Source organism: Leisingera sp. ANG-M1 (genome assembly GCF_000813745.1).
Classification (GTDB): Bacteria; Pseudomonadota; Alphaproteobacteria; order Rhodobacterales; family Rhodobacteraceae; genus Leisingera.
In genome coordinates, this window is the sequence record NZ_JWLC01000019.1 from 115043 (window position 1) to 170429 (window position 55387).

Sequence of the window (55387 nt, forward strand, 5' to 3'; positions counted from 1 at the left end):
CGCAATGCTGCATGCGGCGGCCTGCAGCAGCAATTGCAGGATCTCCGAGCACTTTCCGCATTTTGATGCCGCAACGGATGGGTTGATTGATACCGGGATCATGATTGTGGAGAGTGCCGCGCAGCTGCCGGCCCGCCCCGGCCTGGGTGTAAATGTCAATCTGACCGCACTGGAACAGCGGGCCTTGACTGCGGTGCAATGGATCGAACGGCAATTGGGCGGGGCAAGCTGATGGCGGCGGGACTGGCCGGCAGCAGCGAGATGTTCGGCTTCCTGCTGTGCCCGGGCCATCCAATGCTGTCGGTCTCGGCGGCGATCGACGTGCTGGCATTGGCGAATTACGTCGGCGGCCGGCAACTGTACTCTTGGTGCACCATCAGCCAGCAGGATGGCATGGTGCAATCAATGAACGGGCTGAACGTGCAGGCGGACTACAGTCTCAAGGACGCGCCCTATCTCTCTACCGCCATTGTCTGCTGCGGCATCGACGGCCACCAGCAGGCCACGTCCGAGGTGCTGGCCTGGCTGCGACGGGTCAAGGCCGGGGGCACCAGTGTCGGGGCGGTCTCCACCGGCAGCTGGGTGCTGGCGCGGGCGGGGCTCTTGGAGGGGCGCCGCTGCACTATCCACTGGGAGGACCGGGCGCCGTTCCGGGAGACCTTCCCGGACCTGAATGTGACCGAGGCGATTTTTGAAACCGACGGGCCGGTGTTCACCTGCTCCGGCGGTACCGCGGTGGTGGATCTGACGCTGACCTTTGTGGCGGCCGCACATGGCATCGACCTCGCCAACAAGGTGGCCGAGCAGCTGCTGCATGACGCCATCCGCTCCCCCGCGGCAGCTGCCGCACTGAATCAGCGGCGCAGGCTGGGCATCACCAACCCGCATGTACGCAAAGCGGTGCAGATCATGGAACGCAACCTGGAAGACCCGATTCCGCTGCCGGAAATCGCCGTCGCCACCGGCCTGTCGCAGCGGCATTTGGACCGGCTGTTCCACGCCCACTTGGGGCGCAGCCCGAAACGCTATTATCTGGAATGCCGCTTGCGCCTGGCGCGGTCGCTGATCCGGCAGACCGATCTGCCGGTATTTGAAACCGCGCTGGCCTGCGGGTTTTCCTCCTCATCTTATCTCGCCAAATGGTACGTGCAGCAGTTTGGCTCCACCCCGCTGGAAGAGCGCCGGGCCTTTGCTGCGGCGGCTGCCAGTCATGACAAGGACCTTTGATCATGCCGATCTCCGTGAAAATCACGCCTGGAGCCCCCGCAGGTGCCGGGCCCTATTCCCAAGCCGTTCGGGCAGGGGACTTCCTGTTTCTGTCGGGTATTGGCTCGCTGAATGTGGAGACGCATGAAATCCAAGGAACGACCGCGGCTGAGCAGCTGCGGATTACCATGGAGCACATCCAGGCGATCCTGGCCGCCCACGGCGCCTCGCTGAAGGATGTGGTGAAGATGGGGCTCTATCTGCAGGACCCTGAGGACTACGAAGAAGCCAATGCCGCCTATGCGGAATTCTTCGAGGAACCCTATCCCGCTCGGCTGAGCGTTGGCGCCGGGCAGGTCTGGGAGATGAAGGTGAAGCTGGACTGCGTGGCGTACCTGGGTGATTAGCCGGTTGCCGGATTGGTGCCGGCCTCCCGGCTGGCCGCCAGCCGGGTCAGCCAGTCTGGATCCATTTCCGGAACCGAGGTCAGCAGCAGGCGGGTATATTCGGGATGCGGCGGCGACAAGATTTCCTCCTTGGGGCCTTGCTCTACCACCTTGCCCTTGTGCATCACCACAATCTCATCCGAGATCGCCTGCACCGTGGCGATGTCATGAGTGATGAACAGGTAGGAGATGCCGCACTCCTTTTGCAGCCGCATCAGCAGTCTCAAGATGCCCTCCTGCACGATCTGGTCCAGGGCCGAGGTAACCTCGTCGCAGATGATCACATCCGGCTCCGCCGCCAGCGCCCGGGCAATGCAGACCCGCTGCTTCTGGCCGCCGGAGAGCTCTGAGGGCAGGCGGTCGTAGAAATCCGCCCCCAGTTCGATCTGCTCCAGCAGTTCCAGCACCCGCGCCTCGGCGGCGGCGCCCGTCAGGCCGTGGTAGAACTCCAGTGGCCGCCTGATGATCTCTCCCACGGTGTGGCGCGGGTTCATGGCGGTGTCAGCCATCTGGTAGATCATCTGGATGCGGCGCAGCTGCTGTTTGCTGCGTCCCTTCAGGCCTGGCGGCAGGGCGGAGCCCTCAAACACCACCTGCCCGCGCCGCGGCGGCAGCAGTCCCATGATGACACGGGCAGTTGTGGACTTGCCGGAGCCAGACTCGCCGACGATTGAGACGGTGCGGCCGCGGGGCAGGCGGATGGTGACATCGTCCAGCACCTTGACCGTGCCATAGGCAGCATCGACGCTGTCGACTGCCAGTACGGTTTCGCTGGCGGGTTTGGTCACCTTCTCCAGCTTGCGCACCGACCAGAGCGAGCGGGTATAGGCTTCCTTCGGGGCGGAGAGCATGTTGCGTGCTGGGGCTTCCTCGACCTCTTGGCCATGGCGCAGCACCTTGATGGTGTCGGCCATCTGCGCCACCACGGCAAGGTCATGCGTGATATAGATCGCAGCGGTGTTGTGCTGTTCGACAATGCGGCGCATGGCCAGCAGAACCTCGGCCTGAGTAGTCACATCCAGGGCGGTGGTGGGTTCGTCAAAGACAATCAGGTCCGGCTGCGGCAGCATCGCCATGGCGGTCATCACCCGCTGCAGCTGGCCGCCGGAGACCTGATGCGGGTACCGCAGGCCGATCTGGTCTGGCTCAGGAAGCGACATTGCCTGGTAAAGACCGCGCGCGGCGCCCCTGGCCTCGGAAGCACTGAAAAGCCCCTCGCGGATGGCGGCATTGGCAGTTTGCGTAATCAGCCGGTGCGCCGGGTTGAAAGAGGCCGCGGCCGATTGCGCCACATAGGTCAGCCGGGTGCCCCAGAGCCTGCGTTTTTCCGCCTCGGAGGCGGTGCGCAGATCCGTGTCGCCAAACCGGATGGAGCCGCCGCTGATCCGGCAGCCCGCGCGCACAAAACCCATAGCCGCCAGCCCCAGCGTCGACTTGCCGGCCCCGGATTCTCCGATCAGCCCCAGCACCTCGCCCCGGTGCAGGGTCAGGTCCACGCCCTTGACAATCGGGTTCCAATGCTCGTCCGAAAACCCCTCGATGCGGACATCACGCATCTCCAGAAGTACATCCTGTGTCTTACTGCTCATCGCGCAACCCGCTGGATTTGTGGAGGAACCAGTCGGCAGTGAAGTTCACGCCAACAGTGATCATGGCAATTGCCCCGGCCGGGATCAGCGGGGTGATGGCGGCGCTGAGGTCATATTTTGCAAATTGGATCAGCTGCGCCGTCTCCCGCACCATCGAGCCCCAGTCCGCGGTGGGCGGCTGGATGCCGACACCCAGGAACGACAGCGAGGCGATAGTCAGGAACACAAAGCAGAAGCGCAGACCGAATTCCGCCACCAGCGGCGGCAGGATATTCGGCAGGATCTCGCGCCGCATGATCCAGCCCAGCCCCTCGCCGCGCACTCTTGCGGCTTCGATGTAATCCATCACCACCACGTTGACGCTGACGGCGCGGGTCAGCCGGAAGACGCGGGTGGAGTCCAGAAGCGCAATGATCAGGATCAGGCTGGCGGCGGAAGAGCCGAACACCGACAGCAGCATCAGCGCAAAGATAAGGCTGGGGATTGCCATCACCACGTCCACCCCGCGGCTGAGGATCTGATCCAGCCAGCCTCGGCTGATTGCTGCCATCAGCCCCAGCCCGCCGCCGATGGCAAAGGCCAGCAGGGTGGTCAGCAGTGCGATGCCGATGGTATTGCGGGCGCCGTAGATCAGCCGCGAGAGGATGTCGCGTCCGATCTGATCAGTGCCCAGCCAATGTTCAGCGCTCCAGGGCGCGTAAGGCTGCGGCAGGATCTCAGCTTCGCCGTAAGGCGCGATCAGCGGTGCAAACAGTGCCATGGCGGCATAGAACAGGATGATTGAAAGGCCAATCTTTGCAGAGGCTGGCGCTTTCATAAGCTCCAGCTGCAGACGTTGCCAGCGGGTGCGGCGGATACGCAGGCGGCCTGCCTCAGCCGCTGCAGAGTAGGTGTGTGACGTGTCAGTCATTTCGGATGCAGCAGCCTTGGGTTGGTGATGATGCCGATGACATCGGCTAGGAGATTCAACAGGATATAGGCGGCAGCAAAGATCAGCGCGCAGGCCTGCACCACCGGGATATCGCGGGAGCTCACCGCATCTACCATCAGCTGGCCGACACCGGGGTAGACAAACACCACTTCGACCACGACCACGCCGACCACCAGATAGGCGAGGTTGAAGGCGATCACCGTGGCAATCGGCGCCCAGGCGTTGGGCAGCGCGTGGCGCAGGATTACCCGCCTCGGGCTTTCGCCTGCCAGGCGCGCCATCTCGATATGGGGGCTGGCCAGCAGGCTGATGATCGCGGCCCGCGTCATCCGCATCATATGGGCGACAATCACCAGAGTCAGGGTCAGCGCCGGCAGCACGGATTTATATAGCCGCTCCCCCAGCGCCATTTCCGGCTCTACCGCTGCCAGCGACGGGAACAGCGCCCAGAGCGTGCCCAGGAACAGGATCAGGATGTAGGCGACAAAGAATTCGGGGAAAGAAATTGTGACCAGCGTGCCGGCGCTGGCCAGCCGGTCATAAAGCGAGTTGCGCCACAGCGCAGAGGTGATGCCCAAAAACAGCGCCAGCGGAACCGCGATGGCGGCGGTGACCGAGGCCAGGAACAGTGTGTTGGCCAGCCTTGGCGCTACCAGCTCTGCTACCGGCCGCGAGCGGTCGATGCCGGAACTGGAGCGCCCGGAAAACGAGGTCCCGAGATCCCCGGTGGCCAGTGCGCCAATCCAGTCGAGATAGCGCAGCGCCGCCGGCCGGTCCAAACCCAGCTCTTGCCGGAACGCCTCCACGGCGTCTTCGGTGGCGGACTGACCCAGCACCGCCTGGCCGAAGTCGCCCGGCAGCATGCTGACAGCGCAGAAGATGACAACCGAGACCATGAACAAGGTCAGTACGCCAAGCATCAAGCGCTTGAGGACAGTGGATAATACTGGGTGCAAGCCCGGCCCTCCCTGTGGTGTTGCATGACCGCTTGAATAGGCAAGCGTGGGTGCTGCGATACGCTCCAGCTTATGAAACCGTAACGCCGGGCAAGTGAGGAATCGGACATTCCCTGGTCCAAAAACTCGCGTTTCTGCCGGAATGCCGCTTCTAGGCTGCCTTCCCATGACGGGCACAGATCCAGGGAGGAAAGACGGATGGCGGACAACAAACAGCAGTTTATTTCAGCAAAAAGGGTGCAGCTGGCGGCAGGCGGCATTTCCCGCCGCACCTTCATGACGTCGATGGTTGCGGCCGGGGTTTCTGTGCCGCTGGCACTCAGCTGGGCGGAACAGGTGCGGGCGGCAACGCCGCAGAGGGGCGGGCTGTTCCGGGCAGGCTTGGGCAGCGGCTCCACCACTGACAGTCTGGATCCGGCGACCTATGAAGGCACGATCAACGCCTCGCTGGCCTTCATGTATGCCAATAACCTGGTCGAAGTGGACCACACCGGCGGCCTGGTGCCGGAATTGGCGGAAAGTTTCGAGTCCAAAGATGCTAAAACCTGGGTGTTCAACCTGCGCCAAGGTGTGGAGTTCCACAACGGCAAGACACTGGCACCCGAAGACGTCATCGCCTCAATCAACCATCACCGCGGCGAGGGATCGAAATCCGCCGTTGGCGGGCTGGTGAAACAGATCAAGCAGATGCGCGCCGATGGCAATGCAGTGGTTTTCGAACTGGAAACCGGCAACGCCGATTTCCCCTATGTTCTCAGCGATTACCACCTGATCATCCTGCCTGCGCAGGACGGTGTGATCGATCCGGTGTCGGGCATCGGCACCGGCGGCTACAGGATCGGAAAATTCGAACCGGGGGTTCGCACCGAGGCCAGCCGCAACCCCAACTACTGGAAAGAAGGCGCGGCTCACTTCGAAGAAGTGGAGCTGTTATCGATTATCGACACCACGGCGCGCCAGAATGCGGTGATCAATGGCGAAGTCGACGCCATCGATCGGGTCGACCCGAAAACCGTAGCCTTGCTGTCGCGGGTGCCTACACTGAACGTGGTCGAAAAAACCAGCACCCTTCACTATACCTTCCCGATGCGGGCGGATGCGGCGCCGTTTGACAATTACGATCTGCGCATGGCGGTCAAATGGGCGGTGAACCGGCAGGAACTGGTCGACAAGATCTTGCTTGGTCATGGGTCGGTTGGCAACGACCACCCGATTTCCACCGCCAACCGCTATCACGCTTCGGACTTGCCCCAGCGCGAGTTCGACCCGGACAAAGCGGCGCATCATTTCAAAAAGTCTGGCCACAGCGGCCCGCTGCAACTGTCGGCAGCGGAAACCGCCTTTGCCGGCGCGGTGGATGCGGCCCAGCTGATTGCTGCCTCGGCCGCGCAGGCCGGTATCGAAGTCCAGGTGGTGCGCGAACCCAATGACGGCTATTGGTCGAACGTGTGGAACCGCAAACCCTGGACCGCCAGCTTCTGGAGCGGCCGCCCGACCGAGGACTGGATGTTTGCCTCCGGCTATGTGGCGGAAACCGAATGGAACGAAACTGCTTGGCGCGGCAGCGCGGCCGCCAAACGCTTCAATGCGGTGGTCACCGAAGCGCGAACCGAACTAGACAGCAGCAAACGCCGAACGCTCTATGCCGAGGCTCAGACGCTGGTGCATGATGATGGCGGCGCCCTGGTGCCGATGTTTGCCAATCACATCATGGGCGTGTCCAAGACTGTCGGCCACGGTCCGGACATTGCCGCGAACTGGGAGCTGGATGGCGCCAAGGCGGCCGAGCGCTGGTGGAAGGTGTAAAGCAGCAGGGTAAAAGGAACGGGGCTGCAAGGTCCCTAAACCGCAGCTTCTTTCTGGTCGAAAATACTCCGGGGAGCGCGAGGGGCAGGTCCCTCGCCTTTGCCGCTGACGCAAAGAGCCCGGCTTCAGCGTTCCATTTTCTGTTCCGCAAAGGCGCGGGCGGCGGCAACAGCCTCGGGGTCCGGTTCTGCACCGGTAAAGCCCAGCAGGTAGCCCTCCAGCCGTGCGGTGCGGGCTTTCATTGGCTCGCGGACCTCCAATGCGTGGTAGCCGCATTGCATGAAATAGAGGATCCGCGCCCGCGCGTCGGCGTCATAAGCAGTATATCCATGGCGCTGAAACATGGCTGTGACGGCCTCCAGCCGCTGTGCGTCTGCGGCATCTATCCGGTTGCGGACTTTGCCGTCCCGCCGCGACCACTCCCGCACCGCGAAGTCAAGGTTGGCGTCGAACAGCCCCGGGTCGACAAAGCAGCGGAAAAAGTTGCAGACCGCCCAGGAAATGTTGTCAGCCGGCAATTCGCAATGGGTGAGGATTGGCTCGGTATTGCGGGCCTCCCAGTCGTCCAGGAGCGCTTCCAGAAGGTGTTTGCGGCTTTTGAAGTACCAGTAGAAGCTCGAGCGTGAGACGCCGAGGCGCTCGCCGATGGCGAGCACCTTGACCCCAGCCACACCGTCACTGATCAACAGGTCGCGGGCGACATTCAGCCAGTCTTCAGGCGTGACCTTCACATGGCCGGTGAGCGGCTCCTTGTCCGGGTTGTCCCGGTGCAGAACAGAGCCTGCGTGTTTGGCCATTTCAGCTCTCCGGTGGGGCGCCGCCTTCCGCGGTGCGCTTGGCGATGAAGCTCTTCAGGGCATCAACGCGGGTGTCGTCTGTCTGGGGCCGGTTATCATAAGAGAGGATTTCCTTCCAGACCTGGGTGGCGCGCTGGTTGGCGTCAAGGCTGCCGCGTTCCGTCCAGGTGCCGAAATTGGCATAGTCATGCACCACAGGCTCGTAGAACTCGGTATTGTAGCGCGCCATGGTTTGCTGGGTGGCAAAGAAGTGGCCGCTGGGCTCCACTTCCTTCAGTGCGGTTTCATAGCCGATTTCATCCGTGCCTGCCTGGGCGCCTGCGCAAAGTTCGGCAATCATATTCAGCACTTCGGCATCGGTGATCAGCTTTTCATAGGACACCGAGAGTCCGCCTTCCAGCCAGCCGGCTGAATGGATCACCACGGTGGCCCCGGCCATCAGGCAGCCCCACAGGCCCATTTGGTTTTCATTGGCGGCCTGCACGTCGTTGGTATTGGAGGCGGAGCCGGCCGCCGAGCGCCAGGGCAGGCCGAGGAAGCGTGCCAGCTGGCCTGCGGCCAGCGAGGCTTGGAAATGCGGCGGTGTGCCAAAGGCAGGCGCGCCAGACTTCATATCGACGTTCGAGGTGAAGGTGCCGTAGCAGACCGGCGCGCCGGGGTTTGTCAGCTGGGTCAGGGTGATGGCCGCCAGCACCTCGGCATGGCTGAGGGTGATGGAACCCGCGACCGTGATCGGTGCCATTGCACCCATCAGTGTGAAAGGCGTGACGATGGACAATTGCCTGTGGCGGGCAAAGTCAATCAGGCCTTGCGCCATCGGAATGTCCAGCGTGCGCGGGCTGTTGGTGTTGATAATTGTGTAGCAGTGCGGCGCGGCCTGGAACTCCGCGTCCGAGACGCCGCGGAAATCGCGGATCATCTCGAAACAGTCCATCACCTGCGGTGTGCCGCGGGAATAGATGAATGGGAACTTGTCCGTTTGGGTCATCTGCGCCTCGGTGGTGAAGTAGTGGCGCAGATGGGTGGGGACGTCCTGCGGCTCCACCTGGGGCGAGATCATGTGGAAGACGTCGAAGTGATGGGTGAGCTTCAGGTACTCCAGATAGTCCTGGGCCGAGCCCGGACGCCGCCCGCGCTCCAAGTCAGTGGCATTGGGCGCGCCGGCGCCGGCCTGGAACACAAGGCTGCCCAGTTCCAGGGTGATGTCGCGGTCGCGGCTGCCCGCCCGGCAGTTGATCGAGCGGGGTGCCGTGGCCAGCGCCGCCTCGATAATGTCGCGGCCGATATAGACCATCTCAGTGTCTTCATCGACGCGGGCGCCGCCCTTGGCATAGATCTTGCGGGCTTCAGGCAGCAGCACTTTCATGCCCAGTTCTTCGAGCATCTTGAGCGCGGTTTCATGCATGTCTGCAATCTGATGCGCCGGGAAGACTTCCATCAGCGGGAAGGGGTTCTTCAACTGGCGGTAATTCACATAACGCTGAGGGGCAGGGGCGGCCTCCGCACCCCGTCCTCTGCGGCGGCGTCCGCGGGCGGCGCTGTCGTTTTCGATACTCATGGCGTTAACCTCTCATCGCTGTGCCGGAGGGATCATAGGGGGAGGCGGCAATGACGCGCGCAGGGCGCTCCTGCCCAACGATGTGCACTGCCAGTTCTGTGCCTTCTGCTGCGGCCTCACGGTCGACCATCGCCATGGCGAGCGATTTGCCCGTGGTGTGGCCAAAGCCGCCGGAGGTGACAAAGCCCACGCGCTTGCCGTTCTGCCAGACTGGTTCATAGCCGCTTGCGTCGGCGTCTGTTGCGTTGACCTCGATTGGTACAACGATTTGCGCCGGGCCGCCTTCCTCGCGTTCTTTCAACGCGGCTTCGCGGCCGATGAAGTCTTTCTCCCAATTGATCCAGCGGTCCATGCCGGTTTGTGCAGCAGTGTAGCCCTGGGTGAATTCAGCACTCCAGATGCCGAAGCTCTTTTCCAGCCGCAGGCTGAGGAGCGCGTTGAAACCGTATTCGCGGATGCCAAGGTCCGCGCCAGCCTCCAGCAGGGTTTCGCGCAGGGTGATGTGCTCGGCAGCGGAGCTGTGGAGTTCATAACCTAGCTCTCCGGCAACCGAGAGCCGGCCCACTTTGACCCGCAGCATGCCGATGTCCAGCGTGGTGCAGCCCATGAAAGACAGCTCGGCAATCGGACCATCTGTCAGATTCTCCAAGACTTTACGGCTGTTGGGGCCGGAGAGACTGAAGCCGGTGATGGCATCGGTCACGTCGCGTACCTTGACGCCGTCGCCCATATGATCCTGGAACCAGCGCATGTGCCATTCGCGCAGGTAGTAGCTGCCCATGATCCACCAGCTGCCGTCACCCCAATTGAACACGGTGAGGTCGCCTTTGAGACGCCCTTCCGGCGATAGCATCGGCGCCAGTTTGGCGCGGCCGGGTTTAGGCAATTTCGAGGCCATGATCCGGTCGAGCCAGACCTCGGCGCCGAGGCCGGAGACTTCGAACCGGGAAAAGGCGGAGATGTCCAAGAGGCCGACATTCTCACGCACGGCCTTGCATTCCTCTGCGACGATTTCAAAGGCGTTGGAACGTTTCAGTGTTGGAGTTTCGGTGAAATCACCCGAGGGGGCAAAATAGAGCGGGATTTCCAGCCCGTAGCTTGCGCCCCAGCGGCAGCCAGCGGCACTCATGCCGTCATAGGCGGGAGCCTTTTTCAGCGGGCGGCCTGCGGGCAGCTGCTCGTTCGGGTAGGTCATCACAAAGCGGCGGGTGTAGAACTGGCCGGTGGTTTCTTTGATGAAGCGTTTGTTCTGGGCGTAGTCGCCAAAGCGCGCCACATCCATGCCAAAGACATCCGCCTCCGGCTCGCCGTGGATCATCCATTCGGCCAGCGACTTGCCGACACCGCCGCCCTGCAGGAACCCCGCCATCACACCGCAGGCACACCAGTAGCCGGGCTTGCCGCGCACCGGGCCGACCAGCGGGTTGCCGTCAGGCGCAAAGGTGAAGGCGCCGTTGACCCATGTTTTTACGCCGGTGGTTTGCAGGGCGGGGTAGCGTTCGAAGCCCAGCGTCAGTTCGCGCTCGATCCGGTCGGGGTCCTCCTGCTGCAGCTCAAACCCGTACTCCCACGGTGCGCCGTCCATCATCCAGTGCTCGTGGTCGATCTCGTAGATGCCCAGCAGGATGCCCTTCTGGTCCTGGCGCATATAGGTGAATCCTTCGAGGTCGACCGTCATCGGCACTTCGAAATCGAGCTGCTCCAGCTCGGGGATGGTGTCGGAAATCAGGTAGTGGTGGTTGAGCGGTGAGACCGGCAGTTCCACGCCTGCCATGCGGCCCACTTGCTTGGCCCAGAGGCCCGCGGCATTGACTACATGCTCGGCGTGGATGGTGCCCTTTTCGGTGACGATCTGCCAGCCATCGACGACTTGGTGCAGCTCCAGCACCCGGTTGTTTTCAATCACCTCCGCCCCACGTTTCTTGGCGGCACCAGCATAGGCATGCACAGTGCCGGTAGTGTCGACATAGCCCTCGCGGTCGGCCCACATGCCGCCGATGATGCCCTCGGTGGACATGATCGGGCACAGCTCGCCGGCCTCCTGTGGGGTGATCAGGCGGCAATCGTCGATGCCGATTGACTGGAAGGTTCGGTAGGCCGACTGCAGCCACTCCCAGCGGTCCGGGGTGCCCGCCAGCGTCATGCCGCCGGTCATATGCATGCCGACGGATTGTCCGGATTCCTGCTCAATCTCGGACAGGAGGTCGATGGTATAGGCCTGCAGCGAGGCGATATTCGGGTCGGCGTTCAGCGCGTGGAAACCGCCCGCGGCGTGCCAGCTGGAGCCAGCCGTCAGCACCGAGCGCTCGATCAGGCAGACGTCGGTCCAGCCGAACTTCGCCAGGTGATAGAGAACCGAGGTGCCGACAACGCCGCCCCCGATAACGACGGCACGATAGTGCGACTTCATGGATTTGCTCCCTGTCTGAGGCCGCCGGGCGGGACGGGACGTGCCCCGAATCCACCCTTTGGACAATGTTGTCCAATACATCGGCGATCCTGGACAGTTTTGTCCAGAGAAATTTTCCAGAGAGCAGCTTGACGGGCACTTAGCCCGGCGAGGAGGCCTACGCCTGGGCCTCCTGCCAGATGCCGGTCTGCAGGGTTTGCGGGGCAAATCCGCCGGGTCCGGCACGCCAGGGCAGGGCACGTTCCAGCCACAGGCCATTGCGGAGGGTGAACCGCCAGCCGCGCAGTGCACCTTGGAAACCGCGCACGTCAGGGTGGGTTTCGTCCAGCACCTCGGCTGTGCCGGTCATCAACAGCAAGCTGCCGGTTGCAAAGTCCGGGAAAGCCAGGCCCGCGCGCGGGTTCAGCAGGAAATTCCCTAACGTGTTGAAGTGGTTGTTGCCGCGGAAGTCCGGTATGGTCAGGGTATTGCCGTCAACGCGGACAAAGCCGGGCCGCCCGCCACGGTGTGAGACGTCTACACCTTCCCGTTCCGGATGACCGGCGGCGGGCACATGGCTGGCGACAAAGAACATGTTTGCTTGTTCGATCAGGGCCGCGTGACCCGTACCGAGGTCCGTGAAAGGCTGCGGTTCTGCCGGGGGCGCGGTATCAACCGGCTCCAGTTCGCGGAGTTGGATGTATTGCGGACAATTGCCGAAGGATTGATCCACTTTCAGGGTAAATCCGTCCGGCCCGGCTGTGGCCACCCGCCCATTCAGCCGGTTGCGGCGGCGGCTGTGCAGCTCGATCCCCAAGAGCCCCAGTGCTGCGCCTTCGCGGATGGCCGCGTGAACGGGATCCTTTGTCTCCTTGTTCAAAGAAATGTGCAAATGCTCTGGGTCCGGTGAAGTGGCAAAGCCGGGCGGTCCGCACAGAAGGCTCGCCCAGGGCCAGCCGTCGCGATCCGCTGCTCCCGCTGCCAGAAACGGCAGCTGGGCAAAGAATTCCCTGTGCTGATCCGGCATGAAAGGGCGGATCATGCGGCGGCCTACGGTCTCAGCCATCTCGCGCTTACCTGCGCGGCGCTGCATTTCCTGTTCGCCTTCGTGAAAGGGGGAGGGCTGATCTGCGTCAGTGGGGGCCATGGAAACCTCCTGTTTTCGTAGGGAATTGCGGCGGACCTGACCGGCCCGCCGCCAGGGTATCAGGCTGCCAGGCCGGCTTTGGTGGCAGGCATCGGCTTGAACCCTTGCAGGTTTTCGATATTGGCAAGAAGCGCGCGGACGTTCGGATAAGGGTCCAGCGAGATGCCGCCCTCCGGTGCGTGCGCAACGTAAGAGTAGACAGCCACGTCGGCGATAGTGGGCGCATCGCCGACCAGGAATCGGCGGCCCTCCATATGAGCGTCGATCTTGCCGAGAACCCGGCCCGCGACCGTTGCGCAGAATTCGGCGTCCAAAGGCGCGTTGAACACGTTGATCAGCCGCGCTGCGGCCGGGCCAAAGGCAATCTCGCCTGCCGCCAGAGTCAGGAACTTCTGCACCTCCGCTTCCAGAACCGGATCGGCGGGCAGCCAGGAAGGCGCGTACTTGCGGGCCAGGTAAACCAGGATTGCGTTGGAGTCGCTGATGACGGTGCTGCCGTCTTCGATCACCGGTACCTGGCCTGCAGGGTTCAGTGCCAGGAAGGCGGCCTGTTTGTGCTCGCCGCCGGCAAGATCGACATTGATCACCTCATGGGCAATGCCGGTGAGGCTGGCAAACAGTTCCACCCGGTGAGCGTGGCCGGAGAGTGGGAAGCTGTGGATGCGAATGGTCTGGGTCATAACTAGGATCCTTTTGCTCGGCATATGCCGCATTTGTTGAAGACACCCGGAAGTTACGGCATCTGCCATCCGGCGATAATATTTCAATCTGGCGAATTATTATGTACGTTGAGTTCATAAACTTCAGCCAGGAGGCGCGAGCATGGACAAGCTGGACTGTATGCGTGCCTTTGCCGCCGTGGCGGCGCAAAGCTCCTTTACCGGCGGCGCCCGGCAGCTGGGGATCAGCACCAAGCTGGCCAGCAAATATGTAGCCCGGCTGGAGGAACGGCTGGGGGCGCAGCTGTTGAACCGCACCACCCGCAAGGTGACGCTGACCGACACCGGCCGGGCCTATCTGGAGCGCTGCCTGCCGCTGCTGGATCAGTTCGACGAATTGGAGGATGTGGTGCAATTGCGCCAGAAAGAGCTGGCTGGCCCCGTCCGCGTCACGGCGCCGACCGGCTTTGGCAGCCGTGAACTGGTCGAGGCGCTGCAGCCGTTCCAGCAGGCGCATCCGAAAGTGGCCGTCGAGCTGGTGCTTTCCGACCGTCACTTGCCGATTCTCGAGGAAGGGGTGGATCTGGCTGTGCGTTTTGGGGCTCTCAAAGAGTCGACGCTGGTGGCGCGGAAGCTCTGTGATATGCGGCTGGTCGTGGTTGCGGCGCCCGGCTACCTTGCGGCGCATGGCGCGCCCTCCGAACCCGAGGCCCTGGCCACGCACAATTGCCTGCTGCAAATGACCTCGCCGCAGCCGGACATCTGGACGTTCGGGGATGGTGGGCAAAAGACGGTCAATGTCGGGGGCAGTTTCCGGGCCAATTCGCCGCGCGCTGTAGCGCATATGGCGGCTCACGGGCTGGGCATCGCCCGCTGCCCGCATTACACCGCGCGCCCGTTTCTGGCAGATGGACGGCTGCAAGTGCTGTTTGAGGAGCAGGAAACCGGACCGATCACCCTTTATGCGGTCTACCCGCCCAGCCGCCATCTGACAGCCCGGATCCGGGCTTTGATTGACCATTTGGCAAGCTATTTCAGCTCAAGTTAACAAGGCGGGCTGCGGCGACTGCCGACACCAAAAGCACCATAATTACAGAGGGATGAACTCCGCTTTGCTTCTTTCTGGGTAAAAAAACTCTGGGGAGTGCGAGGGGCCGGCCCTTCGCTCGCTCCGCTGCCGCAGGCGCCGGTCTGCAGTGATGAAGCGGTCAAAGGACAGCAGTTCTGCCCTATATATTTTAATCTTGAAATATCTTGCCAAGCCTGCGTAGGCTCTACTCAGGGCCGGCGCAAGACCGGCCGGGGAGATGCGGGCTGCCGACGGGCTTGGCTTCTGCTGCCGCCGCGGTATTGTCGCAAGCATTTGATCAAGACTCCCGGCTGCGAGCCGGGGCGCATACTGGGAGGAAATACGTTATGAAAACCATTCGGATGCTCGCCATGGCGGCCGCGATTCCGGTGCTGGCGGCTGCGGCGCAGGCTGAAACCAAAATCGGCATGATCACCACCCTGTCCGGCGGCGGCGCAGGCCTGGGTGTCGATGTGCGCGACGGTTTCATGCTGGCGATCGAACAGGACGGCCGCGACGGCGTCGAAGTGGTGATCGAGGACGATCAGCGCAAACCAGACGCCGCAGTGCAGATCGCCGACCGGATGATCCAGTCCGAGAAGGTCGACATCCTAACAGGCATCATCTGGTCGAACCTGGCGATGGCTGTGGTGCCGGCTGCCACTGCCCAAGGCGTGTTCTACCTGTCGCCCAATGCAGGCCCCTCGGCCCTGGCGGGCAAGCGCTGCCATCCGAACTATTTCAACGTCGCCTGGCAGAACGACAACCTGCACGAGGCCGCAGGCGCCTATGCTAATGAGGCGGGGCTGAAGAACAGCTTTATCCTGGCGCCGAATTATCCGGCGGGCAAGGACGCGCTGACCGGCTACAAGCGGATGTATGGCGGTGAGCTGGCCGGTGAGATCTACACTAAGCTCGGCCAGACCGACTATGCTGCTGAAATCGCCCAGATCCGGGCGTCTGGCGCCGACTCGGTCTATTTCTTCCTGCCCGGTGGCATGGGGATTTCCTTCCTCAAGCAATATGCGGGCAGCGGTGTGGACCTGCCGGTCGTCGGCCCGGCGTTCTCCTTTGACCAGGGCATTCTGCAAGCCGTGGGCGAGGCCGCATTGGGCGTGAAAAACACCTCTCAGTGGAACAAGGATATCGACAACCCGGCCAATACTGCATTTGTTGCGGCCTTCCAGGAGAAATACGGCCGGCTGCCCTCGCTTTACGCCAGCCAGGGCTACGACACCGCGAACCTGATCCTGAGCGCGCTGAACAAGGCCGAAGCCTCTGACCAGGATGCCTTCCGCGCGGCGCTGCAGGCGGCGGAGTTCGACTCGGTCCGCGGCGATTTCAAGTTCGGCCCCAACCACCATCCGGTGCAGGATATCTATGTGCGGGAAGTGATCAAGGAAGGCGATGTCTTCACCAACAAGATTATCGCCACCGGCCTGAGCGACCACGCTGACGCTTATGCCGGCGAGTGCAAGATGTAAGCTTAGCTTTGGACGGAGGCGCTGCTGCGCCTCCGTCGAGGCAAGACGTCTCCTTCGGAAAATCAAATGACTTATATTCTAGTTCTGGAGCAGATCCTGAACGGGCTCCAGCTTGGCGTGATGCTGTTCCTGATGGCGGCTGGGCTGACGCTGGTGTTCGGGGTGATGGGTCTGATCAACCTGGCCCATGGCTCGCTCTACATGGTCGGCGCCTTTGCCGCCGCGGCGGTGGCGGGCTGGACCGGTTCCTTTCTGCTGGCGCTGATCGCAAGCCTGGCTGCCGCGGCCACCGCAGGTGCGCTGGTGGAGCTGGTGGTGATCCGGCGCTTGTATCAGCGCGACCATCTGGATCAGGTTCTTGCGACATTTGCCCTGATCCTGATATTTTCCGAAGGGACCCGCTGGCTGTTCGGCTCCTTCCCGCTGTTCCTGGACGTGCCGTCGTACCTGTCGGGGCCGGTCAGCCTGCCGGGCGGCATTGAATACCCGCTTTACCGGCTGACGATCATCCTGATTGGTTTGGCGATTGCCGCCGGGCTGTTCCTGCTGATCGCCCGCACCCGCATCGGCATTCAGATCCGGGCAGGGGAGGCGGACCGCGAGATGATCGCTGCGCTCGGCGTCGATATCTCCAAGCTTTACACGCTGGTCTTTGCCCTTGGCGCAGCTCTGGCCGGGCTGGCCGGTGCACTGGTTGGTGCGATCCAGTCGGTGCAAGTCGGTATGGGCGAGCCGGTGTTGATCCTTGCCTTTGTGGTGATCGTCATCGGCGGCATCGGTTCGATCAAAGGCGCTTTGGCCGGAGCGCTGCTGGTCGGAATGACCGACACTCTGGGCGGTGTGTTCCTGCCGCAGCTGTTTGCCGTCTTCATGGATCCGGCAAGTGCGGCCTCGGCCGGCGCCTCGCTGGCGTCGATGCTGATCTATATCCTGATGGCGGCGATCCTGCTGGTGCGCCCCTCGGGGCTTTATGGAGGGAGCGCCTGATGCTGACCCGCGAAAGCCTTCTCAATTGGGCGATGATTACGGCCCTTTTGATCGTGCCGCTGGCCGCTTGGAGCCTGGACGAACCGTTCATCATAACGCTCGCCACCAAGGCTGCGATCCTGGCGCTGGCCGGTGTCGGCTTGAACATAGCGCTTGGCCTGGGCGGGATGATCAGCCTCGGCCATGCGGCATTCTTTGGGATTGGCGGCTATGCGATGGGCATCCTTGCCGCCCATGCCCAAAATTATGAACCGCTGTTCGAATGGCCGTTCTTGTTCGAAGGCAGTAACCAGATGCCGCTGATCTGGCTGGTGGCCGTAGTGTTCAGCGCCTTGGCCGCGCTGGTGATCGGGGTACTGTCCTTGCGCACCTCAGGTGTCTATTTCATCATGATCACCTTGGCCTTCGGCCAGATGCTCTATTACTTCGCCATCAGCTGGAGCGCTTATGGCGGCGAGGACGGGCTGTCGATCTGGGTGCGGAACGAGTTTCCGGGCCTCAACACCCTGGATCCGATCCAGTTCTTTGCCATCGCCTATGTGATCCTGTGCCTGGCGCTGGTGTTTGCAGCCCGGCTGGCGCGCTCACCCTTTGGCCTGGCACTGGCCGCCGCGCGCCAGAACGAGGACCGGGTCGAGGCGGTGGGCCTCACTCCCTTTACCCTACGGCTAACCGCCTTTGTGATTTCCGGCGCCATCACCGGATTGGCGGGGGCGCTGTTTGCTGACCTCAACCGCTTTGTCAGCCCTACCATGCTCAGCTGGCATACTAGCGGCGAGATCATGATCTTTGTGATCCTTGGCGGAGTGGGGCGGCTTTATGGACCAGTGGCGGGTGCGGCGCTGTATATCATGCTGGAGCACCTCCTGGGCGGAGTCAGCGACTACTGGCAGATCTTCCTCGGGCTGCTGCTGCTGCTGATCGTTCTGTTTGCCCGCGGCGGGCTGATCGGAGCCCTGGTAGGGCGGGAGAAGGCGCATGGCTGACCTTGTTTTGAGAACGGACAAGCTGAACAAGAGCTTCGGTGCCCTGAAAGCCAGCAGCGACGTTACGCTGGATCTGCGCCACGGGGAAATCCATGCGCTGATCGGTCCCAATGGCGCTGGTAAATCCACTCTGATCAAGCAGATTGCCGGGAACATCCGGCCCGACAGCGGCCAGGTGGAACTGCTGGGCCGTGACGTGACCGGTCAGGACACCGTGGCCCGCGCGAGGATGGGGCTGGGGCGGACCTTTCAGATTTCTGCGCTGGCGATGGAATACACTGTCTTGCAGAACGCGGTTCTGGGCGCGCTTGGCGGGCGCGGCGGGCCGTTCCGGTTTTTTCGCAATGTGATGAAGGACCCTGGCTTGCTGGAACCGGCTCGTGACGCGCTGGAGCGGGTGGGTCTGGCGGATGACGCAAACCGCCGCACCGCTGACCTGTCCCATGGCCAGCGCCGCCAACTGGAAGTGGCCGTGGCGCTGACGCTGCAGCCCAGGCTGTTCCTGATGGATGAGCCTATGGCGGGCCTCGGCGCCGCCGGTTCGAAAGAGCTGACCGGCTTCCTTGACGGTTTGAGGCAGCAGGCGCCGATCCTTCTGGTGGAGCACGACATGGATGCAGTCTTTGCCCTGGCCGACCGGATCAGCGTGCTGGTCTACGGTCAGATCATTGCCACCGGCACGGCGGATGAGATCCGCGCAAATGCCGAGGTGCGCCGGGCCTATCTGGGAGAGGAGGAGGCTGCATGAGCTTGCTGAGTTTGCAGGGCGTCGAAGCCTCTTACGGGCCCGCGCAAGCCTTGTTCGGCGTTGATCTGGAGATCGATGAGGGCCAGGTCGTGGCGCTGATGGGGCGCAATGGCATGGGCAAATCGACGACCATCAAGACCGTCTGCGGAATGCTTGCGGCCTCCGCAGGCCGCTTGCAATTCGATGGCCACGACCTGCGCCGGCTCCCGTCTCACAAGATTGCGCGGCTGGGTATCGGCTTGGTCCCCGAAGGCCGCCGCTGTTTTGCGCCGCTGACTGTTGAGGAGAACCTTATCGCGCCCGCCCGCCCGGGCCCCTGGGATTTCAAACGGGTGGCAGAACTGTTCCCGCGCCTGCAGGAACGGCGGGCGCAGAAGGCTGGTTCTCTTTCCGGCGGTGAGCAGCAGATGCTGACTATAGGCCGCGCCTTGATGACAAACCCGAGGCTCCTGATCCTGGATGAAGCAACCGAGGGGCTTGCGCCGGTCGTGCGGCAGGAAATCTGGTCCGCGGTGGCGCATCTCAAAGCCAATGCAGGGCTGGCCATCCTTGTGGTCGACAAGTCGCTGAAGGAGCTTTCGGCCATTGCAGACCGCGCCGTGATCCTTAGCAAGGGCAGCAACGCCTGGAGCGGGGGCTTGGAAGCGCTGCCCGCAGAGACGGCCGATCGGTTTCTCGGGGTGTAGTAAAGAAGATGGCATGCAGCAGTGCCGCTGGTTGTATCAATCGGAATCGCTGCCAAGTTTTGCTTTCGGAACGGGGCCTGGCAGCCTAAGGCTCCGGCGGGCTGATCAGCCTGGCGGGGCAGCGAACTCCGGCCGTATGCACTGAGCCATAGTCCGCCGTTTCAGCTAACGGGTTTTCTCAGACAGAACACCTTCGATGAAACGTGCCTTCGCAGCGGTGTACCTTGCCCGATTATCAGAAAACTTGGCGGCAAGGCGGGACTTAAGGCGTGAGTATTCCTGGCGGAGGTCTGTGTTCGACCTCAAAACATCCCTGAACTTCAGATAGTTGGCCCATTGCGGGTCGGTTTCAAAGATTACGTGAAGGTGAACTGTCCGAACTTCGGGGGATGCCTCCAGCAAAAACAAGTGCCCCCCGTGCTCAGCATGATTTCCACTGTGGATGTAACCAATTGAGTGCAAGCAATTTTTAAAGCGACGTGAAATCCTGGGATGCCGGAGGGGCAATGCAATGTCTAGAATTGGCTTTGCAGGCAAACCGGGGACCGCCGTGCTGCCAATATGCTCAGCAAGATACCCGCTGGGCCCAAGAGCCTCAGCCAGGCGTTCGCGTTCTGCACGGAAAGCCAAGGCCCATTCATCATGGTGCGCTCTCAATTCGACGCCGCCTTTCTGAAGACCTAGGACCCCGGATTTGGCTAATTGCGGCATGGTCAAAAAATCCTTAGAAATATGCTCTTGTTAGTGCTGCAAAACCTACAAATCCGTCAATCATTGTCAGCCGCAGCCCTCATGCTACCCGACGAACAGGACCGGTAGCGTGCCTCTAGTGTTTACTTCGTAGGCGGTTGGCGATGCTCAGTTGCGTGCAAGTGGCGCCCACGCGGGACACCGATTAGAAAATACGTTGTTTCGAATTGCGGTCGCACTTCAGGGCAGCGTGCTCCCTCGCCGCACGCTAACTGTATGTAATGAGACTTATGTTAAATGTGATGCCTTTCTCGCTACCTAAAGAAACAGTGCTGGGACGTTTCCTTGCTGGGAACACAAAGCAGGCTGGCCCAGCTATACATGCAACTTGATGCCGGAAAGTTGCGGCCTCAAGGGGCGATGCATTGCAATTGGCGAGACACTTTGGACTTTCAGTGGTCAGGCAGCCTGTCTCAGGAATACCGGCGCGGCGGAGGTGAGGGCGCCAGGATATCCTTGCGGCATCGTGCCCGGCTCTTTGCTGCCATGCACCAAGCAGGCGTGGTGGAGGCGCTGAACCAATGGCCCTGACATTCGACCGGTTTGCAACTGGGCCGACCTATGAAGATCTGCCGGAGCAAGCGCTGTGGACCTTCAGGCGTTCCTTCCTGGGTGCCATGGGCGTTACTGCTATCGGTGCCACCACCGAGTTGTCGAAGACCGTCCGCCGGGTTGCTCCACTGCTATCGGCGCCAGCTGCGTAGGTGCTGTCAAGCTGCTGATGGACGGGTGCACTGCCAGCCCTGCCGGCACGGCGATAGCGGGGCGTTCACCATCGACTCGATTGATGCCCATGACGACCCGACACCATGCAAGGGCCATGCGGGTTCTGCCATGCTGCTGGACGGTGCCGGCTGGGGTGTCCCTTCAGGAGCCACCGCTGCTTCCTTGCAACAGACGGCTTTACCGGCGCGCCTGCCCTGACCTGAGAAGGAGACGACGGGGCAGAGTTCTGGGCCGACCTAGGTGCTGACAGTTCCGGTGCTGGGCCGGGACCGGGCAGAGCAGTTGCCGGGCTGGCGGTGCAATTCGACAGCCTCGATGCAACGAAGTTCCGGCGCTTCTGGACTTATGCTGCGAGCCCGTTTGATCCCACCGCAGGCTGAGCCGCTGATGCGGCCGGCCCGTCCAGATCAAAGCGGCCGACAATACCGGAGAGGCTGTGCGCTTCATTCTGCAGCAGCTGGCTGGCGGCGGCTGCCTGCTCGGCCATTGCCGCGTTTTGCTGCGTCATCCGGTCCAGCTGATGCATGGCTTCCTCGATTTTCTCGAGCCCGCTTGATTGCGTGCGAACGCCGCCGGCGATGTCGCTCACCAGCCCGGACACGTCCGAAACCTGTGCAATGATGCTCGACAAGGCGTCTCCCGCCCGTCCGACCATTGAAACGCCGTTGGCCACATGCTCTTCGCTGGCGCTGGTCAGTTCCTTGATCTGCCCGGCCGCGCTGGAGGCGCGCTGCGCCAAGGCCCTGACTTCCGAGGCAACAACGGCAAACCCCGCGCCGGCCGGGCCGGCACGGGCGGCCTCAACCCCGGCATTCAGGGCCAGCAGGTTGGTTTGAAAAGCGATATCGTCGATCAGGCTGATGATCTTGGAAATCTCAGCCGCAGCCTCCTGGATCTGATCCATCGCTTCCACCGCTGAAGCCACCACGCCGGTGCTCTGTTCTGCCTCGCGGCGGGCGCCATGCATGGTCTCGTCCATCCGGCCGGCTCGCTCGGCGGTGGAACGGATACCTGCCGTAAGTTCGCGCAGCGCTCCGGCAGTTCCTTCCAGGGTCGCGGCCTGGGTTTCGGTCCGCCGGGCCATGTCGGTGGCCGCACCGCCCTGCTCTTCTGAAAAACGGCCGACGTTGCTGGCGGTGCCGACAACCTCGCCCATCGAGGTGCGCAACTTGTCCAGGCTGTGGTTGAAGTTCTTGCGGAGCGCTTCGTACTGGCCGTCAAATGGAATCCGGATGTCACATGTCAGATTGCCCCGCTGCAGCTCCGCCAAGGCAGCACTCATGCTGTCCACAACTACGGTTGTGTGGCGGGCGGCTTCTGCTTCCCGGGCTGCGGCAGCGTCGGCGTCTTTCAGCTTGCCGCGGAAGCTGTCGAGGCTGCGGGCGAGGTCTCCCAGTTCGTCGCCGCGGCTGCGGCCCTGGATTTCGGTATCGTATTGGCTTTCGGCCAGCGCATTAGTGGCCTGGCGCAGCGCATGGATCGGGCGGGTGACGCTGCGTGCCGCGGCCCAGGACACTGCAATGGCTAGCAGCAGCGCCACGCCGATCAGCGCGGCGGCGGCGAGCCGGATCCGGTCAGCCACTGCAAAGGCAGTATGTTCATCCGTTTCCAGGACCAGGGACCATTCGAAGCCAGGCAGGTCCAGGGGCATCACCAAGGCAATCGCCTGTGCGCCCAGAGAAGACGCCACCGATGCAAACTGCCCACCCTCGCGGTTCTTTGCGGCCTCGATCTGCGGCGTTTGCGGCATTTGGTGCAGGACCGGGAACAGCCCTTCAACCGAAGACGGGCTGCGGGCCAGGCCGTCGCGGCTGACGGCAAAGATGTTCTGATGGTTGCCCTCTGACAAATTGCTGGTCAATGCGCTGACGATGCCTTTACTGCCCAGCTGCACTGCAATGACCCCAACGGCTTCCTTGCGTTTGGAAAAGACCGGAGCGGCCAGAAAGGCGGCGGCGTCCGTACTGTGGCTGTAGGCTGCAAAATCGGCTGTCGCCACAGTGCCGGCTTCGGCTTGCATGGCTGTCTGAAAGACCTGCGCCAGGCCGCTGCTGCCATCTGATTGAAGGTTGGTCAGAAAATCCCCGTGCTTCTTGACTGAATAGACAATTTGCCCGGAAGCGCTGATCAGATACAGGTCCTGATAGCCATTGAGGCGCAGGCTTTGCAGAAAGGTCGGGTGATAGGTGACATGCGACTGGTTGTAGTAAGATCCGTCGCCTGCATCGGTGAGCTCGTCCCGCTGGTCTTTGGGATGGGGGTTTGCCGTAGCATAGGTTCGCTTCAGGTAAGCGATAGGATCGTCTTCTTCGACCATGCCGATCACCCGTTCGAAATTGCCGAGTGCCCTGAACACAGCGGGCTGCCCGGCCAGGCTGGATACATCCGACCGCGCAGCTTTGATCAGGAACTCCAGCGCCTGGGCCCCGGATTTGGCTTCGATTTCCTGGATCGCAAAGGCATTTTCCCGGATGCTGCGCTCGGCCATTGAATAGACCAGCAGCGACACAGTGACGAGAAACGCGCCTGTGAGCGCCACCATGATCAGCGGCAGTTTCAGTTTAAGCGGCAGTTTCCTGATCCGGGGCATGGGCGAAAGTCTCCTGCAATCGACGGGGGCGGCGCAGAGCCGGGGCATACAGGAGTGTTAATCAGGAAAGTCCTGAAAAAGTGTGTACCGCAATGGTTCCGTAAATGAAGAATTCTGGAAAAGCTGCCTGCCAGATGCCGCATTTACGCAAATCTGCCCAATTCCGGAAGATCTGCTGCGTCAGCCCCTTCTATTAAAGAGCCATGGATGCAATTTTTCTGTTCCTGATCAGAAATTTTGGCGCAAACCGTCAGGTGCAAGAGCGCCCTGATTTGAATTTTCCGCATGACGGCATAGGATCCGGCGCCCCGCTTTGCGCTGCGGTTCCAGTCTTACGGGTAACTAAACTCACACGCAATTTACCTGGAGCCGCAGCGGAATGGTTTTTGCTCTATGCCTTTGCCCTAACCTCCTCCGGCTGCGCTGCTGAGGCGATGAAACGCACGATATGCTCGGCAACCCGGCCGCCGGCTTCCAGCAAGAGCGAATGCTTCAAATCGGGCAGAATGACGAGTTCGGATTCTGGCAGCGCCTGATCGATCTGCCGATTCAGCCGCGGATTGCAGCCGCCGTCGAACTCTCCGGTCAGAACAAGCGATGGCGCCGCAACCTGATGCAGCCATGGCGCCATTTCAGTATCGGCATAGATCCGGAAGACGTTCAGGAACACCTCTGGATCGGTCCCCACAACCTGTTTCAACCGGTTTTCCACGACTTCCGGATGGTCTTCGATAAACCCGTCAGTGAACCAACGCGCGGTCAGTGTCTCCAGCACCTGAGGGATGCCCTTCTGCTCCATCGCCTTCACGACGGCCCAGACTTTGGCCTTGTCGTCCTCGGTGCGGAAAGCAGCAGTGGACAGCAGCCCCAGCGTGCGGACCCGCTCCGGATACTTCAACGCATAGGCCGGGCCGATCATACCGCCAAGAGAGTGGCCGGCGAAATGCGCGCTTTCGAACCCGGTCCGCTGGCGGAGCCGTTCCAGATCGGCCACCAGCTCATCCAGGCCGAACTCCCCATGCGGCATAGGTGAGGCGCCATGCCCGCGCAGGTCATAAGTGACAACTGTAAAGTGCTGTGTCAAAACCGGCAGGGCTTTAGCCCAGGTATTTCGCGCGGCCCCAATCCCGTGGATCAGGAACAGCGGCGGCCCTTCGCCTTGGATCGTGTATTCGCAATCTATGGCTTCTGCCATGGCGGCCTCCCTCACTCCGGATATTTGTCAGAGCACAGCTGCCCGCCGGCTCCCCAATTGCCCTTGTCGACATCAGTGATCACCACATGAACGCTGTCCGGGCTGCCGCCTGCTGCCTGCACAAAGGCATCGGTCAGATCGCGGACGATGGCGCGTTTCTGGTCCTCGCTGCGGCCAGTAAACATTTCGACTCGGATTATCGGCATTGCTGTTCTCCTGTTGCAGGTAACTGAGGCCGGACAGCATGAAAGGCGCCGTCCAGATATGTCAGCGGGCGCAGGCCCGCGTTGTGAATTTCAAAAGTATTGCCAATGATTATCGTGTGGGTTCCATGCGCCAGCGATGTCACCTTCTGGCAGGCAAAGGCCGTCGCGCCATTCAGCACTGCCCCCCAAGGCGTTTCGGTCAGCGCGACCCCGTGGAAGCGGTCGCCGCAAACTTTGCCTGTGCGGCCGGCAAAACACTCAGCGGTTTCGCGCGCATCTTCGGGCAGAACGTTGACGCAGAACACTTTGTTTGCTGCCACTGCCGCGGCAATACGGCTGTCGCTGCGCAGACAGACAAGCACAGACGGTGGATCCGCGGACAGCGAGGCAAAGGCGCTGACGGTCGCGCCTGCCGCCCCGGCGGGCCCGTTGGTCGTCACCACGGTGACGGAACTCGCAACCTGCCGCATTGCAGTGATAAAGGCGCTGCGGTCTGCTGCTGTCATTCTGCCGCCTCTGTTGCCGGACGGGACGTGAAATGGGGCATGACCTCCTCGGCGAAGCATTGGATCGCATCCAAGGTTTCCTGCGCATCGCAGCCGAAATTGGGGTTCAGGATCACCCGGTCGATGCCCAGCTCTGCATAGGGCGCCAGCTTGTCGGTGATTTCCTGAGGGGAGCCGATCAGCAGGCTTTCGGCCAGCTCCTCCGCTGATTGCTGCCTGGGCAGTTCGCGGACCATGCCGTTGTCAACGAGGCCGGGGCCGGTGAAAACATTGTCGAACCGGCTGTAGTAGCGGTGCGCTGCCTCGGCTTTCTTTTGCCGGTCGGCTTGGTCCCGCGTTACAAACCCGACCCGGGAAAGCGACAAGGTCAGCTCACGCCCAGCTTCGTCCATTTCTGCTTTGGCGCGGTTGAAGGCGTCAACCTGGTCCAGCAGCAGCTGGTGGTTTCCCGACAGGGGGGTGGTCTGGATGTGAAAGCCGCGCTTGGTGCAATGATAGATGCCTTCGGGGTTCAAGACGGCCATCATCATCTGCGGCCCGCCTGCGCGCACTGGCCGCGGCATGATGGTGATCGGGTCGAATTTGTAAAATTCTCCGCCCCAGCTCACTTCTTCTTCGGACAACAGCGCCTGCAGCACGGCCAGCGATTCATTGAACCGGGCCTGGGTTTCCTCCATTGGAACGCCAAGCCGTTCCATTTCGTACCTGAAGGCGCCGCGGCCCACACCCAGCATCAGCCGTCCATCGGTGAAAATGTCGGTTGCGACCACTTCACCGGCATAGGTGCGCATGTCGTGCAGCGGCAGCACCACAATCGAGGTCATGATTTTGATCCGGGTGGTCATGGCGGCAATCTTGACCGCAAACTGCAACGGAGCCGGCATCATCAGGCAGTTGATCAAGTGGTGCTCTGTTACCGAAACTGCGTCGAAGCCCAGCCGGTCGGCCAGAACAGCCTGCGCCAGCATGTCCGCATAGACGCGGTCTCCGCCATAGGATTTGTCCGGATAGTCCGCGGACAGCTGAATAGAAAATTCCATGTGTCGCCTCCCTGTCTTGCAGGAAGCAGGTTGGCAGAAGTACTTAAAACAATAAAACGAATTTAATCTATCAATAGATGCAGGAAATTTGCATTATGCTGAGATGAACATTGCCGCTATCCAAACCTTTCTTTGTGTTGTCCGGACCCGGAATCTTAACCGCGCGGCAGAGGAGATGTATGTTACGCAATCTGCCGTGACTGCCCGGCTGGATGCCTTAGAGCAGGCATTGGGTGCCAAGCTGCTGGTCCGCTCCCGCAAAGGCGCAACTCTGACCAAGGAGGGATTTGCCTTTTTAGAGCAGGCAGAGGTGATCACCCGCAGCTGGGATAATGCCCGTACCCGGATCAGCTTGCCGAGCGGGGTTACCCGGCTGTTCAGTTTTGTTTGCGATCCTGGCCTATGGAGCGGGTTGGGCGAGAAATGGATAGGGCAAATCCGCAACGGCCACCCGGAGACCGCATTCGAAATCTGGTCTGGAAGCGTGGCTGATGCGCAATCCTGGCTGCAAAGCGGAATGAGCGATGCAGCTATGCTGACGGAACCGCTGACCCGGACCGGATTTGAGAGCCACGAACTGGCGGCGGATGAACTGATCCAGGTCGCCACTGAGCCGCGGCAGGCTGTGCAATGGGATCCCGGATACATCTATGTCGATTACGGCCCTGCAATCCGTGCCCAGCACGCCGAGACCTGGCCAAGTGTCGAGATGGCTTCGATTGCCTTCAGCAGCCCGGACTGGGCCCTGCCCCACCTTCTGACCCATGGCGGCTCTGCCTATCTGCCCCGGCGAATGTCAGCTGCTTTGATCCAGGACGGAAAACTGTTCGAAGTTGAGGGATCCGCCGTCTTCACCCGGCGGGTCTTCCTGTCCTGGAGCAAGGGCCGCACAGATCTTTTCCCCTGGCTGGCGTCAACTGGACCGGAGATTTGACGGCGTTTGCATGGCGGGGACCGTCTTAAGGCGCCGCCGCAAACATGTACCAGCCGGATCCAATCAGAATTTCAAGAATATTCGAGTAAAGGAAAACGCAACCGGATTGGCCGCCCAGGCAGGGCTATCGCCACGCTCTTTTGACGAAATGCATTGTCAAACCAGCGGGAACGGACGAAAAAATACCTATGGATGACAAAGACTACGAAATTCTCCGGCTGATCCAATCCAATGCGCAGCTCACCGCCGAAGCAATCAGCCATGAGATCGGACTGTCGGCGCCCGCGGTTCAGAAACGGCTGAAGAAGCTGCGGGATACCGGCGTGATCGAAAAGGAAATCGCGCTCCTATCGCCCTCGAAACTTGGCCGCGAGATGACGGTGATCGTGCAGGTGGTGCTGGAACGCGAAAGCCGAATGCATTTGGATGCCTTCAAGCGCAAGATGCGTCAGGCGCGGGAGGTGCAGCAGTGCTACTATACCACCGGCGAGGCGGATTTTATCCTGGTGGTGATCGTCAAGGACATCAAGGAGTATGAGGCGTTCACGCAGGAGTATTTCTTTGATGAATCCAATGTGAGCCGCTTCACGTCATCAGTTGTGATGGACCGGGTGAAAGTGTCGCTGGATATTTTCTGAGGGCTAAGCCCCAGGCAAGCATGCGCAGAGTCTTTCAACGGCTGCTGGGATATCGTCTTCGTGGGTGCAGCCGTAGCCCAGAAGCAGCCCGTTCAGGTCTTGCCGCTGCATGCAGTAATAGGACAGTGCATAAGCTGACAGCCCATGGGTATCCAAGGTGTCCAGAACATCAACGTCGCGGATGCCCGGCGGCAAATCGGCAATGACCCGAAGCCCGCTGGTTGTCTGGCGAAGTTCCACCAGCGGGCTGGAAAGGCGTCCGAAACTGCTGAGCATTGCCTTGCGCCGGCGGGTGTAGGCGCTGTGCATGCGGCGGATGTGAGTGCTGAGATGGCCCTGCTCGATGAACTCGGCCAGCACCGCCTGCAGCCAGGTGTTGGGGCCGCGGTCGGTGATCGCGCTGAGCGCCATCAGCGGTTTAACCAGCGACGGCGGCGCAATGATGAAACCCAGCCGCAGCGAGGGGAACAGGGCGTTGTTGAAGCTGGACACATAGATAGTGCGCTCTTGGCGGTCGTCGCAATAGATCGCCGGATCCGGCCGGCCGCCGAACACGAACTCGTTGTCCAGGTCGTCCTCGATCAGCCAGGCATCGGTGCGGGCTGCCCAGTCCATCCATTCCAGCCGCTGTGCGATCGGCATCACCGCGCTCAGCGGGTATTGGCAGGACGGGGTCAGATAAGCGAGCCTTGCGCCGGCGGTGTCCGGCCCGTGCGGCGGCACCGCTGCGCCGGTCTCCTTGACATGAACCGGCACCACCGTGCCGCCCTGGGCCTGAAAGCTGAGCCGGACCACCGGGCTGGAAGGATCCTCCATCAGCACTTTGTCTCCGGGGTCCAGCAGCAGCGCCGCGATCAGGTTGAGCGACTGCTGGCTGCCATTAGTGACGATCACCTGGTCCTGGATGCATTTCAGTCCGCGCCGGTTCAGCACGTAATCAGCGATCGCCGCCCGCAACGGGGGATAGCCGCCGGGCTGTCCGTAGGCCATCATTGCACTGTCCAGCCGGTTGCGGATGCGGTTCTCAATCCGGCCCCAGATCTTGTGAGGGAACAGGTCGATGGCCGGGATATTGGCAATGAAGGGGCGCACCCGCAGCGGGTCGAAATAGGAAGGGTCCAGCCCTTCCGCCGCTGCCTTGCCGCGCCGTGACAGTTTCGGAGGGCTGGCGGGTTCTGCCGCCTGGCCACTGCTAGGGTGCAGCCCTTGAAACTCCGGATTTACAAAGGTTCCCGCCCCGGTCCGGCTATGCAGATATCCTTCGCTGGTCAGCTGTTCGAACGCAGCGACCAAAGTGCTGCGGGCAATACCGTGGTGCTCTTTCATCCAGCGGGTTGATGGCAGCTTTTGCCCTGGTTTGATTGCGCCGGTCTGGATCATCCGGCGCAGCTGCTGGATCAGCTGCAGGTACAGTGGTGTTCCGCCTTCGCGGTCCAGCTGCAGAAACGGCAGCGGTGCGGTATGCTTGGTTTGCTCCGGCACGGCTCGGCTCCAAAATGGTTTGCAACATTTAACCGAATTGGCCGTTGTGAGCAAAACCATTTTCTGTCAACACATCCCCGTCAGCCCGAGCATGGGCACATGAACAGCAAAGAAGGCTGCCCTTTGCCTGCCAGACGGGCCTTGTGCAGCCGGCAGGGGAAGAACATGTCTGACATCATCAACCATTATGTCCAACAGGCGGCCAAAGGTTTCATGAACCGCCGCGAATTCATAGGCCGCCTTGGCGCGCTGGGGGTTGCCGCAGCTTCTGCCAACAGTCTGCTGGCCTCGGCCGCGTGCGCCGAAGGCCCTAAGAAGGGCGGCCTGCTCCGCGCCGGCCTGCAAGGCGGCGCCAGCACCGACAGCCTGGACCCGGCGCTGGCGGCCAGCTCGGTCCCCAACAACGTGCTGACCGCCTATGGCGACCTGCTGGTCGAAGTCGACACCCACGGGCAAATCGTGCCGCGTCTGGCAGAGTCGGTTGAAGCCAGCGCCGACGCCAAGACCTGGACCTTCAAGATCCGCAAAGGCGTGGAGTTCCACAACGGCAAGACCATGACGCCGGAGGACGTGCTGAAAACCATGCAGCGCCACTCCAACGAGGACAGCCAGTCCGGCGCACTTGGCATTATGCGCGGCATCGAGTCGATGAAAGTGGACGGCGATTACTTCAGCGTCACCCTGGACACGCCGAACGCCGACCTGCCCTACCTGATGGCCGACTACCACCTGGTGGTGCAGCCCGATGGCGGTATGGACGCCCCGGCGTCCGGCATCGGCTGCGGCCCCTACACGCTTGAAGTCAACGAGCCCGGCGCCCGCCACGCCTTTAAGAAATTCGCCAACTACTGGGACGAGGGCCGCGGCCATGCGGACGAGATCGAAATCCTGGTGCTGAACGACGACACCGCCCGCACCGCTGCGCTGCAAAGCGGCCAGGTGCATTTCATCAACCGGGTGGCGCCGAAGATCGCCAAGCTGCTGGGCCGCGCACCGGGCCTGCGGATCGAGAGCATTGCCGGCCGCGGCCATTATTGCTTCCTGATGCATTGCGACACCGCACCCTTTGCGAGCAATGATCTGCGGATGGCGCTGAAACTGGCGATCGACCGGCAGGAAATGGTCGACAAGGTGTTGCGCGGCTTTGGCAGCGTTGGCAACGACTCCCCGATCAACGCCGCCTATCCGCTGTTCTCGGATGACATCGAACAGCGCGCCTACGACCCGGATCAAGCCCGCCATTACTATCAGAAGTCAGGCCACGACGGCCCGGTTGTGATGAAAGTCTCCGACACGGCCTTCCCGGGCGCGGTGGATGCAGCCCAGTTGTTCCAGCAAAGCGCCTCCACGGCGGGCATTCCGCTGCAGATCGAGCGGGTCCCCAGCGACGGCTACTGGTCCGAGGTCTGGAACAAAGAACCCTTCTGCGCTTCCTATTGGGGCGGCCGTCCGGTGCAGGACCAGATGTTCTCGACCGCCTATAAATCGGATGCTGACTGGAACGACACCCGGTTTAAGCGCGATGACTTCGATACGCTGCTGCTGCAGGCCAAGGGCGAACTGGATACCGTCAAGCGCACCGCGCTGTACCGCGAAATGAGCGTTATGGTCGGCAACGAAGGCGGCGCGATCATTCCGATGTTCAACGACTTCATCGATGCGGTCAGCGAACAGGTCGGAGGCTGGGAGAATGATTCCGGCGGCGGCATGATGTACGACGGTGCGCTGGTGAAAACCTGGCTGCTGTAACCTGATATCCCGAAGACTGCGGCGGGCGGCCCTGGCTGTCCGCCGTTTTTTATGAGGGCGCGCCCATGAAGCTGGTCACTTACAACATCCGTTACGCTCTTGGACCGGACGGGGTCTATGACTATGGCCCGATTGCAGACGCAGTGCGCGGTGCCGATGTCATTGCGCTGCAGGAGGTGGAGCGCAATTGGCGCCGCAGCGGCATGGCCGATCAGCCTGCGCTGCTGGCAGAGCTGCTGCCGGATTATCACTGGGCCTTTTTCCCGGCTTTCGATATGGATGCCAGCAGCATGGGCGCCGATGGCCGGGTGTTGAACCGCCGCCGCCAGTTCGGCCCGATGCTGCTGTCAAAGCACCGGATCCTCGAAGTACGCCGCCACCCGCTGCCCAAGATCGCCACCGCGCGGAGTTTCGGCATGGAAACCGGCGCGCTGGAATGTGTTCTGGATGCGCCAGAGGGTCCTTTGCGGGTTTATTCCCTGCATTTGACCTCGGCCTCCCGGCGGGAGAAGCTGCTGCAAGTCCAGCATCTGATTGCTTTGCATCAAAACGCTCATGCCCGCGGTGGCTCCTGGACAGGCAAGGCGCCCGAACATGATCCGGGCGAGCTCGCCAATTTCCACGCGATGGATTGGGCGCAAGGCGAAGAACAGCCCGCCCTGCCCCGCCACACAATCCTGATGGGCGATTTCAACATGGTCCCCGGCAGCCCGGAATACATTGCACTGACTGGCGAGCCTGACCTGGCTACCGGTCACAACCTTCATTGGGACAGCTTTGCCGACAGTTGGACACATGCAAGGGACAGTGCCGGCGATGAAGGCCACACTTGGCTGCCCGACCCGCCGGATCGCGCCCCTGCCGAGCCTTTGCGGCTGGACTACTGCCTCCTCAGCCCGGGGCTGGCGGATTGCGTTGCGCGCGCCTGGGTGGACCGGCAGGCCGACGGCTCCGACCACTTGCCCTATTGGGTCGAGCTCAGCGGCGCATAGGCGGCTCAGGCGGGAAATTCTGCCAGCTCTGCCAAGGCTTTGACCTCCTCAAGACTCAATTGAACCCCATTTGCCTCGGCCTGCCGCCTTTGCTGATGCCGCCGTTCGCCTGGTACCCGCACACCCTCGCCCCGGGTCATTGCAGCCAGCATCTCCTCCAGCGCCGCCGGGAAGTTTCTCCGCCCCAGCCCGTCCGGCCGAATTGCAATGATGGTCTGCCCCAGCCGCGGCGGCCCGCCTCGGTCATCACCCAGCGAGGACGCCTGAAACGACCACTGCGCACCGCTGAGGCCGGCTGCCAGTACCTCTACCATCAGCGCCAGTGCGGCCCCTTTATGGCCGCCTGCAGGGGCAATCGAGCCTTCCATTGCGGCCTGCGGATCGGATGTTGACCTGCCCTCGGCATCCAGTGCCCAATGCGGAGGGATGTTTTCACCTGCGGCGGCAGCATTGGCCAGATTGACAAAGGCCGTGGCGGAGGAAGAACTGTCGATCACCAGAGGATCCCCGTGGCGGGGCGCGCCAAAAGCCCAGGGGTTGGTGCCAAAGAAAGGCGTCTTGCCGCCCCAGGGTGCCATGGTCGCAGAGGCATTGGCCGTCATCAGGCTGATCAGCCCGCGCCGCGCCAAGCGGTCGGTGAAATACCCCAGCACCCCGCAAGCATAAGCGTTGCTGATCCCAAGCACCGCAATGCCCTGTGTCTGCGCAGCCGCGACCAGCTGATCTGCAGCAGCCTCAAAGGCTGGGTGGGCAAACCCGTCGGCTGCATTCACGGCAATGGTGCCTGGCAGCGGCCGGCGCACAGAAGGTTCTGCATCGCCGCGGATCTTCCCCACTCGCAGGTGGTTGCAGTAATAGGGCAAATACCCAAGCCCAATTCCGCGGGTGCCTTCGGCCTCGGCTGCGCGAATTGACTTGGCGACCGGCGCGGCCTGCCAGTTGCTGGCTCCGGCGCTGCGCAGCGCGGCCAGGGAAAAGTCCTCAACCTGTTCAAGAGAAATCGTTTTTGTCATCCGTGTTCCTTGCAGGGTCACCGTCAAACCAGCGGCATCCGCCGCATGACGCCGGGGGCGTTGGGGTCGTGGTACTTGTTCGGAAGGCCCCGCTCGCGCAGCAGATTGGCGCAATAGGCCAGCCGCTCCCGGTCCAAGGTAACACCCAGCCCGGGGCCTTCGGGCAGCGGCAGGTGGTTGTTGCGGGGACTGAACGGGCCTTCGGTGATCACGTCATGCGGCTGCTGGCGCAGCAGCGACTGGTTCGGCTCGCGGATATGCGGATGCGCGGCGCAGGCGTGCAGATAGGCGGCAGTGCCAAGCCCGCTGTCGCCGGAATAGCACCAGAAATCGATCCCCGCGCCCTCGCAGGTGGATACGAAGCGCATCATCGCCGAAAACCCGCCCAGCCCGGCCACATCCGAGACCAGCGCATCCGGCACGCCATAAGCCACCGCCTTGCCGATATCGAGGTTGTGACCGGAAAACGGGATGGAGGTATGCGCGCGCAGCTTGCGCATCTGCCGCCACTCCGGCGTTGGGTCCTCCCAGTTGCGCAGGCCGATCTCCTGGAAGGCCGGTGCCAGATAAAGCGCCGAGGACAGGCTGAAGGCCTGGTTGCTGTCGGCCCTCAGCATCGCGTCCGGCCCCAGCGTATCGCGCAGCGCTTGCAGCAGTTTGATATTCTGCGGCAAATCCGCGTCTGAAACCTTGCCCTCAAACCATGTGGTGCCAAACCGCTCTCGCAGGTCCAGGCAATAATCTACGACTTCGGCGATGCTGGCTTCACCTTGCACGTCCCCTTGCGGCAGCCGGTAGGAGAAGTAATCGGTGAACGGGATCTGCCGCCGCTGAATGCCTCCCAGCAGATTGGCCACCGGCTGACCCCACAGCTTGCCGCGCAGGTCCCAAAGCGCAATTTCCACCCCGCCCCAAGCGCCGCGGGTGACGGTGTCGGTCACCGAATGGCAGAACGGCTGCGAAGGCAGCACCATCCGCTCCAGTGCCACAATGTCGAGCGGGTCGCGGCCTTCGAAATGCTCTGCCCAGGTCTGGATGAAGGGCGCTGCCGCATGCGAGGGCGCCTCGCCGATGCCCACCACCCCGTCGGTGGTCTCAACTTCCACCACACATTTGGTGAACGCATCCAGCACACCATAGGACCAGACATAGGGCGCCTCCAGCGGCACCAGGATCGGCGTCGCTTTGAGTGATTTGATTTTCATGTGTGTTTCCTTGCCACCCGAAGGCCGCCGCCCCGGTTACAGGGCGGCGGCTGTATTCAGCCGTCCAGCCAGACGCGTTCCAGATGCATTTCCCGCAGCGGGTGGCGCTTGTAGCCCCTCACCCTTGCAGTGTGATGCATCGCCAGATCGCGCCAGTAGGCCTGCACGATCACGCCGCTGTCCTGTAGCATCTTCTCCAGCTCAGCCATCAATGGGCGGCGCTTCTCCGGGTCGAAGATCCCCAGGGCCTGGGTCAGCTTGGCATCGAACTCCGGGTTGGAGTGGCCGCTCTCGTTCCAGGCTTCGCCGGACTTATAGGCCAGTGCATAGACTTGCACCCCCAGGGGGCGCCCGCCCCAGGACGTGGTCGAGAACGGGTACTTTGTCCAATCGTTCCAGAACGTGGCCCCCGGCAGCGTTTTGCGCGCCACATCAAAGCCCGCATCCCTAAGCTGTGCCGCGACGCTGTCGGCAAAATCCTTCAATTCGCCCTCATCGGTCGAGATCAGCTCAATCTCCCCGCTTTCGCCGGAGGCCTCCAGCAGCGCCTTCGCCTTGGCCGGATCAGTGGCCGGGCGCGGCACCTCGGCGTATTCTGGATGCACCGGTGCCACATGGTGATTGTCCGCCTCGCTGCCCAGGCCGGAGATCGCAAGCTCGACGCAGAGCGCATTGTCCACCGCCAGCTGAACCGCATTGCGCAGCTGCTGATTGGTGAAGGGTGGCGCATTCACATTCATCCGTGCCACGGCGGTGGTCGCTGTCAAAGCCGCCGCCCGTTCCAAGCCCATAGCATTGAACAATTCTTCCGAGTTGCTGGAGGTCTCGTCGTTCATGTCAATGTCGCCGGCGTCGAAAGAGGCAGCAAAGGTGGCGTCATTGTTACCGAGGTCCAGGAATTCGATCCCGTCGAGGTAAACTTCGCCGCCCCACCATTTTCCGTCCTCGCGCCGCTTCAGCACTGCCTTGCCGCCGACCTCGAAGGAGACCAGTTCAAAGCCGCCGGTGCCAATTGGCGCATCCTGCAGCTGGCCGGTGAAAGACGGGTGGACACAGAGCGCAGGGTAATCGCCAAAGGACGGGATCAGCGAAATGTCGGGCGTGAACAGATTCAGGCGGACGGTGTAGTCGTCGAGCTTCTCCACCGCGCCTTCCGCGGCCTGATCTTCGCCCTCGGCCCGCAATGCTGCTAGCCGTGCTGCCATAGAATTACCCTCGGCAGTGCTGTCGGCCATGCGGCGGATGTTGAAGACCACGTCATCTGCGGTGAACGGTTCGCCGTTACTCCAGACCGCGTTGCGGCGGACTTTCAGTGTGTAGGTTTTGGCGTCGCTGCTCACTTCCCAAGCCTCCAGCAGCGATGGAGAGAAGCTGCCGTCAGGCTCCCACCGTACCAGTGGCTCGCAGAACTGGCGGGCAACATTGGCCTTCTGGGGCCAGTCATAGGTGCGCGGGTCATTGATATCCAGCACCTGCTGGCCAACACGCAGCACCCCGCCGTGCTTGGGTTCTTCCGCGGCGGCAACCGTGGGCACCGCCAGTCCAAGCATTCCCGAGGCTGCTGCGGAAGTGATGCCAAAAATGCTCGCCAGGGCCATGAACTCACGCCGGTCCAGCCGCCCGGCCTTGGCTTCGTCAGCCCAATGGCTGATTCTCGTCTCTGTTTGCCTATCCATCTTTCCCTCCCTGTTTTGACTTTGCTGTCAGATCATCCGCCCGCCCAGCCGGTGATCGAAGTGATAGTTCGACATCCGCTCCACCCCGTCCTCAAGGATCAGGAACTGGTCCTCCAGCTTCACTCCTTCGTTGGAGCGGTCCCAGCCGATGTAGCTTTCCAAGCAAATGATCATGCCCGGCTCCAGCACGCCTTGCAGCGGATAGGCGGCGCCGGTGCCGTCCATATGCGGGATGTTGGGGAACTCGCCTGCCATCCCCAGCCCATGGCCGATGCAGTAATAGCGGCTGGCCTGATGCTCGGGCGGCACCTGCCAGGCCTTCTCGGCCAACTCGCGGTATTCGGTGCCCGGTTTCAGCAAGTCCGCATTCCACTCCAGCTGCTCACGCGCACGGGCGTATAGCAGCTGCTGGTCCGGCGTCGCCTTCTGGTCGCCGCACAGGAATGTGCGGGAGAAATCGACCGCATAATTCTCAAACGCCAGCGCGTCAGTGTCGAGGCACAACAGGTCCCCCTTCTGCAGCAATCGGCTGCCGGCCTCCTGGAAGTATGGAAAGGTGTTGGGCCCGCTTTGAAACAGCCGTGTCGAGACATACTGGCCATGCTTGGCCATCAGTGCGTAATGGAATTCGGCCCATGTTTCGGTCTCTGTCTTTCCGGGTTCAGCCCGGGTTTCCAGCCGTTCGACGCCGATTTCCACCCGCCGCATCGCCTCGCGGATATAGGGCAGCTCAACCGGCAGCTTGATCATCCGGGTCAGAGCGAGTGCCTCGCCTGCATCACTCACCTGCAGCCCTTGCGCTTGCAGCGCGTCCACGGCCTGAAACGGGAAACGGTCGACGGCGATGCGGTCAATGGCCGGATCATGGTCCCGCACGGTTCGGGCGATCTCCGCCGCAAACCGGGCGCAAGCCCCCTGCATGTCGCCGCCGGAGCTCACAAAATCCAACCCCTCCGCCATGCGGATTTCACTGATTGTCGGCAAGTCCTCGGCCAGATGCTGGGAGCCTGCGAAATCGTAAAGGATTACCGGCCCTTCCAAAAACACCAGCAGATAACGGGCCGGGGTGCGCGACGACCACAGCTGCATGTTCATCGCACCGGTGGAGTAAAAGATCTGGTTCGGATCAATGATGGCCATCACCGGAATGTCATGACGGCGCATACCCGCGCGGGTGTGTTCCAGCCGTGCCTGATAGAGCGCATATCTGTTTTCCGTCAGTTCAGCTGCTGTGGAGGGATCCGTTTCGGTCATGCCAGCAATCCAAGATAATACCTGATGCTGAGCTTGCCCGCTTTGCTCTGCTTTACAAAATGACGTTTCCGGCGCAGTTTTTTTACAAAAAGTAAAAGGGATGTCTCATGCTCAACGCTCCTTCCCTGACCGGGCTGCGCGCCTTTGAAGCGGTGGTCCGGCACGGTTCTCTAACCGGGGCCGCACAGGAACTCTGTGTGACGCCGGCCGCTATCAGCCATCGTTTGAAGGATCTTGAAACCCGGGCCGGAGAAAAACTCTGCTACCGCGAGGGCGGGCAGTTTCACCCAACGGTCCTGGGGCGGGCGGTGCTGGATCAGCTGGGCGATGCATTCGGGCGGATCCTCAATGCGAGCCAGCTGATTGAAGACAATGCTGCCTCGCCCGCGCTTGAGATTGTCGCCTCCTATTCTTTTGCGGTCTCCTGGCTGATCCCGCATCTGCCGGAGTTTCAGGCAGAACACCCGGAACTCAAAATCACGATTGAACCCAGCCACACCCCGGTGCGGCAGGCGCGCGCCAGCACCGGGTTTGTTATCGTTCATGCTGGTAACCAGCCGGAGGGACCGGGCTGGGAGCCATTGTTTGAAGACATCTGCGCGATTGTCTGCGCATCCCGGCACCCGCTTCTGAGCCAAAGCCCGGAGCAGCTGCCCGAAGCCTTGCAAGCTTTCCCGCTGGTCCATATCAGCCACGAGCAGGGCAGCCGCCGCGGCGAGTTCTCATGGCAGGCCTGGGGCCGAAACCTGTTTCAGACTGAATTACGGTTTCCTTCGGGGCTGCAGGTGACGGCTGAGCATGCCGCCATTGATGCGGTTCGCACGAGCGAGAGCCTGGCCCTGACCAGCCTGGTCAATGCGGACAGCGCGCTGCGCGCTGGATCATTGGGTTTTGTGGCGGGGACAGCCTGTCCTTCAGGGCAGAGTTACTGGATGCGCTCAGCTGACGGGCTGGGGGCGGCCGCCGCCGCCGCATCGTCATTCAAGGCGTGGCTGCAAGCCAGAACCGCAGAAACATTGCAGGCGTACCGGCCAGGCAGCTGAACTGGTGAAGGATACCATCAATCCCCGGCGTCTGGCCCCGAGTGCGAGGCAACCAATGTGTCGAGAAACAGCTTAGTGATCCGGTTCACCGCCGGGCGTTTGCGGGTAACGGCGGCGAACTGGCTGCGATAGAAAATTTCTTCCGGCAGCACTTTCTTCATCAGCCCGTGGCCAACAAAAAGGTCGCCCAAGTGGTCCGGCAAGAACCCTAAATAGCTGCCGGACATGATCAGGATGGCCAGTGCCTGTTCGTTTTGCACCTTGGCGGCCCGGCGGAACCCAAGTTTCTGGCCCACATGCAGGTTGGGCGAGTTCACCCGGATTCCGGCGTAGTTCACGGACTGCACGTCCGGCAGCCCGAGACTGGCCTGGTCGCTGTCAAAAAACGGATGCCCCTTTCCGCAGTAAAGGAACATGTTCTCACCGTAGAGCGGCATGTAGTCGAGGCTTGGTGACGGCCGGTGCAGGGCCAGGATTCCGATATCCAGCTCGCCGCCGATTACCTTGGTTTCAATCACGTTGGGCGGCTCCAGCGACAGCTCGATTTCCACGGCTGGGGCCGCCTTGTTGAATTCGCGGATGGTGCCGGGAACAAAGGCCTCGGGGTTGGAGGCGCATTGGTCGAACAAGGCGATACGGATGGTGCCGGCCAGCTGCTGCTTGATCTCATTCACCTGGGCGCGGAAGTCGGTCACCGATGCCAGCAAGCCGTCGGCGGAACGCAGCACCTTTTCGCCGTCATCTGTCAGGGAAAACCCGGCCGGGCCGCGGTTGCACAGCTTCAGATCCAGCCTTAACTCCAGGTCAGCGATGTATTTCGAAATTGTGGATTTGCCGATGTTCAGCTCGGTCTCCGCCGCCGCCAGCCCGCCGCTTTCGGCCACCGCCTTGAAGACACGCAGCAATTTCAGGTCGGCATCAGCGATGTGTTTGACTTGGGAATGGCGGTTCATCTTCCAGGTTCGCGATTTGTGAAACTTTGCTTTCAAAAGTTTACATTCTAGAAACATAAAACGCAATGTAGCTTCCAGCCCACCAAGGACGGATCGGACCGGCAAATATGCTTATGGAGGGCATGCCGGCGCGCGCCTTGGGTTTCAAGATGACAATACGGGAGGAAGTTATGTCATTTCTCAAAAAGGTCTGCACGCTGACCGCAGCCGTTTCTGCAGCCGCGATGCTGACCACCGGTGCCGTTTCCGCAAAGAACTTCAAAATTGCCGTGGGCGACAGCGCCGGCAGCCCGCAGGAAGCGACCGGCAAGTTCTTTGTTGAGGCATTGGAAGCAAAGTCCGGCGGCGAGCATACCGCCACCCTGTTCCTGAACGGCCAGCTGGGTTCCGAGCAGGACACCGTGAATGAGGCGGCCATCGGCACCCTGGATATGTCGCTGCTGGCAATCAACAACGTGACCCCGTTCTCCCCGACCGTGGGCGTGTTCACCCTGCCTTATGTGATCCTGTCGCTGGAAGATGCGGAAACCCTGACCCAGGGCCCGATCGGCCAGGAGCTGACCGAGAACACCCTGCGTGACGCGGGCGTGCGCATCATTGCCTGGACCTACACCGGCTTCCGCCGCCTGACCAACTCCAAGAAGCCGGTCACCTCGGTTGCCGACCTGCAGGACCTGGTCATCCGCGTTCCCAAGAACGAGATCATGATCGAAACCTACAAGTCCTGGGGCATCAACCCGACCCCGATGGCCTGGTCCGAGACCTTTACCGGCCTGCAGACCAAAGTGGTTGACGGTCAGGACAACCCCTACATGACCATCAACGCGATGAAGTTCTATGAGGTGCAGGACCACGTCACCAACCTGCGCTACATCTTCTCGATCGAACCGCTGATCGTGTCCGAAGCCGTGTTCCAGGGCCTGTCGGAAGAAGACCAGAAGATCATTCTGGAAGCGGGCCAGGAAGCCACCCTTAAATCGGCCCAGTTCCTGCGTGACTCCGAAGCTGCGATCAAGGAAGAGCTGACCGCCAAAGGCATGGAAATCGTTGATCCTGAGAACAACGAAGCCGAATTCATCAAGCTGGCAACCGAAGCCGTGTGGCCGAAGTTCTATGACTCGATCGGCGGCGTTGAGAAGATGAACGCGGTGCTGACCGCCATCGGCCGCGATCCGGTCCAGTAAGCCTCTGGCAAATCAATAAAAACAACAAAGCAGCGCCTCGTGCGCTGCTTTGCACAGGGGAGGAGTACATCATGTTCTGGAAAGTCCTGGACAATATAGAAAGCTATATCTGCCGCCTATTGCTGTCCGGTTTTGTCATTCTGCTGTTCGTGCAGATCGTCTCACGCGAAGTCTTTGGTCATTCATTCTCGTGGATCGAGGAGCTCTCGGTCTACATGTTCGTCTGGTTTGTCTATTTCGGGGCCAGCTATGCCGCGCTGAAGGGAGCGCATAACCGGGTCACCTTCCAGTTCAAGTTTCTGCCTTCGGGCGCGATCAAGTATATCGAGGCCTTTGCAGATCTTTTCTGGCTGTTCTTCAATTGCTACTTCCTGTGGCTGGCCACCGATTTCGTCTTCAACAAGATGAACAAGTTCTGGAAATCGCAGACCTTAGGCATCGAGATGAAATACATCTACATGGTGCTGCCCATCGCCTTCACTCTGATGACCATCCGCATTCTGCAGGTGAACTACCGCAAACTGATCCGTGGCGAAGAAATCCACGATCCCGACCAGATCGACCTTGATGAGATCAAGGGAAGTGCTGGCGCGGACAATCGCGCGTGAGAAAGGGAGGGATAGAATAATGGAAACTGAAATCGTCACGATCCTGTTCGGATCATTTCTGCTGCTTTTGCTCCTTGGTGCGCCGATCACTGTTGCGCTGGGTGTGTCGTCACTCTTGTCGTTCCTGTATCTGGATGAAAACCCGATCAAATTTGTGCAGATCGCCTTCACCTCGGTCGGCTCATTCCCGCTGATGGCGCTGCCGGCCTTCATTCTGGCGGGTGCGCTGATGGAAGCTGCTGGGATCTCGAAACGGCTGATCAACGTTGCCGAAAGCTTCGCCGGGCCGTTCACTGGCGGCATCTCGGCCGCAACCGTTATGGCTTGTCTGTTCTTTGGGGCAATCTCCGGTTCCGGCCCGGCAACCACTGCTGCCGTTGGCATGCTGATGATCCCGGCAATGATCAACCGCGGCTATGAGCGCGGCTACGCGTCTGCGATCACCGCATCCTCGGGCGGCCTCGGCATCATCATCCCGCCGTCGATCCCGATGGTGATCTTTGGCATTGCCGCGCTTGGCATGGCGCCGCCGCCGGAAGCGGTTGAGAAATACGGCACCTTCCAGTCGGTTTCGATCTCGAAACTGTTCATTGCCGGCTTTGTTCCCGCCTTCCTGATCGCCACCAGCCTCTTGATCCTGAACTTCTTCATGTCGAAAAAGCGCGGCTACAAGGGCTCCGCTGACGGCTGGTCGATCCGCAATGTAGGCTGCGAATTGTATCGGGGCTTCTGGTCGCTGATGGCGCCGGTGGTGATCCTGGGCGGCATCTACACCGGCTTCTTCACCCCGACTGAGGCTGCCATCGTCGCGATCTTCTATACCCTGGTGGTTGGTGTCTTCATCTACCGCGAGCTGACCTGGTCGTCGCTGTTCCAATCGCTGGAAGCCACCACCTGGCTCACCGGCCGCGTGCTCTTGATCCTGTTCACTGCCACTGTGTTCGGCCGCCTCCTGGTGGAAAACCAGATCCCGGCGGTGATTGCCGACAGCATGCTGAGCTTCACCCAGAACCTCTATGTCATCTGGGCGCTGATCATCTTCTTCCTGCTGTTTGTCGGCATGTTCATGGAGACGCTGGCAACGATCCTGATCCTGGTTCCGGTGATGCTGCCAGTGGCCTATTCGGTGGGCATCGATCCGATCCACTTTGGCGTGGTGATGGTCTGTACCCTGGGCATCGGCTTCCAGACGCCGCCCTTGGGTGAGAACCTGTTCATCGCGTCGGGGATTTCGAATATCACCATCGAGCAGATCTCGCTGCGGGCCCTGCCCTTTGCTGCGGTGAACACGATTGCGATCTTCATCATCGCCTTCTTCCCGGAAATCTCGCTGTGGCTGCCACGGCTGTTTGGTTACTGATCTGAAAGGGGACTGACATGAAACCGCTGATCACAAACATCCTGTTTGCCACCGACCTGTCGCACAACTCGACGCATGCCTTGCGCCACGCCGCCAGCCTGGCGCAGGCCACCGGGGCCGAGATCCACGTGCTGCATGTGAATGAGCCGATCTCGGAAGATGCCAAGATCACCTTCGAGATGTTCGTGCTGAACGACGAGACCCGCAAGGCAGCAGCCAAGCGGCGGCACGAAATGGTCAAGCAGGTCCTGGCTGAACGCCAGGCCCGGTTCTGGGCCGCCTTCGAAGGCGATGACGCCAAGATCCGCGACCAGGTGACTTCGATCGAAGTCACCGACGGCCATCCGGCGGAGGTGATCCTGCGCCGTTCGGCTGAACTCGGCTGCGACCTGATTGTGCTGGGCGCCCATGACCACGGGTTCTCGCACACCTTCCTGGGCACTGTCGCCAAGCGGGTTCTGCGGCGTTCGCAGATCCCGACCCTGGTGGTGCCCTACCAGAACGGCGACGACGAGGAGTGATCCTCCCCGCAAGCGGCAGGCCTAGGCCGCTTGCGAAGACCGCTCCTGCATCAGGGTTCAGCCTCGTGCAGGGGCGGTTCTGACGTCCGGGTGCAGGTTCTTGTAGGGGAAGTGTTCCAGGTCGCAGGGAAACACGCCCGGTGCTGCCACCGGGTAGACGGCACTTGCAACGGGCTCGAAATCGGCGCGGAAGTGAGCGGTGCTTTTGACGCAGACCGTGCGGAATTTCTCCGGCTCCAGCCCCAGATGGGTGAAATGCGCCAGGTCCAGGCACTGGTTGCGGATGCTGGTAACGACCAGAGTGATATCCGCGTCCGGGTTTGCCAGCCGCAACGCCGCTGTCAGGCCCAGCGTCGCCACCCCGCCGCCGTACATCTCGCCGGTATAGCGGCAGGCGCCGTCGCTGAGGGCAACCACTTCGAATTCCGCTTCAAACGGCGCGTCGCCTGGCACTCCGGACCGTCCGCCAAGCGCTGCGTGGAACACCCCGCCGCGTCCCAGCGCATGGGCCATGGCGGCAGCCTCCGGATCATGAAACAGTCCCGTCAGCACGCCCTGCGCGCCCGCCTCTGCCAGCGCTGCCAGAAGCCCGGTGGTGTCCGAGGTGCCGCCGGCACCGGGATTGTCCTGCACGTCGGCAAGCACCACGGGCTTGCCTGTCCTCGCTTCGCAGGCGATGATCGCAGCTTCCAGGGGCGACAGCATGGGATGGGTTGAGCCCGCCTCCAGCGCGCCGAAAAGAGATGCGATTTGATCTGCTGCGCGGTCCGCTGCTTCGGCCGTGAGGCTATAGGCCACGCAGGAGGGCCGGGTATCGGGGAAGTCCGCGGCGGTGAATCCCAGTGCGATATCGGCCAAAACACCATCCGCTTCCAGCGGAGACAGCGCGGCATAGAGTTCCTCACCCGGGGTTGCGCCGGTATACTGGGCATGCAGCGGGATCAGATAATCCATCTGCCGGAACGCCTTGTGCAGCACCTCTCCCGCCAGCAGCCGCTGCAGCACCGGCAGGCAGCGCGCGCCGGTGCCGCCCATGTCCAGATGAGGATAGGTGCGGAAGATCGCCATGTAGGACGCCAGTTCCACTGATGCGGCGGAGACATTGGCGTGCAGATCCAGGCTGACCACAATTGGCAGTTCCGGCCTCACCAATGCCCGCAACCGCCGCAGGATCTCGCCTTCGCCATCGGCGTGGCTTTCGGTGACCATTGCCCCGTGCAGGTCCAGATAGATGCCGTCCAGCGGCCCCGCTTGGCGCACCCCGTCCAGGATCTTGGCGCAGATGGTCTCAAAGGCGTCATCAGACACATGCGCCGACGGCTCGGCGGCGCACCACAGGATCGGCACCAGCTCCATTCCCGCATCCTCGGCTGCCTTGGCAAATCCCGCGATGGGCAGGTTCATGCCGCGGGTTTCCGCAATCACCGCGTCCCCGTGCAGCATGGCGGGCCAGGAGTCCGCCATTTCGAACTCGGCCAGCCCGGCCTTGGTGGTGCCGAAGCAATTGGTTTCATGCTGAAAACCGGCAATGGCGATCCGCGGTTTGGAGTGCATGACGCTCACTGCTCCTGTGCCCAGACAACCTGCCCGCGGCGGATGGTCCGGGTGACTTTGGTGGTCTCGATGCTGTCAGGGTCCTCCAGCGGGTTGCGGTTCAGCACTGCCAGATCCGCCAGCTTGCCCGGTTCGATGGAGCCGCGGGTGTCCTCTTGGAAAACCTGCCAGGCCGCATCGATGGTCTGGGCACGCAGGGCCGACAGCGCGCTGATCCGCTGGGCCTCACCCAAGCGCCTGCCGCCTGCCGTCAGCCGGTTCACTGCGCAATGCGCCAGGTGAATGGGCCGCGTTGGCGTCACTGAAGCGTCATTGTGGATGGTGTAGCGCACACCAAAACGCTCGGCCGAGGCACACGGGGAAATCCGCTCTGCCCGCTCGGGGCCCAAAAAGGTATCGTAGTGGCGGTCGCCCCAGAAATGCACATGCGCCGGGAAGAAACTTACGGTGATCCCCAGCTTGGCCATCTGCTGCAGCTGGTCATCGCGTAAGGCTTGCCCGTGGATGATGGTGTGGCGGTGATCGGCGCGGGGATTGGCCTCCAGCGCGGCGGCCACCGCATCAATGAACATCTGCGCGCCGGCATCGCCGTTGCAGTGGCAATGGATCTGATACCCCAGATCATGCAGCTTCTTGACCTGAAAACGGTGCTGCTCCTCGCTTTCATAAGACATCCCGCAAGGGTTCTCCGGATCGATGGGCTTGTGATACGGCGCGCTGAGAAACGCGGTCTGCAGCTGGAAAGCCCCGTCAGTGAACAGTTTGCGCGGGCCCAGCGTAAAATGCGGATTACCGGGCCAGTCCAGCGGATCGGGGCCATCGGTCAGCGCCGGTTCCAGCTCGCCGATGGGCAGCAGCATCAGGTCATAACCCGGATCCTGGTCCGCGGGCAGCGAGGCAAAATGCTCCAGCATCTCCCGCGTCGCCCAGGCGTTTTGCGCATAGGTCACGCCATGCGCCAGATATTCGTCCCGGCAGCTGTTGAACCCGGCCCAAAACCGCTCCCGATCAATGAGGAAATCGGTGTCTCCCATTTCGCCCATGGCCGAGAGGCCTTCGATCAGCCCGGTTAGCGCGCCTGTCTCCGGATCGCGCCCAAAACGGCCGCCCAGGGGGTCGGGCGTATCCCGGTTCACTCCGTGCTTTTGCAGCGCCAAGGAGTTGGCCGACCCATTGTGGCCCGAGGCGTGGATCACCCAAATCGGATGCTCAGTGGAAACACTGTCCAGCTCAGCGCGAGTCGGCATCCGGCCTTCTGCAATGGAAGTATTGTCGAACAGCACCCCCATCACCCACTCACCGGTAGGGGTTTCCGCTGCCTTGGCCCGCAGCCGCTCCAGCGCTGTGGGGATGTCCAGGCAATCGCCGCGCGGGGGCGAGGCCAAGTCGACCCGGAACAAGCGGATAAAGCCCGGGTCAGGGAAATGCCCGTGCGGGTCGATGAAGGCGGGGATCAGGGTCTGGCCCTGCAGGTCCGCTTCCTGCGTGCCCGCGGGCATTTCCGCGCGCAGCTCCGCTTCGCTGCCAACCGCGCGGATAGTCTGGCCTTCGGTCAGCACTGCCTCAGGTGTGGAGTTCCCCGCATCCATGGTCAGGATCGGGCCGTTGAAATACAGCACGGATGTCATTGCTTGGCTTTCCGGTGTTCAGTCTTGGGATTTCAGCACCTGCCCGCGCTGCGACAGCAGCGGGCGGGAGGGGTAGTCAATCAGGGTCAGTCCGCCATCCACAATCAGCGTCTGGCCGGTGACAAAGGAGGCATCTTCCGAGGCAAGGAAGGCTACGGCGCCCGCGATTTCGGAAGGGGTCCCCATACGGTCCAGCAGCGAGGGCGGAAGGTCCCAGCTGCCATCCGCGTTGCCTGAGGCAGAGGCAGAAAGGTCGTTGGCAATCCAGCCCGGGCTGACGGCGTTGACCCGCACCGGCGCTGCTTCGGCGGCAAAGGCGCGGGTCAGCGCCTCAACACCGGCCTTGGCCACACCGTAAAGCCCCCAGTTGCCGTGCCATGTGGCGGTTGAGGAGATATTCACCACCGATCCGCCCGAGGCCTTCAGCAGCGGCAGGCAATGGGCGGTGACCAAGTAGGTGCTGTCCTGATTGGCACCGCGGATACGGTCCCAGCGGGTGCCGGGGCTGTCCTCGGGGGCGTGTTCGATGCGCCGCCCGCCGAGGCCCGCGTTGTTGACCAGCACGTCGAGCCGATCCAGCCCGGCGGCCATATCGCGCACGGCCTCCTCGCACGACAGGTCTACTGGCAGGAACCGGGCGTTTGCGCCCTGCGCTGCGAGTTTTTCCGCGGCGGCATCGCCCTTTGCCTGGTTGCGGCCCGCCAGGATCAGATCAGCGCCTTCGCGGGCAAAGCGCTCGGCGATGCCGAAACCGATGCCGGAGTGCCCGCCGGTGATCAGGACTGATTTGCCTGCAAAGCGCATCATGCCGCCCGCCCCTGATGCAGCGGTGCGAGGCAGCGCAGGCCGTGGCCGTTATCGACTTCCCATTGCGGGGTCTGGGTGCAAATCTCCTGGGCAAAGGGGCAGCGTTCGCGGAACTCGCAGCCGGAGGGGCGCTTGAGCAGGCTGGGCGGCTCGCCTTTGAGAGCAATGCGCTCCAGTCGCGCGTCGGGATCGGGTTCCGGGTTCGCTGACAAGAGGCAGCGGGTGTAAGGGTGGCGCGGGTCCTTGAAGATGGCCTCAGTGGTGCCTTCCTCGACGAGGCGGCCCAGATACATGATGCCCATCCGGTCGGCCACATGGCGCACGACGTTGAGGTTGTGGGTGATGATCACTATCGCCAGCCCCAGCCGCTCGCGCAGGTCGTTGAGGAGGTTCAGCAGTTCCCCCTGCACCGACACGTCGAGGCCCGCGGTGGGTTCATCGGCCAGGATCAGTTTGGGTTTCAGTGCCAGCGCCCGAGCAACGCCGACCCGGCGGGCCTGACCGCCCGAGAGCTGGTAAGGATAGCGGTCGGCAAAATGCGCAGGGAGATTCACCATTTCCAACAGGCGCTTGGCCTCGGCATCCAGATCCCGGTCCTTCATGCCCTGGATGCGGTAGGGTTCGGTGATCAGGCTGCGGATCGTCAGGCGCGGCGACAGGCTGCCCACCGGATCCTGGAACATCATCGCAATGTCCTTGCGCAGGGGCCGCAGGGTGCGCTCCGAGGCGCCGCGGATCTCCTGCCCATCGAACTTGACCGAACCTTCCTGCGCCGGCGCCAGCCCTGCAATCGCCCGGATCACGGTGGTCTTGCCTGAGCCGCTTTCGCCGACCAGCGCATAGGTTTCGCCTGGCTCCACCGCAAAGCTGACACCGGCCAGCACATTGACCGGCCCGTAGCTGGTCTTGAGGTTCTTCACATCCAGCAAGGTCATTCGGCGGCCTCCTTATGGTTCAGCCAGCAGGCGGCGTGGTGGCCCTCTTTCAGTTTGGCAAGCGGCGGCACCTCTACGCAGCGCGCCGTGGCCAAATCGCAGCGGTCGCGGAAGATGCAGCCGCCGGGCAGGTTGGCAAGGTCCGGCACCTCGCCCGGGATGGTTGGCAGCACCCGGGCGCGTTCCTTGATATGGCCCGGGTCGCAATCGATCAGGCGGCGGGTGTAGGGGTGTTTCGGATCGTGGAAGATTTCACGCACCTCGCCGCTTTCGACGACAGCGCCCGCATACATCACCACCACCCGGTCGCAGAGCTCGGCAATGACGCCCAGATGGTGCGAGATGAACAGGATGGCGCAGTTGAACTCTTGCTGCAGCTCCTGCAGGCGCTCAATGATCTGCACCTCCAGCGTGGCGTCCAGTGCCGTGGTCGGCTCATCCGCAATCAGCAGATCCGGTTCCGACATCAGCGCCATGGCGATGGCAATCCGCTGGCGCATGCCGCCGGAGAACTCATGCGGGAACTGGTCCAGCCGGGCCTCTGGGTCGGGGATGCCAACAGCGCCCAGCATCTGCGCGGCACGGGCGCGCTTCTCCGCCTTGGAGGCCTTGGAACGGTGCTGGATGTCCAGCATCTGCTGGCCGATGGACAAGACCGGGTTGTGGGTCTGCATCGGGTCCTGGAACACAATGGAGATGTCAGCACCGCGCAGATCGCGCATCTTGCGTTCGGGCAGTTGCAGCAGGTCCTGACCCTTGAACCGCACCTCGCCCTGACGGAAGCGCGTGTTCGGTGCGGTCAGCCGCAGGATGGACGAGATCAGGGTGGATTTGCCGCAACCCGATTCACCGACGATGCCGACAATCTCGCCCTTGCGGATGTCAAAGGAGATATCGCGCAAGGCTTTCAGATCGCCGCGGGCGGTTTCGTAATCGACGCTGAGGCGGTCGATTTCCAACAATGTATCGGTCATCGCTGTTTCCTCAGTTTCGGGTCAACCACGTCTCGCAAGCTTTCACCCAGGAAGGTGAAGCCCAGCGTGGCTAGGATGATCGGCAGCCCGCCGCCCACCACCAGCCAGGGGGTCTGGCGGATCAGCGAATAGCCGTCTTTCAGCAGTGCACCCCAGCTGGGTGTCGGCGGCTTCACTCCGAGGCCAAGGAAAGACAGGCCCGCCTCCAGCGCGATCACGGTGGGGATGTCCATTGCAGCCAGCACCGCCAGCACGCCGACGATGTTGGGCAGCATGTGCACGCCCAGGATGCGGGTCATGCTGGCCCCCATCGAGCGCTCGGCCAGGATGAACTCGGAATTGCGCAAGGTGAGCGTCTGGGTCCGCGCCACCCGGCCATAGGTCGGGATCGAGGTTGCCATGACCACAAACACCACTGTCTGCAGGCTCGGCCCCACCAGCGCGACCACAGCCAGCGCGAACATCACCGTCGGGAAGGAGCGGATGGTGTCAAAGAGCAGCATCAGGAGGTTGTCGAGCCATTTCGGCCCGTAGCCAGCGATCATGCCCAGCGTCAGGCCGATGGCCATGGCGCCGAAAACCGCGGGCAGGGCCACTTGCAGCGCCACCTGGCCACCCGCAATCACGCGGGAAAACGTATCGCGGCCCAGCTGGTCGGTGCCGAGAAGATGGGTCCACGACGGTCCCTGCAGGCGTGACTTGATGTTCATGCCGACCGGATCGAAGGGCACGATCCAATAGGCGAAGATAGCGCAGAAAACGATGGTGCCGACAATGATCAGTCCCATCAGCCCCAGCGGATCGCGGGCGACGCCGGTGATGATCTGGCCCAGTTCGGAACGGGATTTAGCCATATCTCACGCCCTCCTTATATCGCGGTGCGGGCGCGGGGATCGAGCCAGGCGTTGATCAGGTCGGCCAGCGCGGTAGAGACCACAAACAGGCCAGTCGAAATCAGCACCGATCCCATCACGATCGGGTAGTTGCGGGTGGTGATACTGTCGATCACCAGTTTGCCGAGGCCCGGGCGGGCAAAGACGATCTCGGCAAAGACGGCAGAGGACAAGAGAAACCCCATGCCAACGCCGATCACCGTGACCACAGGCAGGATGGCAATACGCAGCGCGTAGACCATCACCACCCGGCGCTCGTTGATGCCAAAGGCGCGAGCGGTGCGGATGTGGCTTTCGCCCATCACTTCCAGCATCGAGGCGCGCACCAGCCGGGCGATGTAGCCGACCCAACTGAGACCGATGGCGAAGGCGGGCAGCACCAGGTGGTTGAGGCGGCCCCAGAAGCCCTCGCCGGCGCCAATGGCCGGGAACCACTGCAGGTTCACCGCAAAAATCAGCAGCGACAGCAAAGCGACCACAAAGGCGGGCGCCGCAACGAAACTAACGGAAATTGCAGCCGTAACCCGGTCGATCAACGTATTGGGATGCGCGGCGGCATAGGCGCCAAGCGCAATGCCCAGAGCCGCAGACCAGGTGATCGAGCTCAGTATCAGCCACAGGGTATGCGGCAGCTGCTGGAACACGATCTCGGTCACAGACCGGCCCGAGAACACGTCGATCCCCAGGTCCCCTTGCATCAGGTTGCCATAGAAGATGAGAAGCTGTTTCCAGATCGGCTGGTCCAGCGCCAGCTCAGCCGTCAGCCGCGCCTGCAGCTCGGGCGTGGCGCGCGGGCCCAGCATGATCTGGACCGGATCGCCGGGCACGGCACGGATCATCAGGAACATGGCGGTGACCGCCACGATCAGGATCAGCAATGCCAGCCCGAACCGCCGGGTTGCAAAAAGTAACATGGCCGCATGGCTCCCTTAGTCTCGCTGTGCGGTGGGAAATCGGCACGGCTGCTCCGCAAGTGCAGCCGTGCCAGCTGGTCAGGCCCGAGGGGAGGGTCAGGCCTTACCGAAGTAGCGCAGCAGGGCCAGCCCGTCGGGGCGCAGCGCCGGCACAACTTTTGCCGAATGGATCACCGGCGTCGCCTCATGGGTCAGGAAACGGTAGGCGCCGCTTTCTTCCATCAGGTCCTGCGCACGCTGGTACATCTCGCCGCGTTTGACCAGATCGGTCTCCTGGTAGGCGTCCGCGTGGATCTTGTCGAACTCTTCATTGCTGAAGCGTTCCCAGTTCCAGTGGCCGACCTGCTCGGTGGTGAACCAGGAGGTCGCGTAATAGGGATCCGGGGTCATTGAGTAGCGGTTCAGCACCAGCTGCAGGTCTTCGTTATCCGCACTGGCCCAGAAGGCGCCGGACTCCAGAACATTCACTTCAACCGTGATGCCGATCTGCGCCAGGGTTGCTTGGATCACCTGCGCGGCGGTGGTGAAGGTGGTCTTGTTCAGCGTGTCGAGTTTCAGGGTGACGTTGGTTTCACCGGATTCCGCCAGCAGAGCCGCGGCTTTCTCGAAGTCCGCCTGCGGCGGGATCAGCGAATTGGCACGGTTGCCTGCGAGGCCCGGCGCGATGATGCCGGTGGAGGGTTCCACGGCGCCGAAATAGGCGGCTTCCAGAACGGTCGGCACGTCGATGGCGTGCTGGATCGCCTGGCGCAGCTTCTTGTTCTGCAGCTTCGGGTGATCCAGGTTCATGCCCAGCCATGCATAGTACAGCGACGGGTATTCCAGCAGCGTGCCGCCGTTCGGAACCCCGGCGCGGTAGCGTTCAACCGAGCCCAGCGAGACGCGGGTGAAGTCCAGCTCGCCGGCCTCAAAGGCGATCTCGGCGGTGTTCTCGTCGTCGATCGGCAGGATTTCGATGGTGTCCCAGGCCGGCGCTTCGCCTTTCCAATCCGGGTTGCGCTTCAGCGTGGTCTTGGCCTTCGGCTCCCAGCTCGCGCGCAGGTAGGGGCCGGATTCCGCAACCGGGTCCGCGCCGATACGGCCGCCCGCGGCCTCAACTGCCGCCTTGGAGACGATGTTGCCGGTGATATAGGGCAGCGCGATGCTCCACAGCGGTGCAAAGGGTTCGTTCAGGACAATGGTGCCTTCACGCTCGCCGGTCACTTCAACGTGGCTCAGCGGGCCCATGTCGGGCTTGTTCGGGCTTTCGGTGGCATCGGCGATGATGCGCTCGAAGGAGAACTTAACGTCCTCGGCGGTCATCGCGCCAAAGCCGTTGGTGAAACCGATGTCGTCGCGCAGGGCGAATTTGACGTGGGTCGGGTCCGCCTGCTCGATCATCGCGGCGGCGTCCAACTGCCAGTCCCATTCGCGGCCCGGCTTGTACTGGATCAGCTTGTTGTAGATCGAGGCATGCACCTCTTCTTCAACCACGCCAACGCTGTGCGCCGGGTCCATGTTCTGCGCATCGCCATAGGCCCGCACCCGCAGCACGCCGTCATCGGCGGCAAAGGCGCGGCTGGCCAGGCTGCCGGGCAGTGCGGCAGCCGCACCCAAAGCGGTGGCGCCTTTCAGAAACTTGCGGCGCCCCACCGGCGCCTTGGTCCATTCGATCTTCATGGTGTCCTCCCTTAAGATCAGTTCACAGAAGCCCGCGCGGAAGGGTTTCAACCCATTCCTTTGCCAGGACTTCCGTTTCATCCGCGCCCTCCGTGGCGCGCAATTTCCGGGTCAGATGGAAATTCTGCCCGTCGCAATGCATGGTGCTCTCGGTGTCGATGGCGACCTGCCAGCCATTCCGCCGGGAGGTGAAACGCCACTGCGTTTCAAACCGTGCTGAGGCCGGATCGTCGGGGTGAATGGCATAGCGCATCGCCACATGACTGCCGGTGGCCAGCCGGTGGTGAGGATCGCGCGTCTCGCCGAAATCGTCAAAGGTCTCCAGCAGCACGGTGCCGTCCTCCAGCACCTTGCGTTCGGAAGTTCCCGCGGGTGCGCGCAACTCCTTGGCCTGCAGAACGGGGAACTCCTGCGCCAGGCCCGGATTGGCCGGGTCGATTTCTGCGGCCGCTTCCCGCACCGGCAGATGCAACATGCAGCCTTCCAGGTGCAGGGTCACCTCCGCAGCCTCCGGCGCGGGCCAGATCATCGGCCAGTAGGCGGTCGACAGCGCAAGCCGCAGCTTGTGCCCGGCCCGCAGGCGGTGTGCGCATTCGTTGAGCGCAATCTCCGCCTCATACACCTGCCCGGGCACCAGCGCCTCCAGTGTCTCGTGGCTGCTGTGATGAGTGAGGTTCAACGGCCGGAAGGTTATCCGCTGCGACAGGCCCTCGGGAGAGACATCGCACAGCCGCGCGGTGACCTGGGCCACCGGCTTGTCCGCGGAGAACCGCAGCCGCAGCCGGGCGCGGCCCAGCAATTCCAGCGGATTTTCCAGCGGCAGGCTGTCAAAGCAAACAGACAGCGCGTCATCATCGGCCTGATTTCCAGCCAGTTCATTGTCGATCCGCATACCGGGGCAGAAATAGCCGCCGGCCTGGCCAAGGTGTGCGGGCGAGGTAACCGTGAGTGCCCCCTGCCCTGCGGTTTCCGAGAACCCGCCCGAAACCAGGTGCCAAACAGTTTCGGACACATTGGGCGACGGCCATTCCGCCTCAGCCACCCAGCGCCCCTGGCGTGGGGAATTCTGCGCCACGGGGTTGAAATGCTCCTGCATATAGGCGCGGTAGGCCGGCAGGTCTTCGGCGCCGTTTTCCTCCTGCTTCAGCCAGCGGTCGAACCAGCCCAGCACCTCGGAGTGAAAATCCGAGGCCTCCAGCTTGGAAATATGCGGGTAGCGGTGCTCCCAGGGGCCGATCAGGGCCTTGGCCGGCGCTTGCAGGTTCGCCGCCAGCGCAGCCGGCGTGTTCACGTAAGGATCGGCCCAGCCGGTCATGGCCAGCACCGGTACATTGATCGCAGACCAGTCCTCGCAGACCGAGCCGTGCTTCCAATAACCGTCGCGCAGCGGATGCCGCATCCAGTCCACCGCGCAGAACGGGACATTCTCCATCCGCGCAATCCAGTCCTCGCGCCAATTGGCCCGCAGCTCCGGATCCGCGGGACGGGTCAGATAGGCAAACATCTGCGCCCCCCAGTTGGCGTTGTCGCCAACCAGGCAGCCGCCCATGTAGTGAATGTCATCCTCGTAACGGTCGACAGCAGAGGCCACAGTGACCACCGCCTTCAGCGCCTCCGGCTGGCGGAACGCGAGCTGTAGCCCGTTGAACCCGCCCCAGGAAATGCCGATCATACCGACGTTGCCCGTGCACCATGGCTGAGCTGCGATCCATTCCAGCACCGCTTCGCCGTCGCTTAGCTCCTGCTCGGAGTATTCGTCATCAAAGACGCCCTCGCTGTCGCCGGTGCCGGCGATATCCACCCGCACACAGGCATAACCTTCGGCAGCAAACACCCGGTGCGTGGTCTCATCCCGTGCTGCGGTTCCATCGCGTTTGCGGTAAGGCAGGTATTCGAGGATGGCCGGAAACGGCCCGGTGCCCTCCGGTATCCACATGCGCACCGCCAGCCGCCGCCCGTCCGGCAGGGGGAGCCATTGGTTTTCGATGCAGGTGACGAGCATTGGGGTCTCCAGACGGGGTGATGCCCTCCAGAGACCCCGGATTTGCCATTGACGGAACTGTGCAAACATGCGCGAAGTGACGCGACCCGTATCAAACTAGCGTCAGTTCGCGAAGGATTTCAGCCCTTGTCCGGGAATTTTTCAGAAAATCTGCGTTCGCTATGCGCCGAGCATGGCAGTATTGCCCAAATCTGCCGTGAGATCGGCATCAACCGGCAGCAGTTCAACCGCTACCTCAATGGCAGCAGCATGCCCGCGGCCCACAACCTGCGCCGCATTGCCCGTTACTTTGCGATCCCTGAGTCTCAATTGTTCACGGAAAACACCGACTTCGAGACCAAGCTGTCAGATGCGGCAGGCGCCGTGCAGCATGGTGCAGGTGAGAAGTTCATGGCGCCCTTCCGCGGCCAGCAGCGCAATCTGAAACGCTACCTCGGCTTCTATCACGCCTATTTCCGCACGCCCTCCTGGGGCGAGGGCATCTTCTGCTCACTCACCCGCTTTTCCGAGGAAGACGGCTACATCGTCTCGCGCAACATGGAAATCGCGCATGACCCGGAGCAGAGCATCCGGCAGATCTCGCGCTATCACGGCATGGTCACCCTGCGCGGCAACCGGCTGTTCATCACCGAACACGAGCGCGCCCGCGAGGGCAGCGTGGCGCAGACCATTCTGTTCTCGGCCCACCGCCAGCAGCTTAAGTATCTGCGCGGCATGACCATGGGGGTCGCCTGGCGCCCGTTCCCGCGGCCCTATGCAGCCCGGGCAATTTGGAAGCGGCTGGACGAGCGGGTCACGGCGCGGGAAGCAATCGCCGCGTGCGGGGTATACCCGGTCCGCAGCCCGCGGATCGACCCGGCCATCCGCAAATACCTTGAAGCTCCAGAGAAAGAGGATGTGCCGGACACGCCGGGCAGTGTCCTGTTCTAACGCTGCTTCACCAAATGAAAAA

50 protein-coding genes (1 of these 50 only partly in view) are annotated in these 55387 nt (G+C 62.1%); 21 read left to right on the top strand and 29 right to left on the bottom strand.

All coding sequences use genetic code 11. The features are described 5' to 3' along the window. The 3 genes in view from RA19_RS16535 to RA19_RS16545 are tightly spaced (at most 2 nt apart) and all read left to right on the top strand, a layout consistent with a single transcriptional unit that may run on beyond the window. Window positions 1-232, top strand: partial view of a mandelate racemase/muconate lactonizing enzyme family protein gene (locus RA19_RS16535; protein ID WP_039164579.1) — the final stretch only. 911 nt of this gene lie to the left of the window's left edge; the window shows 232 of its 1143 coding nt (coding positions 912-1143); the start codon falls outside the window, past its left edge; it ends in the stop codon at window positions 230-232. Continuing rightward, on the top strand, window positions 199-1227 hold the full coding sequence (locus RA19_RS16540; RefSeq protein ID WP_082020562.1) for a GlxA family transcriptional regulator: 1029 nt from the start codon (window positions 199-201) through the stop codon (window positions 1225-1227). The genes RA19_RS16535 and RA19_RS16540 overlap by 34 nt, the downstream gene beginning before the upstream one ends. Before the next feature lie 2 nt (window positions 1228-1229). After that, window positions 1230-1613 carry a RidA family protein gene (locus RA19_RS16545; RefSeq protein WP_039164582.1) on the top strand — a complete coding sequence of 128 codons (384 nt, stop codon included), beginning with the start codon at window positions 1230-1232 and terminating at the stop codon, window positions 1611-1613. Here the strand turns inward: RA19_RS16545 and RA19_RS16550 are convergent. The 3 genes from RA19_RS16550 to RA19_RS16560 are packed head-to-tail and all read right to left on the bottom strand — an operon-like array spanning window position 1610 to window position 5128. Next, window positions 1610-3241, bottom strand: a complete 1632-nt coding sequence (locus tag RA19_RS16550) for an ABC transporter ATP-binding protein (protein WP_039164583.1) — start codon at window positions 3239-3241, stop codon at window positions 1610-1612. The two genes, RA19_RS16545 and RA19_RS16550, sit on opposite strands and share 4 nt — an antisense overlap. Further along, window positions 3231-4151 carry an ABC transporter permease gene (locus RA19_RS16555; protein ID WP_039164584.1) on the bottom strand — a complete coding sequence of 307 codons (921 nt, stop codon included), beginning with the start codon at window positions 4149-4151 and terminating at the stop codon, window positions 3231-3233. Before RA19_RS16555 ends, RA19_RS16550 begins: the two co-directional genes overlap by 11 nt. Beyond that, window positions 4148-5128, bottom strand: coding sequence for an ABC transporter permease (locus RA19_RS16560; protein WP_039164586.1), 981 nt, complete (start codon window positions 5126-5128; stop codon window positions 4148-4150). The genes RA19_RS16555 and RA19_RS16560 overlap by 4 nt, the downstream gene beginning before the upstream one ends. 198 nt (window positions 5129-5326) lie before the next feature. On the opposite strand from RA19_RS16560, the gene RA19_RS16565 reads away from it, so the two are divergent. Beyond that, on the top strand, window positions 5327-6934 hold the full coding sequence (locus RA19_RS16565) for an ABC transporter substrate-binding protein (protein WP_039164588.1): 1608 nt from the start codon (window positions 5327-5329) through the stop codon (window positions 6932-6934). Window positions 6935-7059: 125 nt separating this feature from the next. Here the strand turns inward: RA19_RS16565 and RA19_RS16570 are convergent, their stop codons facing one another. The 5 genes from RA19_RS16570 to RA19_RS16590 all read right to left on the bottom strand — a co-directional run bounded on the left by RA19_RS16570 (window position 7060) and on the right by RA19_RS16590 (window position 13505). Continuing rightward, window positions 7060-7731, bottom strand: a complete 672-nt coding sequence (locus RA19_RS16570; protein WP_039164590.1) for a TetR/AcrR family transcriptional regulator — start codon at window positions 7729-7731, stop codon at window positions 7060-7062. A 1-nt stretch (window position 7732) separates the two neighbouring features. Further along, window positions 7733-9289, bottom strand: coding sequence for a trimethylamine methyltransferase family protein (locus tag RA19_RS16575; RefSeq protein ID WP_039164592.1), 1557 nt, complete (start codon window positions 9287-9289; stop codon window positions 7733-7735). 4 nt (window positions 9290-9293) lie between these two features. After that, window positions 9294-11699 carry a GcvT family protein gene (locus RA19_RS16580; RefSeq protein ID WP_039164593.1) on the bottom strand — a complete coding sequence of 802 codons (2406 nt, stop codon included), beginning with the start codon at window positions 11697-11699 and terminating at the stop codon, window positions 9294-9296. Between the two features lie 157 nt (window positions 11700-11856). Beyond that, window positions 11857-12825 (bottom strand): pyridoxamine 5'-phosphate oxidase family protein, encoded by a 969-nt coding sequence (locus tag RA19_RS16585; protein WP_039164595.1) that lies wholly within the window; start codon window positions 12823-12825, stop codon window positions 11857-11859. A 59-nt stretch (window positions 12826-12884) separates the two neighbouring features. Beyond that, a complete protein-coding gene (locus RA19_RS16590) occupies window positions 12885-13505 on the bottom strand; it encodes a glutathione S-transferase family protein (protein WP_039164596.1) in 621 nt (206 codons plus the stop codon). 142 nt (window positions 13506-13647) lie between these two features. Between RA19_RS16590 and RA19_RS16595 the strand changes: the two genes are divergently transcribed. From RA19_RS16595 to RA19_RS16620, 6 genes are all read left to right on the top strand, one after another. Beyond that, window positions 13648-14532 (top strand): LysR family transcriptional regulator, encoded by an 885-nt coding sequence (locus tag RA19_RS16595; protein ID WP_039164597.1) that lies wholly within the window; start codon window positions 13648-13650, stop codon window positions 14530-14532. A gap of 368 nt (window positions 14533-14900) precedes the next feature. Further along, window positions 14901-16037 carry an ABC transporter substrate-binding protein gene (locus RA19_RS16600; protein WP_039164599.1) on the top strand — a complete coding sequence of 379 codons (1137 nt, stop codon included), beginning with the start codon at window positions 14901-14903 and terminating at the stop codon, window positions 16035-16037. A gap of 66 nt (window positions 16038-16103) precedes the next feature. Next, entirely contained in the window at window positions 16104-17024 is a 921-nt protein-coding gene (locus RA19_RS16605) for a branched-chain amino acid ABC transporter permease (RefSeq protein ID WP_039164600.1), read from the top strand. A gap of 2 nt (window positions 17025-17026) precedes the next feature. After that, window positions 17027-18010, top strand: coding sequence for a branched-chain amino acid ABC transporter permease (locus RA19_RS16610; RefSeq protein ID WP_193748286.1), 984 nt, complete (start codon window positions 17027-17029; stop codon window positions 18008-18010). After that, the gene (locus tag RA19_RS16615; RefSeq protein ID WP_039164604.1) at window positions 18003-18758 is read left to right on the top strand and encodes an ABC transporter ATP-binding protein; all 756 of its coding nucleotides are present in this window, start codon (window positions 18003-18005) and stop codon (window positions 18756-18758) included. Before RA19_RS16610 ends, RA19_RS16615 begins: the two co-directional genes overlap by 8 nt. Next, on the top strand, window positions 18755-19444 hold the full coding sequence (locus RA19_RS16620; RefSeq protein ID WP_039164608.1) for an ABC transporter ATP-binding protein: 690 nt from the start codon (window positions 18755-18757) through the stop codon (window positions 19442-19444). The genes RA19_RS16615 and RA19_RS16620 overlap by 4 nt, the downstream gene beginning before the upstream one ends. Window positions 19445-19609: 165 nt before the next feature. On the opposite strand, the gene RA19_RS26220 is transcribed toward RA19_RS16620, so the two are convergent. Further along, window positions 19610-20155, bottom strand: coding sequence for a GrpB family protein (locus RA19_RS26220; protein WP_082020563.1), 546 nt, complete (start codon window positions 20153-20155; stop codon window positions 19610-19612). Window positions 20156-20715: 560 nt separating this feature from the next. On the opposite strand from RA19_RS26220, the gene RA19_RS16630 reads away from it, so the two are divergent. Further along, window positions 20716-20898, top strand: a complete 183-nt coding sequence (locus tag RA19_RS16630) for a hypothetical protein (RefSeq protein ID WP_039164610.1) — start codon at window positions 20716-20718, stop codon at window positions 20896-20898. 365 nt (window positions 20899-21263) lie between these two features. On the opposite strand, the gene RA19_RS16635 is transcribed toward RA19_RS16630, so the two are convergent. From RA19_RS16635 to RA19_RS16655, 5 genes are all read right to left on the bottom strand, one after another. Next, on the bottom strand, window positions 21264-23510 hold the full coding sequence (locus tag RA19_RS16635; protein ID WP_039164612.1) for a methyl-accepting chemotaxis protein: 2247 nt from the start codon (window positions 23508-23510) through the stop codon (window positions 21264-21266). 391 nt (window positions 23511-23901) lie between these two features. Further along, window positions 23902-24705 (bottom strand): alpha/beta fold hydrolase, encoded by an 804-nt coding sequence (locus tag RA19_RS16640; protein ID WP_052261845.1) that lies wholly within the window; start codon window positions 24703-24705, stop codon window positions 23902-23904. Window positions 24706-24716: 11 nt separating this feature from the next. Further along, the gene (locus RA19_RS16645; protein ID WP_039164614.1) at window positions 24717-24911 is read right to left on the bottom strand and encodes a 2-hydroxymuconate tautomerase; all 195 of its coding nucleotides are present in this window, start codon (window positions 24909-24911) and stop codon (window positions 24717-24719) included. Next, window positions 24902-25417, bottom strand: coding sequence for a flavin reductase family protein (locus RA19_RS16650; RefSeq protein WP_039164616.1), 516 nt, complete (start codon window positions 25415-25417; stop codon window positions 24902-24904). Before RA19_RS16650 ends, RA19_RS16645 begins: the two co-directional genes overlap by 10 nt. Continuing rightward, on the bottom strand, window positions 25414-26457 hold the full coding sequence (locus RA19_RS16655; RefSeq protein ID WP_039164618.1) for an LLM class flavin-dependent oxidoreductase: 1044 nt from the start codon (window positions 26455-26457) through the stop codon (window positions 25414-25416). Before RA19_RS16655 ends, RA19_RS16650 begins: the two co-directional genes overlap by 4 nt. Window positions 26458-26560: 103 nt before the next feature. On the opposite strand from RA19_RS16655, the gene RA19_RS16660 reads away from it, so the two are divergent. Together RA19_RS16660 and RA19_RS16665 are read left to right on the top strand one after the other, a co-directional pair. After that, window positions 26561-27391 (top strand): LysR family transcriptional regulator, encoded by an 831-nt coding sequence (locus RA19_RS16660; RefSeq protein ID WP_052261846.1) that lies wholly within the window; start codon window positions 26561-26563, stop codon window positions 27389-27391. A gap of 188 nt (window positions 27392-27579) precedes the next feature. Continuing rightward, window positions 27580-28029 carry an Lrp/AsnC family transcriptional regulator gene (locus tag RA19_RS16665; RefSeq protein WP_039164619.1) on the top strand — a complete coding sequence of 150 codons (450 nt, stop codon included), beginning with the start codon at window positions 27580-27582 and terminating at the stop codon, window positions 28027-28029. A gap of 3 nt (window positions 28030-28032) precedes the next feature. Here the strand turns inward: RA19_RS16665 and pdxR are convergent, their stop codons facing one another. Further along, on the bottom strand, window positions 28033-29511 hold the full coding sequence (pdxR, locus tag RA19_RS16670; RefSeq protein WP_052261847.1) for a MocR-like pyridoxine biosynthesis transcription factor PdxR: 1479 nt from the start codon (window positions 29509-29511) through the stop codon (window positions 28033-28035). A 165-nt stretch (window positions 29512-29676) separates the two neighbouring features. On the opposite strand from pdxR, the gene RA19_RS16675 reads away from it, so the two are divergent. Both RA19_RS16675 and RA19_RS16680 read left to right on the top strand, forming a co-directional pair. Continuing rightward, window positions 29677-31260: an ABC transporter substrate-binding protein gene (locus RA19_RS16675; RefSeq protein ID WP_039164620.1), complete on the top strand. Its 1584-nt coding sequence runs from the start codon at window positions 29677-29679 to the stop codon at window positions 31258-31260. A gap of 65 nt (window positions 31261-31325) precedes the next feature. Continuing rightward, complete coding sequence (locus RA19_RS16680) at window positions 31326-32252, top strand: endonuclease/exonuclease/phosphatase family protein (protein ID WP_039164622.1); 927 nt, start codon at window positions 31326-31328, stop codon at window positions 32250-32252. 5 nt (window positions 32253-32257) lie between these two features. On the opposite strand, the gene RA19_RS16685 is transcribed toward RA19_RS16680, so the two are convergent. Genes RA19_RS16685 through RA19_RS16700 form a run of 4 tightly spaced genes read right to left on the bottom strand, consistent with a single transcriptional unit; the run spans window position 32258 to window position 37400 of the window. After that, window positions 32258-33265 carry an Ldh family oxidoreductase gene (locus RA19_RS16685; protein ID WP_039164624.1) on the bottom strand — a complete coding sequence of 336 codons (1008 nt, stop codon included), beginning with the start codon at window positions 33263-33265 and terminating at the stop codon, window positions 32258-32260. Window positions 33266-33288: 23 nt separating this feature from the next. After that, window positions 33289-34470 (bottom strand): mandelate racemase/muconate lactonizing enzyme family protein, encoded by a 1182-nt coding sequence (locus RA19_RS16690; RefSeq protein ID WP_039164626.1) that lies wholly within the window; start codon window positions 34468-34470, stop codon window positions 33289-33291. Between the two features lie 56 nt (window positions 34471-34526). Continuing rightward, window positions 34527-36146 (bottom strand): ABC transporter substrate-binding protein, encoded by a 1620-nt coding sequence (locus RA19_RS16695; RefSeq protein ID WP_039164628.1) that lies wholly within the window; start codon window positions 36144-36146, stop codon window positions 34527-34529. Between the two features lie 27 nt (window positions 36147-36173). Then, window positions 36174-37400 (bottom strand): M24 family metallopeptidase, encoded by a 1227-nt coding sequence (locus tag RA19_RS16700; RefSeq protein WP_039164630.1) that lies wholly within the window; start codon window positions 37398-37400, stop codon window positions 36174-36176. Between the two features lie 107 nt (window positions 37401-37507). Here RA19_RS16700 and RA19_RS25875 point away from each other — a divergent pair, with 107 nt between their 5' ends. After that, window positions 37508-38443 (top strand): LysR family transcriptional regulator, encoded by a 936-nt coding sequence (locus tag RA19_RS25875; protein ID WP_082020565.1) that lies wholly within the window; start codon window positions 37508-37510, stop codon window positions 38441-38443. Between the two features lie 17 nt (window positions 38444-38460). Here the strand turns inward: RA19_RS25875 and RA19_RS16710 are convergent, their stop codons facing one another. Beyond that, window positions 38461-39396: a LysR family transcriptional regulator gene (locus tag RA19_RS16710; RefSeq protein WP_039164632.1), complete on the bottom strand. Its 936-nt coding sequence runs from the start codon at window positions 39394-39396 to the stop codon at window positions 38461-38463. A gap of 170 nt (window positions 39397-39566) precedes the next feature. On the opposite strand from RA19_RS16710, the gene RA19_RS16715 reads away from it, so the two are divergent. The 4 genes from RA19_RS16715 (at window position 39567) to RA19_RS16730 (ending at window position 43069) form a co-directional block, all read left to right on the top strand. Beyond that, on the top strand, window positions 39567-40580 hold the full coding sequence (locus RA19_RS16715; RefSeq protein WP_039164694.1) for a TRAP transporter substrate-binding protein: 1014 nt from the start codon (window positions 39567-39569) through the stop codon (window positions 40578-40580). Window positions 40581-40651: 71 nt separating this feature from the next. Further along, window positions 40652-41188: a TRAP transporter small permease gene (locus RA19_RS16720; RefSeq protein ID WP_039164634.1), complete on the top strand. Its 537-nt coding sequence runs from the start codon at window positions 40652-40654 to the stop codon at window positions 41186-41188. Window positions 41189-41207: 19 nt separating this feature from the next. Then, window positions 41208-42548 (top strand): TRAP transporter large permease, encoded by a 1341-nt coding sequence (locus RA19_RS16725; protein ID WP_039164636.1) that lies wholly within the window; start codon window positions 41208-41210, stop codon window positions 42546-42548. A gap of 17 nt (window positions 42549-42565) precedes the next feature. Further along, window positions 42566-43069, top strand: a complete 504-nt coding sequence (locus tag RA19_RS16730) for a universal stress protein (protein WP_039164638.1) — start codon at window positions 42566-42568, stop codon at window positions 43067-43069. A 57-nt stretch (window positions 43070-43126) separates the two neighbouring features. Here RA19_RS16730 and RA19_RS16735 read toward each other — a convergent pair whose 3' ends face one another. The 9 genes from RA19_RS16735 to RA19_RS16775 form a co-directional block, all read right to left on the bottom strand. After that, the gene (locus RA19_RS16735; RefSeq protein WP_039164640.1) at window positions 43127-44623 is read right to left on the bottom strand and encodes a M81 family metallopeptidase; all 1497 of its coding nucleotides are present in this window, start codon (window positions 44621-44623) and stop codon (window positions 43127-43129) included. A 5-nt stretch (window positions 44624-44628) separates the two neighbouring features. Continuing rightward, window positions 44629-46251: an amidohydrolase gene (locus tag RA19_RS16740; RefSeq protein WP_039164642.1), complete on the bottom strand. Its 1623-nt coding sequence runs from the start codon at window positions 46249-46251 to the stop codon at window positions 44629-44631. A gap of 18 nt (window positions 46252-46269) precedes the next feature. Next, a complete protein-coding gene (locus tag RA19_RS16745) occupies window positions 46270-47058 on the bottom strand; it encodes an SDR family NAD(P)-dependent oxidoreductase (protein ID WP_206540282.1) in 789 nt (262 codons plus the stop codon). Next, window positions 47055-47993, bottom strand: coding sequence for an oligopeptide/dipeptide ABC transporter ATP-binding protein (locus RA19_RS16750; protein ID WP_039164644.1), 939 nt, complete (start codon window positions 47991-47993; stop codon window positions 47055-47057). The genes RA19_RS16745 and RA19_RS16750 overlap by 4 nt, the downstream gene beginning before the upstream one ends. Further along, complete coding sequence (locus tag RA19_RS16755; protein WP_039164646.1) at window positions 47990-48967, bottom strand: ABC transporter ATP-binding protein; 978 nt, start codon at window positions 48965-48967, stop codon at window positions 47990-47992. The genes RA19_RS16750 and RA19_RS16755 overlap by 4 nt, the downstream gene beginning before the upstream one ends. Next, window positions 48964-49821 (bottom strand): ABC transporter permease, encoded by an 858-nt coding sequence (locus RA19_RS16760; RefSeq protein ID WP_039164648.1) that lies wholly within the window; start codon window positions 49819-49821, stop codon window positions 48964-48966. The genes RA19_RS16755 and RA19_RS16760 overlap by 4 nt, the downstream gene beginning before the upstream one ends. Before the next feature lie 14 nt (window positions 49822-49835). Then, window positions 49836-50774, bottom strand: coding sequence for an ABC transporter permease (locus tag RA19_RS16765; protein WP_039164650.1), 939 nt, complete (start codon window positions 50772-50774; stop codon window positions 49836-49838). A 96-nt stretch (window positions 50775-50870) separates the two neighbouring features. After that, a complete protein-coding gene (locus tag RA19_RS16770; RefSeq protein WP_039164699.1) occupies window positions 50871-52433 on the bottom strand; it encodes an ABC transporter substrate-binding protein in 1563 nt (520 codons plus the stop codon). Between the two features lie 22 nt (window positions 52434-52455). Continuing rightward, entirely contained in the window at window positions 52456-54435 is a 1980-nt protein-coding gene (locus RA19_RS16775) for a CocE/NonD family hydrolase (RefSeq protein WP_039164652.1), read from the bottom strand. 126 nt (window positions 54436-54561) lie between these two features. Here RA19_RS16775 and RA19_RS16780 point away from each other — a divergent pair, with 126 nt between their 5' ends. Beyond that, entirely contained in the window at window positions 54562-55365 is an 804-nt protein-coding gene (locus RA19_RS16780) for a helix-turn-helix transcriptional regulator (RefSeq protein WP_039164654.1), read from the top strand. The last annotated feature ends 22 nt before the right edge of the window (window positions 55366-55387 follow it).

What these genes read in the sequence shown, in the direction of transcription:
- RA19_RS16585 (WP_039164595.1), bottom strand. Translation starts at nt 12,825, where the DNA reads ATGGCCCCCACTGACGCAGATCAGCCCTCCCCCTTTCACGAAGGCGAA.
- RA19_RS16640 (WP_052261845.1), bottom strand. Translation starts at nt 24,705, where the DNA reads ATGGCAGAAGCCATAGATTGCGAATACACGATCCAAGGCGAAGGGCCG.
- RA19_RS16540 (WP_082020562.1), top strand. Translation starts at nt 199, where the DNA reads ATGGATCGAACGGCAATTGGGCGGGGCAAGCTGATGGCGGCGGGACTG.
- RA19_RS16645 (WP_039164614.1), bottom strand. Translation starts at nt 24,911, where the DNA reads ATGCCGATAATCCGAGTCGAAATGTTTACTGGCCGCAGCGAGGACCAG.
- RA19_RS16750 (WP_039164644.1), bottom strand. Translation starts at nt 47,993, where the DNA reads ATGACCTTGCTGGATGTGAAGAACCTCAAGACCAGCTACGGGCCGGTC.
- RA19_RS16590 (WP_039164596.1), bottom strand. Translation starts at nt 13,505, where the DNA reads ATGACCCAGACCATTCGCATCCACAGCTTCCCACTCTCCGGCCACGCT.
- RA19_RS16710 (WP_039164632.1), bottom strand. Translation starts at nt 39,396, where the DNA reads ATGAACCGCCATTCCCAAGTCAAACACATCGCTGATGCCGACCTGAAA.
- RA19_RS16675 (WP_039164620.1), top strand. Translation starts at nt 29,677, where the DNA reads ATGTCTGACATCATCAACCATTATGTCCAACAGGCGGCCAAAGGTTTC.
- RA19_RS16650 (WP_039164616.1), bottom strand. Translation starts at nt 25,417, where the DNA reads ATGACAGCAGCAGACCGCAGCGCCTTTATCACTGCAATGCGGCAGGTT.
- RA19_RS16690 (WP_039164626.1), bottom strand. Translation starts at nt 34,470, where the DNA reads ATGAAAATCAAATCACTCAAAGCGACGCCGATCCTGGTGCCGCTGGAG.
- RA19_RS16685 (WP_039164624.1), bottom strand. Translation starts at nt 33,265, where the DNA reads ATGACAAAAACGATTTCTCTTGAACAGGTTGAGGACTTTTCCCTGGCC.
- RA19_RS16615 (WP_039164604.1), top strand. Translation starts at nt 18,003, where the DNA reads ATGGCTGACCTTGTTTTGAGAACGGACAAGCTGAACAAGAGCTTCGGT.
- RA19_RS16760 (WP_039164648.1), bottom strand. Translation starts at nt 49,821, where the DNA reads ATGGCTAAATCCCGTTCCGAACTGGGCCAGATCATCACCGGCGTCGCC.
- RA19_RS16745 (WP_206540282.1), bottom strand. Translation starts at nt 47,058, where the DNA reads ATGATGCGCTTTGCAGGCAAATCAGTCCTGATCACCGGCGGGCACTCC.
- RA19_RS16620 (WP_039164608.1), top strand. Translation starts at nt 18,755, where the DNA reads ATGAGCTTGCTGAGTTTGCAGGGCGTCGAAGCCTCTTACGGGCCCGCG.
- RA19_RS16565 (WP_039164588.1), top strand. Translation starts at nt 5,327, where the DNA reads ATGGCGGACAACAAACAGCAGTTTATTTCAGCAAAAAGGGTGCAGCTG.
- RA19_RS16775 (WP_039164652.1), bottom strand. Translation starts at nt 54,435, where the DNA reads ATGCTCGTCACCTGCATCGAAAACCAATGGCTCCCCCTGCCGGACGGG.
- RA19_RS16725 (WP_039164636.1), top strand. Translation starts at nt 41,208, where the DNA reads ATGGAAACTGAAATCGTCACGATCCTGTTCGGATCATTTCTGCTGCTT.
- RA19_RS16665 (WP_039164619.1), top strand. Translation starts at nt 27,580, where the DNA reads ATGGATGACAAAGACTACGAAATTCTCCGGCTGATCCAATCCAATGCG.
- RA19_RS16635 (WP_039164612.1), bottom strand. Translation starts at nt 23,510, where the DNA reads ATGCCCCGGATCAGGAAACTGCCGCTTAAACTGAAACTGCCGCTGATC.
- RA19_RS16730 (WP_039164638.1), top strand. Translation starts at nt 42,566, where the DNA reads ATGAAACCGCTGATCACAAACATCCTGTTTGCCACCGACCTGTCGCAC.
- RA19_RS16770 (WP_039164699.1), bottom strand. Translation starts at nt 52,433, where the DNA reads ATGAAGATCGAATGGACCAAGGCGCCGGTGGGGCGCCGCAAGTTTCTG.
- RA19_RS16695 (WP_039164628.1), bottom strand. Translation starts at nt 36,146, where the DNA reads ATGGATAGGCAAACAGAGACGAGAATCAGCCATTGGGCTGACGAAGCC.
- RA19_RS16600 (WP_039164599.1), top strand. Translation starts at nt 14,901, where the DNA reads ATGAAAACCATTCGGATGCTCGCCATGGCGGCCGCGATTCCGGTGCTG.
- RA19_RS26220 (WP_082020563.1), bottom strand. Translation starts at nt 20,155, where the DNA reads ATGCCGCAATTAGCCAAATCCGGGGTCCTAGGTCTTCAGAAAGGCGGC.
- RA19_RS16555 (WP_039164584.1), bottom strand. Translation starts at nt 4,151, where the DNA reads ATGACTGACACGTCACACACCTACTCTGCAGCGGCTGAGGCAGGCCGC.
- RA19_RS16605 (WP_039164600.1), top strand. Translation starts at nt 16,104, where the DNA reads ATGACTTATATTCTAGTTCTGGAGCAGATCCTGAACGGGCTCCAGCTT.
- RA19_RS16550 (WP_039164583.1), bottom strand. Translation starts at nt 3,241, where the DNA reads ATGAGCAGTAAGACACAGGATGTACTTCTGGAGATGCGTGATGTCCGC.
- RA19_RS16680 (WP_039164622.1), top strand. Translation starts at nt 31,326, where the DNA reads ATGAAGCTGGTCACTTACAACATCCGTTACGCTCTTGGACCGGACGGG.
- RA19_RS16570 (WP_039164590.1), bottom strand. Translation starts at nt 7,731, where the DNA reads ATGGCCAAACACGCAGGCTCTGTTCTGCACCGGGACAACCCGGACAAG.
- RA19_RS16655 (WP_039164618.1), bottom strand. Translation starts at nt 26,457, where the DNA reads ATGGAATTTTCTATTCAGCTGTCCGCGGACTATCCGGACAAATCCTAT.
- RA19_RS25875 (WP_082020565.1), top strand. Translation starts at nt 37,508, where the DNA reads ATGCTCAACGCTCCTTCCCTGACCGGGCTGCGCGCCTTTGAAGCGGTG.
- RA19_RS16715 (WP_039164694.1), top strand. Translation starts at nt 39,567, where the DNA reads ATGTCATTTCTCAAAAAGGTCTGCACGCTGACCGCAGCCGTTTCTGCA.
- RA19_RS16735 (WP_039164640.1), bottom strand. Translation starts at nt 44,623, where the DNA reads ATGCACTCCAAACCGCGGATCGCCATTGCCGGTTTTCAGCATGAAACC.
- RA19_RS16630 (WP_039164610.1), top strand. Translation starts at nt 20,716, where the DNA reads ATGGCCCTGACATTCGACCGGTTTGCAACTGGGCCGACCTATGAAGAT.
- RA19_RS16575 (WP_039164592.1), bottom strand. Translation starts at nt 9,289, where the DNA reads ATGAGTATCGAAAACGACAGCGCCGCCCGCGGACGCCGCCGCAGAGGA.
- RA19_RS16660 (WP_052261846.1), top strand. Translation starts at nt 26,561, where the DNA reads ATGAACATTGCCGCTATCCAAACCTTTCTTTGTGTTGTCCGGACCCGG.
- RA19_RS16755 (WP_039164646.1), bottom strand. Translation starts at nt 48,967, where the DNA reads ATGACCGATACATTGTTGGAAATCGACCGCCTCAGCGTCGATTACGAA.
- RA19_RS16595 (WP_039164597.1), top strand. Translation starts at nt 13,648, where the DNA reads ATGGACAAGCTGGACTGTATGCGTGCCTTTGCCGCCGTGGCGGCGCAA.
- RA19_RS16580 (WP_039164593.1), bottom strand. Translation starts at nt 11,699, where the DNA reads ATGAAGTCGCACTATCGTGCCGTCGTTATCGGGGGCGGCGTTGTCGGC.
- RA19_RS16700 (WP_039164630.1), bottom strand. Translation starts at nt 37,400, where the DNA reads ATGACCGAAACGGATCCCTCCACAGCAGCTGAACTGACGGAAAACAGA.
- RA19_RS16765 (WP_039164650.1), bottom strand. Translation starts at nt 50,774, where the DNA reads ATGTTACTTTTTGCAACCCGGCGGTTCGGGCTGGCATTGCTGATCCTG.
- RA19_RS16720 (WP_039164634.1), top strand. Translation starts at nt 40,652, where the DNA reads ATGTTCTGGAAAGTCCTGGACAATATAGAAAGCTATATCTGCCGCCTA.
- RA19_RS16740 (WP_039164642.1), bottom strand. Translation starts at nt 46,251, where the DNA reads ATGACATCCGTGCTGTATTTCAACGGCCCGATCCTGACCATGGATGCG.
- RA19_RS16545 (WP_039164582.1), top strand. Translation starts at nt 1,230, where the DNA reads ATGCCGATCTCCGTGAAAATCACGCCTGGAGCCCCCGCAGGTGCCGGG.